The organism is Marisediminitalea aggregata (assembly GCF_900129565.1).
Taxonomy (GTDB): domain Bacteria; phylum Pseudomonadota; class Gammaproteobacteria; order Enterobacterales; family Alteromonadaceae; genus Alteromonas; species Alteromonas aggregata.
Genome location: NZ_FQWD01000005.1, coordinates 1 through 57,671 on the forward strand (window position 1 = coordinate 1; position 57,671 = coordinate 57,671).

Below are 57,671 nucleotides of genomic sequence, written 5' to 3' on the forward strand. Positions count from 1 at the left end.
GGTCCCTATCTGGTGTGGGCGTTGGATGATTGAGGGGAGCTGCTCCTAGTACGAGAGGACCGGAGTGGACGAACCGCTGGTGTTCGGGTTGTTTTGCCAAAGGCATTGCCCGGTAGCCAAGTTCGGAATCGATAACCGCTGAAAGCATCTAAGCGGGAAGCGAGCCCCAAGATGAGTCATCCCTGACCTTTAAGGTCTGGAAGGGTTGTTATAGACTATGACGTTGATAGGCAGGGTGTGGAAGCGTTGTGAGGCGTTAAGCTAACCTGTACTAATTGCCCGAGAGGCTTAACCATACAACGCCTAAGTAGCTTTTACTTAGAAGTTGTTGGTAAGACTGACTAATTAATAGAAGTTAGAGTAGTGAAGTTACTCTGATTGACACTGATATCAAAGCTTTCCCAAGTTGTTATAAAAAGTTAATGCCTGGCGGCAATAGCGACGTGGTCCCACCTGAATCCATTCCGAACTCAGAAGTGAAACACGTTAGCGTCGATGGTAGTGTGGGGCTTCCCCATGTGAGAGTAGAACACCGCCAGGCTCCCAATTAAGAAGAAGGCCCACTCGATTGAGTGGGCCTTTTTCGTATGCGCGCGTGATAAACATGTCAACTCTGGCATTCCCCGTACCGTCATCCCGAAAAGCGCGAAGCGCGCTACAGTCATCCCGCAAAGTGCAAACAACACCACCGTCATCCCGGAAAATGCGCAGCATTTATCCGGGACCTTAAAGCAAAGCTGATTAAGTTAAACAGACTGTTTATAAGATCCCGGCGCAAGGCCGGGACGACGGGTGGGGCACAAGGCCGGGACGACGGGTGGGGCACAAGGCCGGGACGACGGGTGGGGCACAAGGCCGGGACTACGACCTCTCTCATAGCACGAATACCACCACCGTCATCCCGGAATGCGCGAAGCGCTTATCCGGGAACTTAGAGCAAACCATATTAAGCTAAATAGACTGTTCATAAGATCCCGGCACAAGGCCGGGACGACGGATGGGGCACAAGGCCGGGACTACGAACTCTCTCATAGCACGAATACCACCACCGTCATCCCGGAATGCGCGAAGTGCTTATCCGGGAACTTAGAGCAAACCAGATTAAGCTAAACAGACTGTTCATAAGATCCCGGCACAAGGCCGGGACGACGGGTGGAGCACAAGGCCGCGATGACGGATGGGGCATATGGTCGGGACGGCGGATGGGGCATATGGTCGGGACGACGGATGGGGCGCAAGCACGGGGAGTTGTATTTTGGGAAAAGTATGGACTGACGTACTCTCTGAATTTACGAACACCACCACCGTCACCCCGGAAAGCGCGAAGCGCTTATCCGGGACCTTTTTGATTTCGCAATTTTTTCAGTCTTTCCGTTGGATCGTCTAATCCATATTGCGCTTTTAGCTTTGCAACAACATCAGGATGCTGTGCAATGAATTCACTGATATCGGCAACTAGCTCCGGGTTATTCAGCGTCGATAAACAAAACTCAACCGTTGTTACCGGTAGGTTGGGATCAAGGACAAAGTCGTCAACATCAGACAGCGTGCTCAGTAAATAATTGGCAACGTAATAATCCATATCAACAGCATCCGCCCGATCCAGCTGTGCAAGGTAAAGTGCTGCCTTGTTATCCGCAACGGAAATGAGTTTGGTCTTGCCGCTATCTATTCTGTCCTGCCAATATAGAGGAGAAAAACCAAGCACTATGGCGAGTTTTCTTATCCGGCTTATATCCTGACCATAACGAGGTGCTTTAACAAACGTACCAACCAGGCTGTCGGTTAACGGTGCACTGTAATGCTTTGTTTTGTTATCGTTCACTGGGTTTGTCCACGTTGGGTGGTCAGGATAAACCAGATCGACATTCCCCTTTTCTAACTCAACCTGAAGTCTCAGTACCGGCATAGCTACATATTCAAAACTCACGCCTGTGTGTTTTGAGTAGGCTTCTAAGAGTGCCCAGGCAAAACCTTTATCTACTTCCGAAGAAAACTCGTAGTGAGGGTAGTAAGGAATATTTTGAGATGCAACAACGTAGGTTTCCGCTCTGACAGACAAAGATAATAGAAGACATGTGATGGAAAACAGAAGATAGACTACACGCATAAATATATTGCCGCTGCTCAGATAGTATAAACCTAGCAACACTGAACTATATTACAAGTAGTTCTAACAATGTTTGCCATAAAGACTAAGAATAGGTGTTTTTTCGTATGTAGGTACTTACTACTAATTACGCTCAATGAAAATCTCTGGATTTAACGGTTAATGATGAAAACATGTCATTTCTGTTGATCAGTTTGCCTGCGATAACATGACACACTCCTTCCTTTGAACGTTCCAGAATGCCATGTACCTCGAGAATAGTGGCACTTAGGAAAGGTTGTTTTTGGGCCCTCGCGGTATTCTGCCAGACGATTACATTGATATTGCCCGTATGGTCTTCTAATGTAACAAAGGTTACGCCGCCTGCCGTTCCAGGTGCTTGTCTGCCAACGACATTACCTATAATTCTGACCGGCGTTTTGTGTGCTTTATGAGCCAACTGATTGGCAAAAGTAATGTGTTTAAGCTTGCCTGAAGCGTTTAAAAGCGCAATGGGGTGTTTATCTACCGACAAGGCCAGTGAAGCATAGTCTTCAATCATATCTTCAGCAGGCGAAGGGGCTGATACCTGGTATGTATCGCTGCTTTCCTCGCTGAATAAGGGTAACGACTGCTGGGTATCTGCTACTTTCCAGCGGGCATCAAAGCGGTGAGCTGAAATATCAGTGAGTGCATTCGCACTGGCAAGCGCTGCAATATCTCCCTGAGATAATCCACATTGCTGTATTGATGAGAGCTGCGTAAAGCCGGATGGAGGTCGATTTGTAACAAGTCCGCGTGCACCTTCCTCTGACAGCCCTTTCACCTGACGTAACCCCAGACGTAATTCCCCTGCAGCAGTTAAGCTGTGATCGTATTCACTATGATTAATACAGACAGGCAATACCCGAATCTGGTGAAGTTGTGCGTCTTTTACAAGCTGAGCAGGAGAGTAAAACCCCATTGGCCAGCTGTTCATTAATCCGGTGTAAAACTCGGCAGGAAAATAGTACTTAAGCCATGATGAAACATAGGCCAGGACAGCGAATGACGCCGAGTGAGACTCGGGAAATCCATATTCACCAAATCCACAAATTTGCTCAAATAACTGCTCAGCGAATTCACTTTTGTAGCCTCTTTCTGTCATCCCATCTATTAGCTTACTTCGGAATTGAAGCAACTTGCCGGTTTTCTTCCAGCTTGCCATTGCACGTCGTAACTGGTCTGCTTCGCCGCCAGTAAACCCTGCTGCCACCATAGCCAGCTGAATTACCTGTTCCTGAAAAATAGGCACGCCCATTGTTCTGCTTAACACCGACCTTACTTCCTCTGAAGGGTAGGTGACTGGCATGTCACCATGTCGCCGTAATAAATAGGGGTGGACCATGTCACCCTGAATAGGGCCTGGCCTGACAATGGCTATCTGCACAACGAGGTCGTAATAGCAGCGCGGTCTTAATCTGGGAAGCATCGACATTTGCGCACGTGACTCAATTTGAAATACGCCAACAGTGTCAGCGTTGCAAATTGCATCATAAACCTGCTTGTCATCAGCATGTTTACTGATAAACGGAATACTAACCGGTAAATCATAACGCTGCTCAATAAGCGCAAAGATCTTTCTGATGGCGGTTAACATACCCAGAGCGAGAACATCGACTTTCAGTAAGCCAAGTGACTCTAAATCGTCTTTGTCCCACTGGATCACCGTTCGTTCTGCCATAGCGGCATTTTCTACAGGCACTAATTCGTATAAGGGACCTGCTGAAATAACGAATCCCCCTACGTGTTGTGAAAGGTGTCGAGGAAAGCCCAGTAACGTTTCGGTAATACTGAACAGGTGAGCGAGATTTTTATTTGTATTGTCGAGACCTAGGCTGGCTAATTGCGCTTTCCAGCCAAGAGTTCTGTCTCTGAGATTAATTTGCTTTAACCAGTAACCCAACTGCGACTCGTCGAACCCTAGCACCTTGCCCACTTCTCTGAATGCACTTTTAAAGCGAAAGGTGATCACCGTTGCCGCAAGTGCCGTGCGTTCACGTCCGTACTTGATGTAGATATACTGAATGACTTCTTCACGGCGTTCATGTTCGAAATCGACGTCGATATCCGGCGGCTCGTTGCGTTCTTTAGAAATGAATCGTTCAAACAGCACATTGATTTGCCTCGGATCTACGGCCGTAATTTCAAGGCAGTAGCACACCACGGAATTAGCCGCGGAGCCTCTGCCCTGGTACAAAATACCCTGTGATTTAGCGAACTGAACAATGTCGTAAATAGTGAGGAAAAAGTATTCGTATCCCTCGGAATGAATTAGTGCGAGTTCCTTTTCAATGATTCCGCGAATGCTGTCTGTAACCCCTTCAGGAAAGCGCCGTTTAATACCTTGCTCAACGCAATGTCGCAGGTAAGTGGTAGCGTTAAAGCCGTCAGGTACCAGTTCGCAGGGGTACTGGTACTTGAGTTCACTGAGGCAAAATTCGCACTGGTGGGCCAGGGCAATGCTTTCATCTATCCAGGCTTTGGGGTACAAGCGGGTGAGGGTGGTCAGTGGCTTGAGGCTGCGCTCCTGGTTTTTCATTGCGTCAAACCCTAACTCACTAATTTTCTTTCCTTCACGTATTGCGTGCAACACATGTTGTAACGGTTGTCGGTCAGGGTGATGACAAAGCGTCTGATTGGTGGCAACTACCGGAAAATGATATGTCTGATGCAGCTTGCGGGTATGCGCGAAAGTCTCGTGATCGCTCCCATCCAGTAAGCGTGATGCGCCAATCCAGCACCGCTTAGGGTGGTGTTTTGCCAACCAGGCACCCCAGTGTTCATCATGCTCATTTCCTTTAGGTAGCCAAACAATAAAACAATCTCGAATCGATTTTAAATCCCATTCAGCCAACGAATACTGACCCTTTGCAGAGCGACGTCGGGCGTTCGTAATAATACGGCACAGCTCGGAGTAAGCCCTTTTGTTCGGGCAAATTAAGACAATACGAAGTGAATCTGAAAAGGTAAACAGGCTGCCTGTGATCAGTTTTACCGGTAAGCGATTGGACTGGATCTCCTGCCAGGCTCTAACTATGCCGGCAACAGAACATTCATCGGTTATGGCAATCGCCTCGTAACCGTAAAACGCGGCGGTACTGACAAGCTCTTCCGGGTGAGAGGCACCTTCGAGAAAAGAAAAATTACTCTGGCAAACTAACTCAGCAAACATATTAACTAAAGTACCCGTGAACAAACCAGTTAGACTGGTGATCGCGGAATATCCACAGCCGCTGCCCCGTTGAACTGAGCGCAATAAAATAATCGCGCTTTACCGCACTATCATCCCACCATCCGGTTTGAATGCGTTCCGGGCCATACACAATCTTGGTTTGTGTCGACAAAGGCTGGGGGTCGATTAGCAACCAGCACGGATGCTGACCAGAGGGAAGCTGTTCACAGGCCGCCCCGGAATGGGGTAAACCATGACGAATGTGCAAGTCCTGACGATGATCGTGACATACTCTTGGAGTGATAACTGCGTCTGAACCCAATTTAGCTAACAGTGTGCCCATCAGCATGTTTTCGGCATGCTGATTAAATCGCACGGCAAACAAATGTTCACTCGTGGCATGAAATACAACCGTGTGTTCACAGCGTAGTTGAAAACCGCGAATAGCAGATGTCAGTGCAAGCTGTTCCAGTTTTAACGTAATTAAGCTGAGCCAGTCTTTCGCGTTGTGCATAGGCGCACCTGCGCGTACTTCTACATGTTGCTTAGGCGAGTCCGCCATATGCAGGGTAAGCTGCAATGAATCAGTGGTCAGGTTTTGGCTTACCAGATACTCACAACACTGCTCAACAGGTTGAGTTAAAAACCTGAGCAGTTTCACGCTGTCTTCTAACTCATAGGGAAGTTCACACTGGTAGCGGAAATGTTGTTTTGGATGAAAGGTTGCCCTGGGAACGGCCTTATTGCCCTTTAAAGCCAGCAGGTAACTGATCAGGGCGTTATCAAATCGCTTCCCCACTTCCTCTAGCGGGATTTGAAAAACCGCCTGTAGTGTTCTGATCCCCATGCGGTCAAACTGACTGACTTGCTTTGAGGTAAACTGGGTGTATTTCAGCGATACGTTTTGCAGAGCTATCAATGCCTGAGCATTGGAAAGGTAAACCGTATCAGCGCCGGCTAACGCCAATACCTGAGCTGCCTCGACGCTAGGGCCACTCGCGAAGTGGTAGCGCAGCGCCGTGCTTTGCAGAACGTGGTGAAACAACGCCACAAAATTATCAACCGAGTGGTAGTAGTGGATAATGGGGTCCAGCTTTATGGCGATGCCCTGAGGTTCGAGTAAAACAATATCCGATGCAATGCGATAAAGTTGATTTGCCAGAAGGTGTAGCTGTTGGCATTCCACTTCAGCTGAATAGGGAATAAGTTGGATTCGGTTTAACAAAGCGCAAGCCTGGGCAAGTCCCATTCCCCGTTTAATGCCGGCAGTTGAGGCACATTGAGATACCTGCAAAATTTCATTGTGTTGAGGGCAAAACACCACAAGCGCAGCTTGTTTATCCTCGGCTTGTTCAAGCACAAAGTGATCAAGTTGCAACGAAGGAAAGTGCGCATAGAGCCACTGCATTGGGGAAACCCGCTAACTGCCGGTGAGCGTCGATACCGAAGCCGATTGTGTTTCGCGCATGGCAGTAATAATGGCATCGTTGCTTGCCGGTAACGGGTTACAAATAGGGATGTCAGATTTCGGCCAACTGCCAACTACCCTGTGAAGCGTGATATACCATTGCGTATCTTTGTAATACAGCTCGCAATCCACATTAACGGGCAATGACATAAACGTCTGCAGGTTGTAGTCAATATTCAGCAACAGGCATTGGTACTGTTTGCTTAGTACCTGCAGCCTACGCGCAGCTTTCGCATTTAGCGAAGCGTAACTGTACACAATTAAACTGCATGCCTGGCTTCTAATGCACTGCTCGCAGGCCCATAGCGCATCTTGTTCATTCGCAGGTGAGAGTAACCAGCTGTCCGTGAGTAACTTGTGTTTCGCCAACCAGACTGGGTTAATACTTTGATGGCGGTATAACCAAATCACCTTTTTGCCAGTATTGCGTTGTGCAGCAAACACCGGGTGCAATAACTGAAATTCACCACTGCCCTGATGGCAGCGAATACGGGATAACCCTGCGCTGGGTATCCCTCCTGCCAGCGCCGTATCCAGTGCTTTTACACCCAAAGGCAATCGCTCAATCGGAGATTGAGCGGCGTCGGCTGCATTACCCAAATAGATATCCGGGTGTTGGGTTAACGTGTGAATGGCGCTTTTCATAATCAAAAAATACTGTATTTATATACAGTATTGTAGCGCAAAAAAATGCCTCTGCAAGAGGCATTCAAATTATTGCGTTAACGCTGAGCCCGAAACAAACTGCGAAGCGTTAAATGGTGTACTCAAAAAGCGTTTACGAACTGGCTGATTCAGTTTTGGTTACCGGGAAGCTAATTCCTTTACAGGCAATAACAAAGCCTTCTAACGTGTTCTGGCTCCAGGCTACTCTAATTTCACTGGGTTGCAGTTTCACCTTTTCCCGGATGGACTCCATGGTGAGCTCTGATTCCTGCAGTACCGACTTCAGCGCTTCTTCTACGGTCATACCCTTATCCATGCATAACACCGCAATGGTACTGATATTGTGAAAAACAAACTGAAATACTTCAAACGCACCCGTGTCAATTAAACCACGCTTGTGGGACGACTCCAGGCGTTCCACCAAAAAGTGCTGGATTTGCTTTGCCAGCATGACCATGCCGCTGGTTGAATCACTGATGCGACGATTGCTGGCTTTGAGGTTTGACTGGGATAGCACCAGCTCTTTTTGCAAGCTTTGAACACGCATTACAAAGTACACCAACAACAGGACCAGCGCTGCAATTGAAGCAAATATCACCATGGGTTTTACAATCCTCTTCGTTACTGCTTTTACACGGTTAGTCTTTCTTCGGTGTGTAAATTGGACTTGGGAAAGCAGTTACTTTATCAGATAGTTGAGTGATTTTGGCAGTCCCTTGTTTTTTTACTGTGTCGATACGCAATACATTGTGCATGGGGATATACGTGCGAGTAACGTCGGCAAACTCATCTTTGAGCTTTTCGTGCGTCGGATCTACCACTAAATGCGTGTGGTTGTCCCACACAAAATCGCCAATTTCAACAAAGCCAAAAAGCCCACCCTGAGATAATTCTCTTACGTACAATTCATACCGCTCGCCATTACTGACAAACTGAATACGATACAGAACTTGCTTATCGGTCATAATATCTCGCTAAAAACACCAACGTTGCGCGTGAAAAAAATATAGGAATTGGGTATCGCCACACCAATCCGAATGGAAGGCTGCCCTCTCTGGCTTCATTTCGAATGCCATTCAGTTAAGAGGGGAGAGTATCAGCCCTCACGGATTATAATGATTTCGTGCCAGGGTGCCAGAGGGCGAGAACGTTGTTTATGCGGTAATAATCGGGTTCAGTAACGCTTGCGTTGCAATGTGCAGTTCTTCTTTGGTTTCTGCCAGAATACTGTTCACGGCAAAGCCTTGTACAAAGCAGGTGAGCTGCAGCGCAACGGCTTCTACGTTAATCTCGGCCTTTACCGTCCCCTGGCGCTGTGCTTGCTCCAGACAACCAATAAAACCAAGCTGTAAGCGGTCTAAATAATGCCGGCCAATTGACTGAATGGTCGTATCGTCATGGCCAAGTTCTGTGACCATATTGATCAATAGACACCCTCTGCCAAACATGGCAGAAATATACGCATCGAAGAAGGCTTCAATAGACGCAATACCATGGTGGTTTTCAAGGTGTTGAACAATAGGGGCCAGAGTGTGCTCATGATAATAAGACAGGGTGTCGTATAAAAACTGTTGTTTACTGCCAAATTCTAAATAAAAGCCTCGTCGGTTAAATTCAGTACGGGCAATGATTTCTTCCATTACGGCGCCGTGAAAACTGTGCTCCAGGAAAATATCAACCGCCTGCTCCATAATGGCATTGACGTCATACAGTGATTTTCGTGGCATAACTCACGCTCTGATTTTTAAAAGAATAAACGTTCTAAATGTAGTAGGCATTAAGGAAAATGCAAACAGCGATGCAGCCGCATCGCTGTTTGGGGGCTAGCAGAAGAAAGACTGCTTGAAACAAGCCCAGTGTTCGTTGAAGTGCTCGGTTGGCTTGCGTTGGAAGCCAGTGCGAATGAATTGATTAATACGTCCGTCAGTAAAACAAATCAGGGTATTGGCAATTAAGGCTTCGTCGGCAGTCAGTTGCTTACCTTCGCGCAGTCTGCGTTCACGCAAAATCTGTTTGAGTTGTGTTTCCAACCGCTCAAATAATTTGGCTATTCGCAAGCGTAAGCGCTCTTGTTCACCCAACAAGGCGTCGCCGTTTAAGATTCGGGTAATGCCAGGGTTCTTTTCGGCAAAACCTAAAATCAAATGTAGGATCAACTGGCAACGTGCCGCAGAATCTTTTTCTTCATTAATGATTTTATTAATGCGAGAAAACAACGTCTCTTCAATGAATTCAATCAGGCCTTCAAACATCCGCGCTTTGCTGGGAAAGTGGCGGTAAAGCGCAGCTTCAGAAACGCCAACTTTCTCCGCTAGCTTTGCGGTAGTAATGCGTTGACCCGGACTGGTTTCGAGCATTCCGGCCAGCGCCTGTAGAATCTGTGCTCTGCGATTGGTTTTTTTTGCGGCAGGCATAATGAGCGTGCTTCCTCCATTGTCGGCGTACCTACTGATCACCGAATAATGCGTTCAGTAAAAATTTAACTGTGTTGTAATTGGTATCGTTCGTTTATCAGGTTCAATAATGCCAGTGCTAATTCGGTTTTGGGTTGAGGCGGTAGCTCGACACTGCCGTCTTTCCAAAATACATGTAGCGCATTGGCGTCACTATTAAACCCTAATCCTGCCCGAGTAATGTCGTTGGCAGCAATCATATCCAGCTTTTTATCGGCCAGTTTCTTTTGAGCATAAGCTTCAACATTCTGGCTCTCTGCCGCAAACCCTACACAAAAGGGAGGATTAGGCAATCCGGCAACCGTTTTTAGGATATCAGGGTTTTTTACAAAAGTAAGTGTTAACGTATCCGCATTCTTCTTTATTTTGTTGTCGGCAATATCAGACGCGCGGTAGTCCGCCACAGCGGCGGTAGCAATAAAAATGTCGCTGTTTGCTACCTGACTCATAACGGCCTCGAGCATTTGGTCGGCGCTTTCAACATTGATTCGACTGGCACCAACAGGCGTGGGCAAATTCACCGGTCCCGCAACCAGGGTTACTTTGGCGCCTAAAGCCAGCGCCTGTTGGGCAATCGCAAAACCCATTTTTCCCGAGCTGTGATTAGAAATAAAGCGCACCGGGTCCAGGCTTTCACGCGTAGGGCCCGCAGTAATAACCAGGGATTTGCCCGCAAGCGGCTGCTCGCGGCTTATATAGGTCATCAGGCTTTCAACGATGGCTTCTGGTTCCAGCATGCGACCGGGACCAACATCACCACAGGCCTGTTCGCCGTCGGCCGGACCAACCAGGAAAGCACCATACTGCTGAACGCGGTTAATATTTGCCTGCGTAGGCATGGCTTTCCACATTTGCTGATTCATTGCTGGCGCAATGACTACCTGGGCCGTCGTTGCCAGGAATAATGTGGTAAGTAAGTCATCGGCAATCCCATTTGCCAGTTTGGCAAGGGTATTGGCGGTGGCAGGCGCGATCAGCAATATATCAGCCCATTTGGCCAGTTCAATGTGGCCCATGGCGGCTTCGGCTGTTGGATCCAATAAGTCGGTGCTTACCGGGTGACCCGATACAGCCTGTAATGACAGCTCACTAACAAAATGGGTAGCAGAATCGGTTAATACGACTCTGACAATGGCACCTTGTGCGGTGAGTTTTCTTACCAGATCCGGGGTTTTGTAAGCTGCAATGCCGCCAGTGATCCCCAGAACCACCTTTTTTCCTGCTAATGACATTTATATTCACCTGACTGAATAAACGCCGAAAGACTACCATGCAAGGGCTCAGCTGTGTAGCTATTGATCAAAAAGTGATGGCGTTGAAGGCGTTATTCACGCACCAAATTAGTGCATGAAAACACGGCAGAAGTGCAGTAGGCATGAACAACCCGGTTAATTAAGCTATTGCTGTATTTACTAAGCGAGAGATCCCATGACATTACTGAGGTTACCCGAACAGTCCCGCCCGCGTGAGAAGCTGTTAGCGCAGGGCGTTGCTCAGCTATCGGATACCGAGTTACTGGCGGTGCTGATCCGCAGTGGCAATCAGGGACTGTCCGCGCTGGATATTGCCCGTTGCTTATTGCAGACATTTGGTTCGCTGCGCGGCGTAATGACGGCGCCAAAAAGCCATTTGTGCAAAGTTACCGGCATTGGAGAAACCAAGTTTTGTGAGTTTCAGGCCGCCATGGAAATATGCCGGCGTCATTTGGCTGAACCGCTGCACGAACGCTCGATGTTTCACAGCGCAGAAGATGCCAAACTCTATCTACGCGCACAGTTGCGGGATCTGAACCAGGAAGTCTTTGCTCTCATGTTACTCAATAGCCAGCATCATTTACTGGCATTCAGGAAAATGTTTACCGGTACTATTAACGCTGCGGCTGTTTATCCCAGAGAGCTGGTAAAGCAGGCGCTAGCAGATAACGCCGCGGCTGTTATTCTGGTCCATAACCACCCTTCCGGTAACCCCAAGCCCAGCCCGGCCGACATTACGTTAACCCGGGACGTAAAAAAAGCGATGGAACTGGTAGATATTCAGGTGCTTGATCATTTTATTGTCGCCGACAATCAGGTATGCTCACTCGCTCAGCAAGGATTGCTGTAGAAATTTTAGCCAGGATATTTCTATTTTACTGATTTTTTGGCATAAAACATGGATGGTTTTTAGACACTGGGCGGAAATATTAATGTTTGATTAATTTTTCTTAGCCTATAGTCATCTGGTGCAAAATGCACTAATATGCCTTACTGGCGGATATCCAAAGAAAGGACTAATCATGAAGAAAACATTACTTGCTACGTTGATAGGTGCGTCGACCATCCTGTCAGCGGGTACTTATGCCCAAGAAGGTACTGGCGGCGCAGGTGCTGCTGGTGCTGCGAGTGGAAGCGTTGTATCTGCTGCTGTTGCGGCTGGTGCTATCGTAACCTCTCTGGCTGCATCAATTATTGCTAATAACCGAGGCAAATCTGTTGTTGGTGACGGCGATGGAGACGGTGATGGCGATGGTGACGGCGACGGCGATTGTAACGGCGACGACGAACTGGTTGACGGCGTATGCATCGGCACAACTGTAACCAACACAGTAACTGTATCTGGTACACAAACTATCACTGTACCGGTAACTGTGACTTACATCTACGCTCCTGGCGAACAGTAAGCGTTAACGATTTTTAAAAAAGCCGCCTTCAAGGCGGCTTTTTTATTGTGTAACATGGAATCAGTTCATCTTAAGGCCAAAATTGCTGCATGACCGTTAGATCTTTTCGTAACCTTGCCTGTTTGGCAGTGGTTACCGCTTTCCTTGTAAGTTGCTCTTCCACACATCGTTTATATATGGAGTCTTTGCGCCTTGCATTTCGCTCAGGTCCAGAGAAGAGCCTTGCTGACATCCAACAAAGTAAAATTGATTTGATGCAACTTGAGCTAGGCGACAGAAATCCGGCATTTCTCGCCCTGGCTTACCTTGAGAACGACCAGCATAAGTGGGTGTCTGCCGACCATGCCGTTTTCGTGTTCCATCACGACAAGTTGGTACAGACGTCGGGGTTTGCCAAAGACGTTCTGAGTACCAGTCATCTCGACACGAATCCGCTGGTGGATATCGCATCAGCCAACACAACGACCTGGCAATACACCATCGATATTGCCAATCATGAATACGGCTTACCTGTTGAATCAACATTTAAAAAAGATGGCACGGTAACCAAATCGTTCTACGGTCAAACTTTCACACTCGACAAATGGGTGGAAACTGTGCGTACAGAGCCTTCTACGCCATATTGGGACAGCGCTTACGACTGGGAAAACAGCTACCTGGTAGAGCCTGTCTCGGGCAACGTCTTTTACAGTGAGCAAACCGCCTCACCTTTTACTGAAGCCATGGTGATCACTTACGTTAGCCGCATTGCACGCCACATCAAAAACAGTGGGGGCTTATAGTATGAAGAGGCATTTAGGGTGCTTACTCGCGTTATGCCTGTTGAGCCAAGCTGTAACCGCAGCCCAATTGTCGTTTAATGCGCAAAATACCATTATTACCTTCGACAAACCCGTTAAGCTGGCCGAGGTGCTGGCAACACTGCCCGACCCGCATTCGGTTTACTGGGCCGGGGCCGAAGTGTATGAGCTGGACAGCCCGAAAGCAGAAGCGCAGCGTGCTGACGTCATGCAGCTACTGGCAAATCTGATCCGCCGACAATCCTCGGGTTCAGCTCGCCATACTCTGTTGAGCGATCTTTACCGTGACATCAGCGACTGGCATCTTATGCGTCGGCTCAACATTGATGTCGATTTCGATCAGGCCAGATTAAACCCCAAACGCAATCCCGGCTTTGTGTCGGGCCGCTATTACATAAAAGCGAAGCCCAGCATGCAGAGTGTGTCGCTGGTTGGGCCAATTGGTGCGCAACAGACACTGACATTTAACAATGCCTCGACCGTGCGCGACTACCTGGAACAAGCAACGCCAGCGGACTCCTCCGACAAGGATTATGTGTACGTTATAGAGCCTGATGGCAAGGTGTCCAAGCAGGGTATCGCCTATTGGAACAATACACACTACAAGCCAATGCCTGGCAGTGTGATTTACCTGCCGCTTCAAACTGATTTATTCAGCGACGACATTGAGCAGCTCAATGATCATATCGCCAGATTGCTACAACACAGGATGTAACCGTGACTGCTTTGAATTTAAGGCTTGCCGTGGCAACGGCATTAATGAGTGGTGTAGCGGTAGCAGATGAAGTGCCGGCTGCAGATAATCCTTACAGTGTATCGCCCTCGCAGATGGTGCAGGGAGGGGTAGGTCTGTGGCAAACCCCAACGGCTCGAATGATGCCCGAAGGGTCGTTATCTCTTAATTACACAGACAATCAGGAATACCGCTTTTGGTCGGTGAGCCTGCAGCTCTTCCCCTGGATGGAAGCTACCGCGCGTTATACCGATACCCGTACCCGGCTTTACAGTAACGTAGACAGCTTTAGTGGCGACCAAACACTCAAAGACAAAGGACTCGACGTAAAATTTCGCTTGTGGGAAGAAAGTTACTATCTGCCCGACATATCGTTAGGATTCCGCGACTTTGGGGGCACGGGCTTCTTCGACAGCGAATTTGTCAATATGAGTAAGTCTGTCGGCCCCTTTGATTTTCACGCCGGTGTAGGCTGGGGATACATGGGAACCCATGACGATGTAACCAGTCCTTTCTGTAAACTGCGCGACAGCTACTGTGAGCGACCTACCGGGTTCTCGGGCCGTGGCGGTAAGGTGGATTACCAAAACTTCTTCAAGGGGCCTATGGCGTTCTTTGGGGGGGTAGAATACCGCACTCCCATAGACGGGCTGACGTTAAAAGCGGAATACGAAGGGAATAACTACGTAGATGACCGCGCAGGTGCTTTGCAACAGGACACTCGCTGGAACGTAGGGGCGTTGTATCGCTGGAAGGGGTTTGACTTTACCCTCAACTATCAGCGCGGCAACACGGTTGGGTTTGGGGTGAGCTACCGGTTGAATATGCACACCGTCAAACAGCAAAAAGTTGTCCGTCCGCCAATGGATATTACCGACAAGGAGCCCGCTGCAGACGTTGAGTCCATTAACAAGCTACGGCTGGTCAGCAATCTCGTGACAAACGCCGGGTTCGTGCCGAACGACCTGGATATCGATGAAACCAGCGCGACCATTTACGGGGTGCAAACCTCGTATCGCGATGACGAAGAAGCCATAGAGCGTGTGGGGCGCATTCTGGCATCTGAAATGCCAGAGTCCGTGAAGGAATACCACATTGTCGAGCATACGGGTAACCACCTGATGGTCGACACGGTAGTGGATGCGGACGAATTCAAGCAGCACGCGAAGTACGAAGTGCCTGAAACCGATTTGCCATCGACCTATTACCGCACGTCGCCTGATGCTGAAACCCGGGAAAACTTTACCCCCAAAACCGAGTCGGGCATGTTGTATGGCGCTGAGTTCTTCTGGACGCAATCCATTGGTAACCCGGAAGCCTTTTACATGTATCAGGCTGGCCTGATGTTCACCGGCGGTTACCAGTTTAATCGTAACTTCGGTGTGTATGGTACGGTGAGCGCGACGCTGTTGGAGAACTTCGATAAATTCAACTTCAAAGTGGATAATGAAGAGTCTGCATTGCCGCGTGTGCGCACACAAACCCGCGAATACGTGACCAACGGCGTTATGTCGATGAACTCGCTGTACGGCAACTGGTTCGACACCTACGGCGATGACTGGTACTACGCCGGGTATGCTGGGTACCTTGAAACCATGTATGCCGGGGTGGGCGCTGAAGTGATGTACCGGCCGCTCGACAGTCGCTGGGCATTCGGTATCGACGCGAACTATGTTCAGCAGCGCGATTTCGAAAACGAATTCGGTTTACTGGATTACAAAGCTTTTACCGGTTTCGCCAGTGTGTACTGGCAACCTGAGATTTTGCCTGATGCGCGCATTCGCCTGAGCGCAGGTCAATTCCTGGCGCGCGACAAAGGGGTGAATATCGAATTCGCCAAGCGTTTCGACAGCGGCATTGTGGTAGGTGCGTTTGCGTCGTTTACCAATGTGTCAGCAGAAGAATACGGCGAAGGTAGTTTTACCAAGGGATTCTTTATCTCGGTACCGTTTGATTTATTTGTGTTGAAACCGGCTACGGGCCGTGGCACTTTCCCCTGGATCCCGATTGCGCGGGACGGTGGACAAATGCTGAATCGCCCGGTTAACCTGATCAGCACCACGGAAAAACGGTCGCCATTTTTTGACTAGAACCGGCCGCAAAGTCAGGCCGTGATCGGGTTTGCGCGACTTTTTTCGCTTTTTAAGTTGAATTTGTCGCGCATTTGCTGTATAAAATGCGCCCTCTTTATTAAGGTTATATCGTCAGTTGCATTGCCATTAAAAATGCGCAAAAACGACTGACACGACAAAATTCGTTGTTCTGGAGACAAATAATGTCAAGAGTATGTCAAGTAACAGGTAAGCGTCCTGCGGTAGGTAACAACCGCTCTCACGCTCGCAATGCGACTCGTCGTCGTTTTTTACCTAACCTTCAAACTCACCGTTTTTGGGTTGAAAGCGAAAACCGTTTTGTGAAATTACGCCTTACTCCAAAAGGTATGCGTATTATCGATAAGAAAGGCATCGATGCTGTATTAGCAGACATCCGTGCCCGTGGTGAAAAGATCTAAGGAAGCCAACTCATGCGTGATAAAATTAAATTAGTTTCTTCAGCTGGTACTGGTTTCTTCTACACCACTGACAAAAACAAGCGTAACATGCCGGGCAAAATGGAAATCAAAAAGTATGATCCAGTTGTTCGTAAGCACGTTATGTTCAAAGAAGCCAAAATCAAGTAACAAAACTTGCTTTTGTCTCCACGAAAACCCGGCTTGAGCCGGGTTTTTTGCGTGAACAGAATTCAATGCGGTAGGTAGCGAACATGGCCAGAATGTCGAAGCGAGCATTTAATAACGTGGTAATTTTTGCCATGTTGGGCATGATTTTTTTGTTTAATATTAACAGCTTTCTGCCGTCGGCGACTGCGCCGGCCTCAATTCCACTGCTGCCAAAAGACGGCTATGTTCTGAAAATTGAACAAGGCAGCCATAAACTTGAGCGGGTGGGCCAGCAATGGCGTTGGAGCGGGGTAAGACAAACCCTGGCCAGTACCCCCGAGCAACATATCGACGTGTGGCGACAGGCCACCATGGACATGGCAAAGCCGCCCAGAAGCGTTTTGCAAACCGAACCCCTTATTACGGTTGTATGGCTGGCTGGTGCAACACAGGGCCGGGTGTACGCTATTGTGCCCGCGGCCAACAAAGTGTGGATCCAGTTTGACAGCGATTGGTACATGCTCAATCAGGTTACTATCGATGAGTTGCTACCCTGGTTAGGTGATTCGGAGGAAATGTAGTGCCTGAGTTACCAGAAGTCGAAGTCTCCCGCCTGGGCATCGCACCGCACCTGGAAGGGCAAACCATTAGTCGGGTTATTGTACGTGACGCCCGATTGCGCTGGCCGGTGCCAGAGACTATTCAACAAGCCTCGGGCAGTGAAATCCTGGCGGTTAATCGCCGTGCAAAATACCTGCTCATTCAGTTGAGTAATCAGGCCGTCATCGTGCTTCATTTGGGCATGTCGGGCAAACTACGCGTACTACCAGCAACTACGCCGCCGGTGAAACACGATCACATCGATATTGTTCTGGCTAACGGTATTTGCTTGCGCCTCAACGATCCACGTCGCTTTGGCGCCTGTCTGTATCAGCAGCCCGGTGACGCACCAAGTAAACTACTGGCGAATCTGGGGCCAGAGCCCCTCACCGAAGACTTCGATGCCCAGCGCTTGATCACGCTGTCAAAAGGCAAGCAGGTGGCAGTGAAGAATTTCATTATGGACAACGCCGTGGTGGTGGGGGTAGGGAATATCTACGCCAACGAAGCGCTATTCATGTCTGGCATTGATCCGCGTCGCAAGGCCGGAAGAGTGAGCGCTAAGCGCTATGAAGTGCTTACGGAAGCCATTAAGCAGGTGCTGGCGAAGGCCATCCGCCAAGGCGGCACCACGCTCAAAGACTTCACTCAAAGCGATGGCAACCCCGGGTACTTTGCCCAGTCATTAAATGTATATGGTCGCACCGGTGAGCCTTGCTTAACTTGTGAGACACCCATTAAAAGTGTGGTGATTGGGCAACGAAATACCTTTTACTGCCCAACCTGCCAGTCCTGAGCGCTCGGATAGTGCTGATCTAACGTTTGTGGAGCTTTTGCTCTAACGCGTCTTTTACTACCGGATCGCAAAACTGCCCGACATCGCCATGGTGTAACGCCACTTCCTTCACCAGAGTTGAAGAAATAAACGAGTTTTCTTCCGACGGCGTTAAAAACACACTTTCCAAATCGGGGTTAAGTCTGCGGTTCATGTTGGCCAACTGAAACTCGTATTCAAAATCCGCAACTGCCCGCAACCCCCTGATCAAAATAGTCGCTTGCTGCTGGCGAGCGAATTCTGCCAGCAGGCCGGTAAAGCCTACCACGGTAACATTGTCCAGATCCTGGGTGACGGTGGTAATTAACCGTACGCGCTCGTCCAGCGTAAACAAGGGCTGTTTACTGGGGTTGGCCGCAATGGCCACAATCACTTCATCAAACATACGGGCAGCACGCTCAATTAAGTCGGCGTGGCCATTGGTGATCGGGTCAAAGGTTCCGGGATAAATAGCTCGTGTTTGCATAGTGATTACCAAATGAATATGTAGGGTAGAGAGCCGACACTAGCGGGAATTCGGCGAACTTGCAATTGGCTGCTGATAGCCGTTCAAAAGCGCCTGCCAGTTGTCGTCGTTAAAGTAATAGGTTGAGGCTGATTTTGCCTGTTCTTTTAGCAATGAGCGCTGCAGACGCTCCAGGTTGCCAGGCTTCCACTGATGACCACTTTTCTGACCGCACTTATCGAAGTCAATTAGCCAGAGGGCGTCTTCGTCATCAATGAGAATGTTATGGATATTCAAGTCATGGTGATACACCTGAATATCGTGCATGCGGCGGATGACCTCACCCATACCCTGCCACAGTGTATTGGGCATTGCATTGCGCTGAATGCGCTGGTGGACTTCCTGACAGCGCGGGATCTGTTGCATCAGGATGGCGGCTTCATATGCCAGTCCAAAACGACTGACTCTGCCAGCTAATCCCAATGGCACGGGTAATCCCGCCTTGTGCATGGTGTGCAGCAGTTGCAGTTCGCGGAACGGGCGGGTCGCGTCTAAGCCGTTATACATAAACCGGCGTTGAGAAAAATGCCTGACAAGCCCGCCTCGGCAATAGGTGCGAAGCACCATGGGAGCCGGTTCGTTAATAATGACCGCCTCGCCGCGTCCGCTGTCGGGCTTACCATGAGCACGTTGTGTCCAGAAGTCAGTATGCAGCCACTGCGCTTCAGGTGGCGATATACCCATTACCTCGCATGCCTGCAGGTTGTAAAGTACGACATCGCGGCCTTGTTGTGTGGGTGCCAGATCAATCAAACGGGTTTTTCTCAGACATTAGACTTGTTTCTTGCCCCTGATTGTAATCAAATTACGGTGGTTTATCAGTGTTATGTGGAAGTTTATTTGTCTACCCTCAGTAAAATTACCATCCCGACAAACGGGTCGTTATGCCTGCTACGGCTTTCTGCCATAGGTGATGTCTGTCATGCGGCCGCCATGGTGCATCGCATCAGAACGCATCGCCCGGATATTCGAATAACCTGGATCATTGGCAAAATCGAATACCAGTTACTCAAGGGCATGGACGGGGTGGACTTTGTGGTATACGACAAAAAAACCGGCCGCCAGGGCATGAAAGCCATCAAGGCACAGTTCAAAGACACGCGCTTTGATGTGCTTTGCATCATGCAAATTGCACTGAGAGCGAATTTATTGTCACGGGCAATTCGGGCTAAAGTTCGGTTGGGTTTCGACAAAGCACGCAGCAAGGAAGGACACAGTTTATTCATTAATAAACGCATAGCTGCGCAACATCAGCCCCATGTGCTGGAGGGCTTTATGGCCTTTGCCGACGCCATGGGTATTCCGCCGGCTGCTGAGCTACAGTGGTCATTGCCATTGTCATCCGATGACCTTCAAGTCGGTGTGGCATTGGCCGATAACCTTGGGGACTATGCGGTTATCTGTCCAGCGGCGTCTAAAGCAGAACGCAATTGGACTGCAGAAGGATACGCAAGTATAGCTAACTGGCTTGTAAACCAAGGCCTTAAGGTATTATTGTGCGGAGGACCTGCACCTTTAGACAGGCAAATCGGCGACGCGATACTGGCCGCAGGTGCGACAGTAGAGCAGGACCTGATTGGTAAAACCACACTGAAAGAGCTGGCGGGTGTGTTGGCCCGGGCAAAAGTGGTGGTTGCCCCTGACACCGGGCCTGCGCACATGGCAACGACGGTGGGCACGCCAGTAGTGGGTTTGTATGCCCACTCGAACCCTATTCGTACCGGGCCGTATTTGAATCGCGACGAGGTCGTGTCTGTTTACGCCGATTGCGTAGCGGAACAACACGGTAAACCGTGGCAGTCGCTGCCTTGGGGAACGCGTGCCAAAGGAGAATCACTGATGGCGCGAATTCAACCTGAACAAGTAGAAAACGTACTTGTAAAAGTACTTAATAAGTAGAATTTCGAAGGCGAACGCTTTAATTATTGCTGTTCTTTTCTACACTTAGGAAAGTCATTCATCTTCAGCATGATCCGAAAGCCGAACGGGGGATTTTCCAGGCTAACTCAGAGGTCTGTTTGTTAAGGAGCAACATTGCAAAGCGGAGTGAGTCGAACGCTATTAATCGTATTGTTTATCCTGGTGTTTTGCCCGCTAAGGGCCGCCGAGGCGGCAATACATATTCTGGCGAATGAAGCGGTAAAAACGCAGACTCTCTCGCCGGCACAGGTGCGTTTGATTTTTGCTGGCAGAACCCAGTTCTGGCCCAATGGCGAACGGGTAAAAGTGTTCGTGCTACACGCATCAAACCCGATTCACACCGAGTTTTGCCGCAACGTATTACAGATCTACCCTTATCAGTTAGAGCGCATCTGGCAGCGGATCACCTATTCCGGTCAGGGCGATGCGCCTACCATCGTCAATTCAATTGAAGACATGGTGGCAAAGGTTGCCGCCACCCCCGGGTCTATTGGTTATGTGAACACAGAGACCCCTCCAGAAGGAACCTATTTACTGAATATTGGGGAGCGGGAATAATGCAGAAGCACGCAGTAAAAGGCTTTTTCGCTTCACTGGTGGTAATGGCATCCGGTGTTTATGCAGACGACAATTTGTCCTGGCATGGATTCATTGCCCAAGGGCTAACGCGTTCTCAGGACAGTGCTTTTATTACCGACGACAATGCCTTTAGCCGTGAACTAACCGAAATCGGCATCAATGCCAAATACACGGTGAATTCATCGTTAAGTGTTGCCGGCCAACTGGTGTATCTGGACGGCGGAAATCGCTATCGTCAGGGCTCACGGGTGGACTACTTATTCCTGGACTGGCGGGTTGCCCAGTATTTTGACTGGCAAATGAATCTGCACATTGGACGCTATAAAAACCGTCACTGGCTGTATTCCGCCACCCAGGATGTGCCGCAAACCCGGCCTTCCATTATTTTGCCGCAGTCGGTGTATTACGATGGTAACCGCGATATGGCGCTCAGCAGCGACGGTATAGCACTGCAAAGTATTAAAGTCGGTGATACCGGTACCTGGGAAGTGCGCTGGAGCCTGGGGCGTTCACCGTTAGCCAAAGAAGAAACAAAGAAATTCCTGAGCCCGTTGGCGCAGGGACGGGTAAAGCAGGACTTCGTGCATCAGTTCAGCACCTACTGGCAACCCGATTTTTCGCAGTGGGAGCTGGGGTTTAGCCTGCTGCAATCCGACTTTTCTTACAAGCCAGCCGAGCAGGATATTCTGCTAAACGGTTCGTCTTCAGTAGACCGCCTGACTCTGGCGATCCGTTACGACAGCGAAAACTGGGAGTTTAGCTCCGAATTGCTTCGCGACCGCTTGCGCTACAAAGGCGACTTTACACAGGGCGTCACGTTGGACATCGACAAAACCGGCGAGGGCGGTTACGCCCAGTTTCGCTATTTCCTGTCAGATACTGTTACCGGTCTGGTTCGCATTGACACCTACGACGTAGATCGCGATGACCGCGAAGGTACGTTGCTGGATTTAAACCCCTTAGGGCCTATTCCCCGGTATTACGGCTTTATGGACACCGCCACCGTTGGTGTCAGCTGGGATTTTGCTAAACAAATGCGTCTTAGCGGCGAATTCTCCCGCACCCACGGTGCAGGGCGATTGTCTGCGGTACTATTTCCAAATTCATTGATTCAGGCTGCTCCGTACTGGAATACCTGGTCGGTGCAATTGATGTACTGGTTTTAAGTATGCGACACCTGTCCATAAGCTACAAAGTGCTGTTTGTCATGCTGATCATGGTCAGCGTGGTGTGTACTGTGGTGGTTGGGCTACTGTTAAAACAATCCGCTTCCCAGGAAACCGAGCTAAACCAGGCTTTATTCGCCCGGGACGTGACCCGCTATCACCAAATCACCTCGTTACTGGGGGACAGGCTCTCGGTATGGGTTGAGAGCCTGAAACATCAAAGTGAGGGCGCAACGTTAACCGAAGCGCAATTGCTTGAACGCCTTAAGCTCAGTGGTGATTTTCTGTTGCTGCAATGGGATGTTTCCAGCGTCTGGCTTATCGACCACCAGGGGGAAGTGACGTTCAGCGACGGGGTTGTGCTGCCTGACGCTCTGCAGCCTATGGTGGCGCAAACCCTGCAGCAGGGCCGTCCGCAACAAGGTGTGCACTGCCAGACCTATTGCGAAATGGTAGTCAGCACACCGGTTATGTTACCCGGCGGGAAGACCTATGCGGTGGTGATGACCACCTCGTTACAGGAAGTACTGGCCTTGCTAAGCGAAGCTTCACAGGCGGAACTGGTGTTGGTTCGTCAGCCCGATACGGAAGTGAAACACCAATCCAGCCGACTGTATTTGAATAGCTCGTTAAGCGAGAAGCAGGCTACAATGATGCGCAGTATTCTGGGCGACATTCCACAGCAAACCACCATAAAGCGCCTGATAACCCGCGGTGTGGAAGTTACCAGCAGCGACAACGCTTACTACGTCATGCTCCTGCCCTTATTTAACAACAGTGCCAACGGACACTACGTGATGTTCGTGCATGATATCGACGACCGCAAGCGCACCTTTCAGATTCAGAAATTAATTATTTTCCTGGGCGGCCTGGGGTTGGTACTGACGTTTGTGATGAGTATGTTTGTATTGCTCAGGCGCTACGCACAAAAGCTGAATGCATTGTCGAATATGCTCCCACTGCTGGCTCAACAGCGCTTTGATGAGTTTAAAGAGCAGAACAAACGCAGCTTCTTTCGAAACCAGTGGTTGTCAGACGAACTGGATGTACTGGGCAGTGCGGCAGAAGAATTAGCCGAAAAGCTGGAAACGTTAGATCGCCAGATGAGCGTGAACACGGCCAAATTAGAAAAAATGGCCATGTTCGATAACCTGACCGGCTTGCCGAATCGCAATATGATGACCTTCCAGCTAAACAAGCTACTGGCTTCGGTTAATCGCGAAAAAGGCGGCATTGCCTTAATGTTCATCGATTTGGACAACTTTAAAAAGGTGAACGACAGCCACGGTCACCACTTCGGCGATGAGGTTGTCAAAGTAGCCAGTGAACGCCTGTCTGGCGTACTACGGGAAACCGACCTGATCGCCCGCTTTGGGGGCGACGAATTTGTTATCCTGCTAAATCATGTCGAAACGACCGACCAGGTTGAAAACGTAGCGCAAAAGCTCACTGCAGAGTTCATTGAGCCTATGCGTATCACCGAGCAAACATTCTATATCACCATCAGTATTGGTATTGCCTTCACCGCTGACGCGAAGAGCAGCACCCTTGAGATGATGCGCCAGGCCGACACGGCCATGTACGAAGCCAAGCTGCAGCGGGGTTCCAGTTATCGGTTCTTTGACTCCACCATGAACCAAAAAGTCGTTCGTCAGGTGGAGTTAGAAAGTGAAGCACGCATTGCCATAAAAGAACAACAGTTCTTCCTTGCGTTACAACCACAGATATCCCTTGAAACCCTTAAGCTGGTGGGATTTGAAGCCTTGCTACGCTGGCGTCATCCAGAGCGGGGTCTGGTGTCTCCGGGTGAATTCCTGCCGCTGCTGGAGAATACCCCTATGATGGCCGAACTGGACTTTTGGGTAATGGAGCAGGCCATTATGCTGTTATCTGAAATGCGTAATCAGGGCTACCCCGGGGTGAAAATGGCGATCAATCTGTCGGCGGCGCAATTTGCCAACGAGTCGCTACAGCCTTACTTAACCGAACTCATCACCAAGTATTCCGTAGACGCGAGTCTGGTTGAACTGGAGTTGACCGAAACCGTACTGGTAGCGGATACCGAACGCGCGGTAGAAACGATCCATCAAATTCGATCGCTGGGCTGTCAGATTGCAGTGGATGATTTTGGTACGGGCTACTCTTCGTTAACCTACCTGCGTACGATCCCCAGCGATATTATTAAGATTGACCGTTCTTTTATAAACGGCATGATGGAAACCGACTCCGACCGAAACATTGTTGATTCAACCATATCCATGGTGCGCAACATGGGTCAGCAAGTGATTGCCGAAGGCATAGAAACCGGCGATCAGCTCAATCAACTTCGCAATATGCAATGTCAGTACGGCCAGGGATACTTCATCAGTAAACCCATCGAGCAGCATGTTCTCTGGCAGGTGCTAAAATCACAGGTAGTAAACGGGCGCTGGGTGCTGTTACAAACAAATGGCTCCCCCTAGGCTGAATACGCAATACCGTTCAGCAACTTTATAATGCGTGCTAAAAAGTTTACACCCTTACCGTTTACGTAAAGTACTCAAACCAGTCGCCTTAGGGCATAACCTCAGGCACTTAGGTACAATACGCCGCATATTTTAATCGTTGGGAGTCGCGCTATGTCTGCGTCATTTATTTCTCATATCGAAGCACAACTTACGGCCACAAAAGAAGAAGGGCTGTACAAGGTTGAGCGTGTCATTTCATCGCAACAGCAGGCCGATATTGAAACGCAGGACGGCTCGCACGTAATTAACTTCTGCGCCAATAACTACCTGGGTCTGGCGAATCATCCGGACCTCATCGAAGCGGCCAAAAGCGGTTTGGACAGTCACGGTTTCGGCATGGCGTCAGTTCGCTTTATCTGTGGTACGCAGGACATCCATAAATCTCTGGAAACCAAAATCAGTGATTTCCTGGGTACAGAAGACACCATTTTGTATCCGTCTTGTTTCGATGCCAACGGCGGCCTGTTTGAAACTATTTTGGGGCCGGAAGATGCGATTGTGTCTGACGCGTTGAATCACGCCAGCATTATCGACGGTGTGCGTCTGAGCAAAGCCAAACGCTACCGTTATGCCAACAACGATATGCAAGCACTGGAAGAGCAGCTTAAGCAAGCCAGAGCCGACGGCGCACGCTTCATTCTGATCGCTACCGACGGCGTATTCTCCATGGACGGCATTATTGCCAACCTGAAAGGCGTGTGTGATCTGGCCGACAAATATGACGCCATGGTCATGGTAGACGACTGCCACGCTACGGGCTTTCTGGGCGACAATGGCCGCGGAAGCCATGAATACTGCGACGTAATGGGTCGTGTAGACATCATTACCGGCACGCTGGGTAAAGCCTTAGGCGGGGCGTCTGGCGGTTACACTTCAGGTAAAAAGGCGGTGATCGACTGGCTGCGTCAGCGCTCACGTCCGTATTTGTTCTCAAACTCTGTTGCGCCACCGATTGTGGCAGCGTCTCTGAAAGTGTTCGACATGATGGCCAACGGCCACGAGCTGCGCGAGCAACTATGGCGTAACGCTGCGCACTTCCGTTCGCGTATGGAAGATGCGGGCTTTACCCTTGCTGGTAAAGACCACCCGATTATTCCGGTTATGCTGGGCGACGCCAAACTGGCCAACGACATGGCAAATAAACTGATGTCCAAAGGCGTATACGTTATTGGCTTCTCGTACCCGGTGGTACCTAAAGGCCAGGCGCGTATTCGTACCCAGATGTCAGCGGCGCATACCATTGAACACGTCGACAAAGCGGTTGATGCCTTTATTGAAGTGGGCCGTGAGTTAGGAGTGATTGCATGAAGTCGCTGGTAAAAAGCCACTCGCAGCAGGGCATTTGGCTGGAAGATACCGCCAAGCCGGAAGTGGGCCACAACGACCTGCTGATCAAAATTCGCAAAACCGCTATATGCGGTACCGACATGCACATTTACAACTGGGACGACTGGGCTCAGAAAACCATTCCTGTGCCTATGGTTGTTGGCCACGAGTACGTGGGCGAAGTGGTTGATATGGGCCAGGAAGTGCAGGGCTTTAACGTCGGCGACCGGGTATCGGGCGAAGGCCACATTACCTGTGGACACTGCCGTAACTGTCGTGCCGGACGCCGCCACTTGTGCCGTAATACCGAAGGTGTGGGGGTTAACCGCGCCGGTGCGTTTGCCGAGTACCTGGTTATTCCTGCGTTCAATGCTTTTAAAATTCCTGACAACATCAGCGACGACCTGGCGTCTATCTTTGACCCGTTTGGTAATGCGGTTCACACGGCGCTGTCGTTCGATTTAGTCGGTGAAGACGTACTGATCACCGGTGCTGGCCCTATTGGCATTATGGCCGCTGCCGTAGCACGCCACGTAGGCGCGCGTCATGTGGTGATCACCGACGTTAACCCATACCGCCTGGCGCTTGCCGAGAAAATGGGCGTAACCCGCGCAGTTAACGTTGCCGAAGAAAACCTGAAAGACGTGATGAACCAATTGGGCATGACCGAAGGGTTCGATATTGGCTTGGAAATGTCGGGCGTACCGGTAGCGTTCCGCGACATGCTAAACAACATGAACAACGGCGGCAAAATCGCCATGTTGGGTATTCCGCCTCAGGATGTCGCAATCGACTGGAACCAGGTTATTTTCAAAGGCCTGGTGATCAAAGGCATTTACGGCCGCGAAATGTTTGAAACCTGGTACAAAATGGCCAGCCTGATCCAAAGCGGTCTGGATATTTCGCCTATTATCACGCACCAGTTTTCAATAGATGAATTCCAACAGGGATTTGATACTATGGGCTCAGGACATTCCGGAAAAGTTATTCTTAACTGGCAGTAGCACATATTATGCAAGCGTTTGAACATATCTCTGTGGCACAAGTTGCCGAACAACTCGGCGACGTCGTGGTCGCTGATATCCGTGATGCCGGCTCATTTCAGGCTGGCCACATCGAAGGGGCAGTCAACCTGTCTAACGACAACCTGGCTGAGTTTATGGAAAACACCCCAAAAGCCAAGCCGGTGGTTGTGGTGTGTTATCACGGCGTAAGCAGCCAGCAAGCCGCACAGTTTTTAGTGGGCCAGGGCTATGAGCAGGTCTACAGCATGGACGGTGGATTTGAAGGCTGGCGGTTAGGTCAGCCGGTGGTTAATGACTAACAGTGGCCAAACCCCTGATAGCGATTCGCCAGTTGCGGTATGCCGACCTGCTGGCGAGCTATTTAACCTCTCAACATATCGATGTCAGTGTTGTTCACGATGCTGCGCAAGATCAGTACATTGTGCAGCTAAACAATGAAGCAGACTTCGATAAGGCATTACCCATTTGTCAGGCGTTTGTGCAGTCGCCGAATGATCCCAAGTACCAACAGGCCGCATGGCAGCATTCCGAACGCACCGACATTAAATCGCCTTCAAAGCCGAATCTGGACGTGAAGCGCTGGCTGATCTGGTTGCGTCGCGCGCCGTTTTGCGGCGCCATTTTGTTTACCTGTACGCTGGTTTTTCTGCTGTCGCTAGTCGGCTTATTTCAACCCATTGCCGAGCAACTGATGATCCAGCCGCTAGGCCAATTGCTCGACAATAACCAGTGGTGGCGTTTGCTAGGCCCGGCGCTCATTCATTTCAGCATGGTGCACTTTGTGTTTAACCTGCTGTGGTGGTGTATGTTAGGCGGGCGAATTGAGCATAAGCTGGGCACCAGCTTTCTCATTTTACTGTTTGTGATCACTGCGGTGGTCAGTAACCTGGCGCAACTGATTGCGGCCGGCCCGAACTTTGGCGGGCTTTCGGGCGTAGTGTACGGTGTACTGGGTTTTGTATGGTTTATTGGCTGGCTGCGCCCAAGCTGGGGAATAGACCTGCCTAAGCCGGTGATTGGTTTTATGTTGTTGTGGCTGATATTGGGCTACGCCGACATTCTCTGGGTGAACATGGCCAACGCCGCGCATACCGCTGGTTTGGTGAGTGGGTGTGCGATAGCCTGGTTCCTGCATCTGGGGGCAGGTTCAAAAGACCGTCACCGCGAGTAGACAATAAAAAAACGGCAATACCTGGTATTGCCGTTTTGCTATTTCGCATACTGCACATTGCCAACTGCGTTGTTAGCTTTGGTGCAGGTATTTGGTAAAGATAATTTCTTTGATGACCGGCGCGCCGGTTTCCTTCGACATTAAATCCTGAAAAGCGGCTAAAATAGCGCGGCGAATATCTTCACGTCCGGTCAGCGACTTCACTTTTTCTTCAGGCTGACGGCCAAAAATTTCAATCGCAGTAGAGCGCAGCAATGGCATATGGTGCTCAACTAATTCCAATTGATCGACATCGCTTACCATGACTTCAATCATTACCCGTACGTAACCGAGTTTAATCGCACTGGTGCCCAGGTAGTTGGTTACAATTTCAGGCTCAATACCAATGTAGGCATAAGACGGCTTGTCTTGGGCAAGCGTTGGGGCAGCGAAGAGTCCGGTACCCAATAACATGACCAGCAGAACGAATTGCTTCATCAAGAAGATTTCCAGAAAATTTAATTGCTTAAATTCTAGTTGAGAGAGCCAGCCCGCACAACCTACTTTAGATTAATGTCGTAGGGCAGAAAGGGTGTTACACTGCGTTTTTTTCGGATTTTGATTTGGTAACCGGCACGGGCCAGCCCCTTGACCGCTTACTGACAGAGTAATGCCTTTACCCAAAATGCAGTTGTCGCTACAAAACATTCCTCATTACAAGCGTCTGATGCGGCTGGATAAGCCCATTGGAATTTACCTGTTGTTCTGGCCCACGTTATGGGCGCTGATGCTGGCTGCGCAAGGTATGCCGCCGGTGCTCGAATTGATTGTCTTTACCCTCGGCGTTGTTGTGATGCGCTCGGCTGGCTGCGTAATAAACGACTACGCAGACAGGCATTTCGACGGCAGTGTAAAGCGCACCAACTCGCGTCCGTTGGTGGCTGGGGATGTGACCGAGAAAGAAGCGTTGCAGCTGTTTGCGTTGCTGGTTGGCGTGGCGTTTGTGCTGGTTCTGCAGCTTAGCTGGCAAACCATTCTGCTGTCAGTAGTGGCGCTAGGGTTGGCGGCCTGTTACCCCTTCATGAAGCGCTATACCTATTTGCCTCAAGCGGTACTGGGCGCAGCCTACGGCTGGTCTATTCCCATGGCCATCATGGCGGTATACGGCGATATCCCCGCCTGGGGCTGGCTGCTGTTCATCGCTAACCTGTTATGGACCATTGCTTACGATACGTTGTACGCCATGGTCGACCGAGACGACGACGTGATCATTGGTATTAAATCCAGCGCCATTTTGTTTGGCCGCTTCGACAAGCTTATTGTGGGTACGTTGGAAGTGATTGTGCTGGCAATGCTGGCAGTGGTGTTTGAGTTAACAGGGCGAGGAATGCTCGCTTATGTTGGGCTAGCAGCTGCTGCAGTACTGTTTATGCACCAGCACTACAACATTCGCTTCCGCGACCGGGACGCGTGTTTTAAAGCCTTCCTCGACAACCACTATGTAGGCATGGTGGTTGCCTTAGGCTTAGCGGCCGATTACGCCTTCGCGCTATAGCAGCTACGCTTACTTGTCGGCTTGCTGGGCTTCCAGAGCGGCTATACGGCTTTCCATGGCTTCCAGCTTTTCACGGGTGCGAATTAACACCTGGGTTTGAATGTCGAACTCTTCACGAGTCACCAGATCCAGCTTAGACAGCTGTGCCTGAAGGACTTGTTTGATTTTCCCTTCCGCTTCTTCCGCCATGTTTTTTACGCCTGGCGGCACTGAATCGGCAATTTGACGGGCAATCTCTTCCAGTTTCTTCGGATCTAACATGTGGGTGTCCTGATATCGCAGTTAGGTTTAACGCTATTCTAAATTGATTACCCCGCGATGCAATACAATCAACACTCGGATTATGTCGCGCGGTCGATTACAATAGCGCCCCTGCGTATTCACCTGCAACAATGGTGAGTGCGATGAACACGAATCCTGAATACACCAAGCCTTTAACGAGCCAATAGCGTACATGAAATTAAATCCTGCCCAAGAATCCGCTGTAACTTATGTGTCTGGCCCCTGTCTGGTGCTGGCCGGTGCGGGCAGTGGTAAAACCCGGGTGATCACCAACAAAATTGCTCACCTGGTGCGAAATTGCGATATGCCGGCGCGCTATATTGCCGCGGTAACCTTTACCAACAAAGCCGCGCGGGAAATGAAAGAGCGTGTGGCACAAACGCTGGGCAAGCCAGAAGCCAAAGGCCTGAAAGTGTCTACCTTTCACACCCTTGGCTTAAATATTATTAAGTCCGAAGTGAAGGCGCTGGGGCTGAAATCGGGATTCTCGTTGTTCGACGACAAAGACACCATGGCGCTGTTAAACGACTTAACCGAACAGACGTTAGACGGCGACAAAGACCAGCTAAAACTGCTGCAGTCGTGTATTTCTAACTGGAAGAACGACCTGCTAACGCCTGACATGCTGTTAAAAACCGCAACCAGCCAGGGCGAAAAGGAATTTGCCGGCTTCTACCAGCAATACCAGAATCACCTGAAAGCATACAATGCGCTGGACTTTGATGACCTGATCATGTTGCCCACCTTGTTGCTGAAAGCAAATGAGGCAGCGCGCACCAAGTGGCAGTCGCGCATTCGCTATTTACTGGTGGATGAGTATCAGGACACCAACACCAGTCAGTACGAGCTGGTAAAACTATTAGTAGGTGAGCGTGCACGCTTTACCGTGGTAGGCGACGACGATCAGTCCATTTACTCGTGGCGGGGCGCCCGACCGCAAAACCTGAACCTGTTGCAGGAAGACTTTCCTCGCCTGAAAGTCATTAAGCTGGAACAAAACTACCGCTCATCGGGGCGCATTCTGCATTGCGCCAACATCCTGATTCAGAATAACCCGCATATCTTCGACAAAACCCTGTTCTCGGCATTGGGGTACGGTGATCACCTGCGTGTGCTGGTGGCGAAAAACGAAGAACACGAAGCCGAACGGGTAGTGGCAGAGCTGCTGGCACACAAGTTTACCAATCGCACCCAATTTAAAGATTACGCTATTTTGTACCGGGGGAATCACCAAAGCCGCTTGTTTGAAAAGCTGCTTATGAGTAACCGTATTCCCTACAAAATCAGTGGCGGTATGTCGTTCTTCGGGCGTGCTGAAATCAAAGACATTATGTCTTACCTGCGCCTGCTGGTGAATCAGGACGACGACAACGCACTGCTGCGGATCATTAACACCCCAAGCCGGGGTATTGGCCGTGCCACCCTGGAAAAGCTGGGTAATTTTGCTAACCAGCTTGGCGTGTCGATGTTCGAGGCCGCTTGTCACGACAGCTTAAGCAGCGTATTAACCGGTAAAGGCTATTTGGCCGTGCACAACTTTGCGCGCTGGATTGTGACGCTGTCAGACGAAGCCGTGCGCGGCGACACGGCCGCCACGCTTAGAAGCATGATCCGCGCAATGGGTTACGAAGAATGGTTGTACGAACACAGCCCCAGCCCGAAAGCCGCTGAAATGGCCATGGCTAACGTCAGTACCTTGTTTGGCTGGGTAACCGACATGCTGGAAGGCAACGAGCTGGACGCCCCAATGACGCTGCAGGAAGTGGTAAACCGCTTAATACTGCGTGACATGATGGAGCGCGGCGAGGAAGATGGCGAAGCCGATCAGGTTCAGCTAATGACCCTGCACGCGTCTAAAGGACTGGAATTCCCCATTGTGTTTCTGGTGGGCATGGAAGAAGGCCTGTTGCCTCACCAAAGCAGCATAGACGAAGACAACGTAGAAGAAGAACGCAGGCTCGCTTACGTAGGTATTACCCGGGCGCAGCGCGAGCTGATTTTTACGCTGTCGAAAGAACGCCGCCAGTTTGGTGAAGTCATCCAGCCCGAGCCCAGCCGGTTCTTATACGAACTGCCACCCGATGACCTGCAATGGGAAGAAAAGAAGAAAAAGGCAACAGCCGAAGAGCGTCAGCAAAAAGGGCAGGCCAGTATTGCCAATTTACGCAGTATGTTAGGGCAGTCGAAGAGCTAACAAATAGCCGGTTCAGCGCAGGTAGGTTATTCGGCTTCTGCGCTGTCTGTTTCGGTGTTTATTTGCATGCTGGGCAATAACTGAGGTGGCTCCAGGAAGCGGCCTTGCCCATAGATACATTCAATCTCTTTCAGCGATTCCAGCTGTGAATTGGAATCAATCCCCTCGGCAATCACTTCAAATTTCAGGTGACCTGAAATTAACATCACCGACTGAATCAGCTTCAGGTTACGCAGCGAACGCGGCAGTGATTTAATGAAGCGGTGGTCAATTTTAATGAAGTCGAAAGGATACGAGAACAAGTAGCTGAGTGAAGCCAACCCGCTACCAAAGTTATCCAGCACCAGCGTCACTCCGGCGCGTTTCAACTTCTTAATGGCTGGCAATATGTACTGAGAGCGGCGATTCAGATCGTTCTCATCAAACTCGAATATGAGCTGTGAGGGCTTCACGCCAGACTCGTTAATGATGTCCAGAATCTTATTAACCAGCGACGCCTGCAACAAGTGATTTATAGACACGTTGACGCCAATGCGCGGTTCGTACTCAAGGTTGTCGACCTTGGGCCAGCTTGCCAACAACTGACAGGCAGAGCGCAACTGATACAAATCCAGGTCCAGGGTTAAGCCACTGTGTTCGGCCACCTGACGGAACTGTTCGCGCGCCACTTTACCCAGGGTTGGATGCACCCACCGAACATATATCTCATGGTACAGCGGTTGCTGTGTACGCAGGTCAAAAATGGGCTGCAGGTAGCACTCAAATTCTGACTCACGTAGCGACCGGCGAAACTCGTTTTCCAGCTCCAGCTCTTCCAGTAACCGTTCGCGCATGCTTTTATCAAACATAACAAACCGGCCGCGGCCCAGTGACTTGGCCTGATACATGGCGGCATCGGCATCGCGAATGACTTCGTCGGCAGTGCGGTAGTAAGTTTCAAGGTGAGCAATACCAATACTCGCACCCGAATACATTTCTTTGCCGTCTAAAATAAACGGCTCAGAAATAGACTCGATTATGCGTGCGGAGACCTCTTCTACATCGGCTGAATCGGCAAAGGCATCCAGCAATAACACAAACTCGTCGCCACCCAGACGTGCCAGCAGGTCGTGCCCACGAATACACTGCGCAATGCGCTTCGATACTTCGATCAGGAATTCGTCGCCGGCATGGTGGCCGAGGGTGTCGTTAATAATTTTAAAGCGGTCTAAGTCGATAAACAGCACCGCAAACATGTTTTCCGGGTGGCGCTGCTTGTTAGCGATGGCTAGCTCAAGGCGGCTGGTAAACATAGAACGGTTGGGTAAGTCGGTAAGGGCGTCGTGGTGCGCGTCGTGTATTAACTTGCGCTCTATCTCTTTACGCTCTTCAATTTGCTGGCGTAGCACCTCGTTGGCCTCGTTGAGCTCCTGAGTACGGGCCTCAACGCGTTCTTCCAACTGCTCGTTATAGGCCTGAATGGCATCGGCCCGAAACTTACGCTCCAGTGCTACCGCAATGTGGTGCGACACAAAACGAAGCAATTCCAGATCGCGCGGCGTGTACTTGGCAGATTTACCGTAGGTTTGCACCGCAATAACCCCGTACACCTCGCCGTCGATGATCAGCGGCGAACCCAGCCAGGAGTTAGCCTGCTGCAGGATTTCCTGCGCAACCGACACATCAATTTCGCCCGATTCAGTGAGCGACAATATCCGCGACGGGTCAATCAGCTCTGCCTGGCCGCGGCGAATAACAAATTCCGTTAAACCCAGGCCTAACGCACGTCTGTTTGGGGTGTCTGCATGGGTGTCGCTGAAGTAGGGAAAGTCCAAATACTCGCGGCTTTCATCAAGCGTGGCAATATAACAGTTCGGAGCGCTGATCAGGCGGGCCAGAATGTCGTGCAGCGCCGCGTAGAATGAGTCCATGTCTTTGCCGGCGGTGGCCGACAATTCAGAGATTTCAAACAGCGCCTGCTGTAATGACTCAACTTTCTGACGCTCCAGAATTTCTTCTTGCAGGTCGTCGTTGATCTGGCGTAACTGACGTGTGCGTTCGCGAATAGTGCGTTCGGTTAACTCGCGGTTTTTCACCCGGTCTACCGTGGTAACAATGTGCTGCGACACGAACAGCAACACTTCTAAATCTTCATGGGTATAGGCCACATTCGGGTCGTACGTTTGTACAACCATGGCACCAATCACCTGATTCCCGCGCTTCAGCGGTACGCCCAATAACTCGTGGGGCTGACTGCCAATGAGCTCAACCTTTACGTTTTTGTTGAATTCTTCTTTGTCTTCGGAGCGGTAGAAAATGTGATTGCCGGAATTGAGGATATAACCGGTGAGGCCTTGTTTGAGCTTTTCTGCAGGCAGTTGCTTAATAACCTGCTCGTCGAATTCGTCAACAAAATAAGCCATGTTCACGAATTCACTGTCGGCGTCACAAAACGCAACAAAGAAGTTCTCGGCTTCCATAAAGTCGCCGATAATCTCGTGAATAGCCGGATACAGGTGGGAGAGGTTGCTAACCGAGCTGGCTAATTCTGAAATATTAAACAGTGCCTTTTGAACGCGTTCGGCACGTTTATATTTATCTGTAAGTTGCTGAAGTTGCGGAATAAGCTCCCTTAATTCCTCTTCGGACAACTCGTATTTTGACGAATCGGTCGACATGAAATTTGCTGCCAGCGCTCCTGCACACGATAAACGATTAACCTACCTTATTCGCAGCAAAAATTCTAGCGCTTATTAAAGCACCAGAATTTTGGCAAAACGGTAAATTTTGAAGCGGAGAGAAGCGCTTACCTGAACAGCGTGGCTGCTCAGGCAGGCAGAATCAGCTTAAACGCCTTCGATCATGTATTCGATGGCGGCTTTAATATCGTCATCGCTACAGGCGCCGCATGTACCACGAGGAGGCATTGCGTTGAAGCCGTTAATAGCGTGAGACAATACGGTGTCGAAACCTTGTTCCAGACGCGGTTTCCAGTCTGCGGCGTTTTGTAAACGAGGCGCACCCAGTACACCCGCGCCGTGACACGCTACACAGGCTTTGTTGTATACGTCTTCACCAGACAGTGCGCCTGCAGGGGCAGCGGCAGCCGCGCCAGCAATGTGAACTGCGCCAACTGGCTTAATGCGATCTTTAATCGCGTCGTTTGACATTTGTTGTGCATTTACTGCGAAAACTGCAAAAAAAGCAGCGCCCATAGCTAACAAAGTTTTTAATTTCACTTTTTGTCTCCAGGCATTACGGTCTTAGGAATATTAATCCGCATGATTATAATGGTTAATTGTGCGGCGACAACTGTTTGAGACTAATTGATTAGCCAAACTACATCAAAATAAGTAGAAAACTGTTATTTTTTATTGCTCACACTGCAATTTAGATCACCGCGGCTGTAATCTCCACTCAGCGAATAACCCTCACTGTAAACACTAATGCGCAAGCAGTTGCGCCATACTGGTATTCAATGTGGCTTGCATGGCCTTGGCGGCTCTGCCCACAGCAGCGTCGTTGTTACCCGGTACCTCTGATTGCACAGCCAGGGTAAATTCACGACCACCCTGAACGTTCGGCAGGCAAACGTGCGCCAGCAATACGGTTTCACCCTGCTGGCGGGTTTCGCTGGGGCCTGCCCCAATTTTCTGGAATAAGCGCCACTTGCCCGATGTGAGCTCATCCAATACCACATTAGGTTCACGTTTATCATTTGGCGCAAGGGCTGTAGCAATTGAACGTGCCAGCATAAGCCCAATGCCCGACATCATACCGCCCACGTTGCCAGCCGTGCTGCTATGGCCCGGCGCATACAACAACATGGTGAGATCGCTGTTATCAAACCCTGGTAACTGCGTAAGCGGTTCGCGCTCGCCCGATACCAGGCGCTTTAAAAACTCCGCCTCTGCCAGCGTAGACATAGGTTTGTTACCAGTTAACCCACATTGCTCACAGCGATAGGTTTGATAACCCGGATCGTCTGGCCCTTCCGCATAGTGCGCAACGGCTTGGCTGTAGCCTAGCGAGGCAGAAGTCCATAGATTAGACTCCGGCATAAACGCAGTCGGCCCATACGCCCCGCGAAAACGCACGTTGGCATTGGCTGTGTGTATCCAGCCAGCGTGAAACAACTGCGTTATGTAATCGCGACTCGCGACATTGGCAAAGTAAGTCGCAATGGCGTTGGAATTGCCATCGGCCAGCCCGGCCTCGGCATAACTGTGCACACTAGTAACTAAATCGGCTAGGCGAGCATTGCCAACCAGGGTGTCTGCAGCCACATTTGGCTCGAACTTGCTAAGCGCTCCCACAATGGCCATCACCTTAGACGAACTCCACGGCTCATACACCACAGACTGCGTATTGGCATTGGCCAGGTAGCGATACCCCAGCCCCGAAGGCGTTTGCGCGTAGTCGATAACGGTAATTTTGCTTTGTGTGGCGGGCACATCAAAAAAGGTCCAGTCGTGGGCAATACGATTCTGCCAGCCAGTGCCCAACCCGGACTCGGCGACGGTTTTATAGGCATCTGAATCCAATGTTCGCGCACAAGACGGCAAATAATGCGAGGTATCAGCCGGTTCATAAGGCGCCGCGCTAAACACGTCTTCATAAAAGGCCAAATCACTTTGTTCATCGGCAAAACACACGCCAATACTCGCCACAGAACAGGCAAAAAGTAACCAGAGAGAACCGCAGAATTCACGCATAAAAAAGGCCCAACATTGAACGAGTTAACCAGCCTAGGGTATTCAAATGGAATAAGCAAAACCTGATTAAACCGACCAAAAACCAACCAACTCAAAAGGCAGTTTTAATTTTTACTGTAATTCTTGCAGCCGACCTCTTATAATGCGCCACTCATTACGCACCCGTAGCTCAGCTGGATAGAGCGTTGCCCTCCGGAGGCAAAGGTCATAGGTTCGAATCCTATCGGGTGCGCCATTCAAATCAATCAGTTACACCAATTCCCAATTTTCAAAAAGCGCTCTTCAGATGCTTCCGGAATATGTGGTCAGTATTTACTATCGTTATTCGAAGTTTTGGTTGTGTCGGTGAGTTTTGGCGATAGTTGCATGCATTACTATGTCTACACAGGCTTAGAAAAGGCTGGGCGTATAACAGTCAAATTATTTTCTTTTTTTTCTTCAATGAATAACTCAATATCAGGTAATTGACCTGTAGGACAATATGTTGCTTTATTCTGGAAAGAATCTTGTTCACATAACAGATATTCTTCTGGTCTAAGCGTTTTTAAAAAATCTTCAACAGTTTCTTTTGGACGACATGACGCAAAAATAGGGTTGTCTAAGATTAACCAGTGCACGCTAAACGGAAATAGGTAAATCCCGTCATGGGGCTTTGAAATGTGCTCATTCATTAAATCCGGTAAAGGCATTTTCAGTAAGAGCCTATTTGTTAATGCATTTGCATCTACAATGAGTAGGTCATGAGCAACAATAAAAATAGGTTTTTTGCCGCGACGTTTAATCCATAAGCGACGCTCAAGCTTTACAGGTTGCATCGTTTGGTAATCTAATGGTTTTTGGTGTTTTTCGACTAATCTGGAACTTTGTTTTCTATCTAATAGAGTGCATCAAGACATTTATAAACGGTATCCAGTAGTTATAAAATTTACACATGTTCACAATTTTACTCAAGTTCAGAAACTTACCTAAAAAGCATTCTTATTTAAGATGTGATATGTAGTGGTATTGTATCTTGTATCTGATTGTTATATAAAGACTATTGCGCATAATCGATGTTATATTTGTGGTTAGCACAGCGCGCCAATTCTAACGGGCATGGATTAGTTTATTTAATTGCTTCGATCCACAAATAGAAGAGCTTATTTACATATTTTAAATAGAAAATGTGTATGAAGTTAAGGAATCGATCAAGTTTTATGACGGACTATAGTAAGGCAAGAAGAGAATTAGTTAACTGGATTAAAACCTCTTTAACTGGAGGTTATTTAAACGATGATATCCTTTGGGAGTCCAATCCATTTAACTGTTATACAACAGGTATTTTATACCCATTTGGTGGTACTGACTATGAAATGAATGATGATGAAGAAGACGAAGCTAGCGATGAAGAACCATCCATAGTAAATAATGCTAGGAAAGTCCGTTACCAGCCCCCTTCATCAATGGGTTTTTCCTTTTATGTAGATCAATCCTTAGATTCTATCCGGGTTTTTTTCAGTGGTTTCTCCTACTCCAAGATGGAAAAAACAAACAATCGCATCAGTTGGAGTAGAGAACCTCTTGTCTCTGACGACGGAGAAGAAGTCGAAGTTTCTCTTGCGCAATCTTCCCAATTTATAGTGATGCATGGCAGAGCTCGAATAGATGTAAAGGTCAGGCAACATGGTAAAGGCAATATTGTAACCGTATCACTAAGTAACATTAGCTCTCAGAAAAAGCGTGAAAAAGAGTCTGAACGAGATGCCACAGCAAAAAATTCAATATTTCAAGCCGAGCTTAAGTGCTTTGTCCTAAAAGATACACTGCAAAACTACCCAAGAGTTAGTCATTCATTATTAAGCGAAGAAGAACAGGAACTAGAATTACGTTACAAAGACGAGCGTGTATATGCCATAGGCCATGGTGTGGCTGTCGATTGGGAAGTTAGTGATGAATACGTAGAGTTTTTCAGTGACTTCATGCCTGCAGTTGAAGTGCCTCAAGTAACTGCTAACACTGGTAAAGCAGATCAAGTGTTGAGTTTTAGATTTCTAAAATCAATTGAATCTGCTGAATGTGTTATTAATGAGTTAGAGCGTTTTGTAGATGGATATGAAGATTGGATAGACCAGCAGGCTGAGTATGCTGAATCTGAAACGGGTGATGAAATAACGGTAGCTAAGCGAATAGTCGGGCGCATGGAAGAGGCCAAACATCGCATGAGGAGCAGTATCTCTCGATTAAGGCACGACGAATTGGCAAAGAGAGCATTCGCCATAGCTAATCAGGCCATGTTGATGCAGATGGAATTGAATGGTCCGACTCCTGATTCAACCCCCTACTCATGGCGGCCCTTTCAGCTAGCGTTTTTACTTTTAGCGCTAGAATCTTCAATTGATGAAGATAACGACTTCCGAGATTGTGTCGACTTAATATGGTTCCCAACAGGCGGTGGTAAAACGGAAGCTTATCTAGGTGTGATGGCTTTAGTATTTGTCTATCGACGTCTGAAGTATAAAAGTAGTGGCGGTGGTACTGCCGCGATCATGCGCTATACATTGCGGTTGTTAACATCACAACAGTTTATTAGAGCGTGTAAAGTGGTCTCGGCTCTTGAAATTATACGTAGTGATTCAGATGATTTAGGTGATGAGCCATTTAGTGTTGGACTATGGCTTGGTAGTGACTCTTCTCCAAATACTTTTCGGCAATCTCTAGAAGCTATTAATAATCGAAATTTAAGTAAATTTGTGTTGCACGAGTGCCCATGGTGCTCAACACCTTTTACTATTCATAATTATTGTGCAAGTGAAAGTAGTTTTTCACTTGAATGTCACAATAATCAATGCAAATTAGGGAACCTAAATAGCGGGAACTTGCCGTTTAATGTTGTTGACGAGGCGCTTTACGCATGCCCCCCCACTTTACTTATTGCAACGGTAGATAAATTTGCTCGGTTACCTTGGGAAGACAGGGCTGTTTCGTTCTTTGGTGGGGCAATAAATCGACCTCCTGAATTAATAATACAGGATGAGCTACACCTTATATCCGGGGCATTAGGTTCAATTGTCGGCCTGTATGAAGTTGGATTTGAATCAATTCTGGTCTCTCGCGGCGTTTACCCCAAATTTATTGCATCTACTGCTACCATTAGGCAGGCGAAAGAGCAGGTCCAGGCGCTATTTGGGAGAGAGAAATCAGCAGTATTTCCGCCAGTTGGATTAAGGCAAAAAGACTCTTATTTTGCGAAAGAAGTACCTACAAGCGTAAAGCCTGGTCGCTTATATGTTGGTTATATGGCGTTTGGCCAAAAAAGAACAAACTGTTTAGAGCATTTGGCTGGTGCGTTGGCTTCAGCCCCGCAGGCTTGCTTTGAAGACAAAGCACTAAAAGATGCATGGTGGACTCAAATGGTTTACCACGGCAGTTTGAAAGGTGTAGGTAATAGTAGAACAAACTTTCAAAGTGGCGTGCCAAAAGTTCAGCGCAATTTAATGTTTGCTGAGTTTATGAAACGGCTCGAATCAATCGATTTTGGACTTGCGCAGCATATAAGAGAGGACAAAAGTACAGTTCAAGGAGGCTTTTTCAGCGGTATCATTCCCGATATTTTAAGAGGCAATACCGAGTATGAGCGACTCTATAAGCGCTTTTTTCCTGTTCGAAGATTAAAAATTAAGTCTTTAACAAGCAATCAGTCTGCAGAGGAAAATGCTGCTGTTTTCAAAGGGCTAAAGGCCCCCTTTACTAACGATGCTAATTCGATAGATTCTGTTTTGGCAACAAATATGGTGTCTGTTGGACTTGATGAGCCCAGACTCGCATTGATGGTCATAAACGGGCAGCCACTAACAACAGCAGAATACATCCAAGCTAGCAGTCGTGTTGGGCGAGGATCTACACCAGGTGTTGTCTTTACTAATTACTATAAAACACAAGCTAGAAGTCTGTCTCATTATGAAAATTTTAGAGCTTACCATCGGTCATTTTATCGCTTTGTCGAACCTTCGAGTATTACTCCTTTTACTACCCAGGTTCGAAAGCGAGCACTTCATGCAGCATTAGTATCAGCACTTCGCCATGGCGAAGGTGGCTTATTAAAAAATTCAGATGCAGAGAATTTTCGTTCTGAAGATATGTTGGTTGGTAAAATTATTAAATTATTAGAAAACAGGATTAGATGTGCTTTGATTGGAGACAAGTCTGAAAGAACTGTCTTATTTGAGGAGTGTAAAAAACACCTTGCCAAATTAGTCGAAGACTGGCAGCGCGAAGTGGAATCGTCGACTAACCTACGATTCCACTCTAAAGATAAGTCTGCAAGTAGTTTGCTGGTTTCTTTTGAGGAGAAAAAAGCTAAATCTGGTCTATGGACTACCTTAAATTCAATGCGTAACGTTGAAAAAACAGGACTTTTTGAAGTGGATGGAGGTACACGAATTGAAGAGTAAGCAATGGTTTACGCCGGTAAGATTTTCTCATCTAACTAAGCATGCAGGAGTCGGTGCTGTCGTACGTGATCAAAATGATCTATTGATCTTCGTAAAAGATACGTCAACGTGGCCATTAAAATACCTTACTAAGCTTCATGCAGTAGAGCGAGTCAAGCGCCACTTAGAAATTACCAGTGATCTGATGCTTCCTCCTCAAGCTTCAATTGATGGAGACTCCAATCTGAAAATAAAAGGTGGGACAATTCCTACTTTACGGTTTCCGAATTGGACCAGGTGCGACAACTGTAATGTTTTGTACTTTAAGCCTTGGGCCAATACTAATGCCGACATAAGTCAAAAAATAACATGCTCGTCCTGCTCTAAAGGAAGTCTCAGCCAAGTGACATGGTGCGCAGTAAGCAGTCACGGCGATCTTATGGATGTACCTTGGCACTACATCTGTCATCGAAAATCTAATACAGCTGCTCAGCAACAGTGTAGGCATAACACACATGAAGCTTATCTCAAGCTGGAATTAAATGAGCGAGGTCGTTGGGAAATTCATTGCAAGAAGTGCAAAGCTACTGAGCAGATAGATGGCACTGATTTCCACCACAATACCCATAAACAACCAGGCTTAACTGAACGCAAGCCGGTTGGCGTCGATCAAATAACATATACTGTAATGGAAGTTAATGATCCGCGTGTTTTTTCAGCAATGAGCGAGCGGGCATTAGTTATACCGCCCGAATCAAACGTTGATAAAGAATCTCTCGTGTATAAGTTGATGCAGCAATCTCAGTTGGTTGCAGCGATCAAAGGGGCAAAAAGAAATCTCCAGAAACAACGCGAAAAAAAGAAAGCAATGAGAGAACTAAAGTGCACAGAAGAAGAACTTTTTGCTGCACTTAACGAAATCGATCGAGACAAGTCTGCTAATAATATTAGTTTCGACGATATTACTTCCGCAGACATGATCTCAGATGAATTTGAAGCACTGACTACAGAACAGGAATTTAGCAGCAATGCGGATTTTATCACGACACACTTAACTGGCGAGTGGCAGAGCTACTTACAATCAATAGCTGAAAGTGATGGAATTAGAATCGAATCGAATCTTGTTGATAAGTTAGTTGCAGTAAATCGATTAAGGGTTATTGAAGTTTACAAAGGTTTTCAAAGAGCTGCTAGCGATGTAGATGAGTTTGACCCAATCCCTACAGTAAACCCTGATTTCACAGGTTCAATTGGTTGGCTGCCAGCAGTTGAGTTATTTGGAGAAGGGATATTCTTCACCCTAAATCACACATGTTTGGAAAAATGGGAGGAGCAAGCTCTCATAAGATTGCGTGCATCAGAAATCGAAACCAGGTATCAGGATTCAGAAATTGCTTTACCAGATGAAGCTACTCCTACCTCCCGGTTCATTCTTCTTCATACAATAGCTCACGCTTTCATTAGAGAGTTAGAAACATTAGCAGGATATCCTGCAGCCTCCCTTCAAGAGCGTATTTATAGTTCTTCAGAGGGAAAAATGGCCGGAATACTTATTTATACTGCAGTACCTGATATTGCAGGCTCTCTGGGAGGGATAGTCGGGCAGGCAAAGCCAAGTCGTTTTATGCGCCTTCTGGATGCCGTTTTTCGACAGATTGAGTGGTGCTCCATGGACCCGGTCTGTAATGACATCGAAGGACAAGGGCCTTCTTGGTTAAATCGAGCGGCTTGTCATGGATGCGTGCTCATACCTGATACGTCATGCAGTTATAACAATGTATTTTTGGATAGAGTGTTTATTAAGGGAAAACCAGAAGAAGGGATCCCACCACTAAGGGAATTTGTGAGTAAATAATGGCAAAACGTATTTTTGAGCTGCCTAAAGAGCATGAATTAACAAAAGATCAGCGAATGGCAATTCGCAAGCCCGTAGATGGACAGTACCTGGTTGTAGGAGCGCCAGGAACAGGAAAGTCTGTGGTCGCACTTTGGCGACTCAGAAAATATGCTTCCGACAACGATATAGTCTTTTTGTCATTTAACCATGTGTTAAACCATGCAAATAAGGAGCTTGCTGGTTCAAACGAAGCCTATATGAGTACCGCGATATCGTGGCTCTATGAATTTCAGTGGAAGGCTTCAGGTGGATCAGCAGCTAATTATCATGAAGCGAAAATGCCAGAAGAGGACAACCACAAGCCTGACTATCCTGCTCTAATAGAGCGCTTTGAAGCATTAAACGCAAATTGCTCTACAACAAGCTTTATCATTGATGAAGGGCAGGATTTACCTCAAGGTTGGTACGAAGCGGTAGAGTCTTTAAATGTAGAAAACTTTTTTATCGTAGCAGACCAAAATCAGCAAATCACCGAAGAAAATTCATCTCAAGATGAACTTGCGGATGTATTAGGTTTAGATAAAAACGAAATAATCCATTTAAAGGAGAATTGGCGAAATACGACGCCAATATCAGCGTTTGCGAATTACTTCTATACAGATAAGTCTAGCCCAAAGCCTGAATTACCAAATAAACCATCAGCCCATGTACCAATACTCTATGAATACGAGAAACTCGAAAGTGTAAAAGAACTGATATTAAGTTCATACGATAATGATCCTTCTAAATTAATAGGGTTATTTGTAGCCAATGAAACTAAGAGAGAGCACTGGGCTCGAGATCTCAAAAATGATAAGAAACAGAGGAGAGAAGCACCTCCTGTAGTCAGTACTTATTACTATCAACAAAAAGGTAACGTGAACATTGATTTTTCACAGGGCGGAATTGTTGTTCTGAACGACAAGTCCGTAAAAGGTATCGAGTTTGACGAGGTTTTCATCATTATTGATGGATTTAAGGCGGTTGGTGGCGATATTGAGTCCTTAAAGAAGCGAATGTATGTCATGGCTTCCCGGGCGCGTGAACGATTGTTTTTAGTGAAAAGCGAGGTTCAAAACAGTGTCATTGAAGACATCCTTCCGCCAGAAGGTGAGACGTTTCAAATTGAGCGCAATAACACAATTGAAGAGTACGAACTTCTGAAGAGAATTAAAATATGAGTGCAACCAAGTGGTTCCTGATAACCAATACAGAGAATCTTAAATATTACTTTGACTGTAATATGATTGTAGAAAGGCAAGCATTTACAGGAAACTCTTACCTTTGTGATATCCAATTTCAAAGACCCAAGGGCTATATCACAATCTGTTCTCAAAGCAATTTGTCTGAAGCATTAGAGCTGGCAGTGTCGGAGGATTCAAATCTTGATGCATGCATTGCAGAGATAGAATTGAAGTTACTTTCTTCGAACGCTGTTCATGTACGAAACAGTCATGGGTTATATGAATTACCTAGTCTCGACCAGATAGATGATTACGATATAGACGAAATTTTGCTGCCTGCGCCTTTGCCAATTGGCGCTATCAAGAATGTTATATTAAAGGATTCGAAAACTAGTGGCCGATTGAAAAGTGAATTTGAACGCCAATTTGGCGAATTTCCAACAAAGTTTTTCCTTAATAACTCAAAACTGTTTAACCAAAAAAAGCAGCCTATTACGTCAGCGGGGTTTGTATCTGACATGTATGTCAGCGGGAACAATCTCCAGGGCATTTCAGAAATAACGATTGACTATCAAAAGGCCTTCGCCTTCGGGGGAGCGTTATCGCTAGCTTACTACCAAACAAAGAATGGACGATTATCTTGTCATTTGTTTAAACAGTTAATTGATTATGACTATGGTGAATCCAATAACAAGCATCTTTCAGCTTTAAAGTGCTGGGCAACCGGTTCAGAGTGCCTGAATGATTTGGACATATTCTTCAATAGGATTCTCGATATTACAGCAAGTGAAGGGGATTTTGGGACTATCCAGCATGATTTACTGAATGCATTCGAACACAAAGAGGGTATACCAGAAGCATATTTAAAAGTGTCAGGACTAGCAAAAAGGCTACGGCAAATAGTTGAACGGACCTACGAAGATGACCTGGATACTTATTTTGCTAAACTTATTAGTCATTATGAAAATGAAGAAGCTGGTAGCTCAAAGCCATATCTATTAATTTCTATGGTGTTTATCAGAGACCATATAGAAACAGCGTTAAAGTTTTATCATGAAGATTTTTCTGAGGAAGACTATTTCTTGATCGCTACTTTTTATGGATTGTTCAGAGGCGTTAAAAGAACCCCCCAGGTAATTCGTTCCGTTTCAGGTCTTAGAGAATGGGTCTCCCATCAGATGGTATCGTTATTACATAGAAGAACAGGTGACAGACTTGAGTTAATAAAGGGGCCGGGTCAGCCTCCGTTGTTATTTGACAAATTCATCAAAGATTCAATTAATCCAAAAGCGCAAGATAACCTACAGCAATTTGTTTCTTATATCGGTTTAGATGAGGGAGACGTTCTATCATGGGTTCTGAACACAAAAGATGAATATATTGTTAAAGGAAACGCGATTAAGTTTTCATCTCGGCCAAAACTAACTGCACAGGTTGACTATGAAAACCTCGAACACATGATGCAAATTGCCACGATAAAAGATGCGAAAGAACTCTTCAATTTCAACAAAGTACTAAGCATATTCAAATAAGGCGTGATTGGTGAAGCTAATTCCAGGGAAGCCCCATAAAACGAAAAGTAATGCGGAGCTTAAAGTGTTTGATATGCTTGCCGCCTCTGAATTTGCCGATCATCACCCTAAGGCATTTCATTCCCTCCTGCTCACTAAACATGACAGCAAAAGGGTTGGTGAGGCTGATTTCGTTGTTGTTTCAATTTATGGTATTTACGTTTTAGAAGTAAAAGGCGGCACTATAAAGTACTCAGATGGAAAATGGACAACATCGGGTAGAAATGGAACTGATCAAATACAGGATCCCTTCCACCAAGCTAATACAGCAGTACATGCTATCGCTAATAAAATTAACGACTTTCTGAGCCCTAACAAGGTTAGATATCCAATAGGTTATGCAGTCGTTTGCCCAGACACCCAATGGCACTGTGATGGTGGAGAGTGGGATAGAGAAATGATCTGTGACAGCCGTGATTTTCGAAATTTTAATCAATGGCTAAAGGCGTTGTTCGAATACTGGACTTTAGAAAGGCCCAATAATGATCATCTGCTAAGCCAAGAGGATGTCGATGCGTTAGCGAGTTACTTACGTCCAGACTTTGAAACTATACAGCCACTATTTGATCAAGTACGCCAGGTAGACCAATCATCCGTTCGGCTAACTGAAGAGCAATACAAATTTGTCGATATCGCTGAATTAAATAAACGCGTGATTTGCCAGGGTGGTGCGGGCACGGGTAAAACGTTTCTGGCCGCAGAACTTGCGAGGAGGCTAGTAGCTAACGGCCTGAATACGCTTTTAGTTTGCAAGTCTTCTTGGTTAAGGCATTACCTGACCACGAGGATTCAAAACGAGCATTTAGCGATAGCAACAATATCTTCCGTTAACAACGTGTTACGACGCTCGGGCCTTGAAACATTCGATGCATTAATTGTCGATGAAGGGCAGGACTTACTGAATTTCCGGGATTTACAGTTTTTGGATTCGTTACTCGCTGGTGGATTCGATGATGGCCAATGGTACTTCTTTCATGATTCTAATAACCAATCCAACTTATTAGATGAACTGGATTTAACTGCCCTAGAGTGGTTGAAGAACAGAAATAACCCTACAGTACTTCCACTTAGTGTGAATTGCAGAAATACTTCGAAAATATTAGAAGCTGTTCAAAGGGAGCTTGTTTGCGATGTTGGTTCTCCTACTCTTGCCGATGGCCCTGACGTTGAAGAATATCGAGGAAGTAAAGAGCAATTAGTGAGCGAATTAAACAGGTTGGTAAGTGAATTAACCAGCTCGGAGTTACTGCCAGGTTCAATCACCATACTTTCGCCAGTAAATATCAGAAAATCCCTAGTAGCTGAGTTGCCTGAAGCGACACGTAAATTAATCTCTGAGCTAGATGACTACAAAGTTAGGAAATTACCCTTCGACGGTGTTACTTTTTCCCAAATTAAAGACTTCAAAGGCCTGGAGAATGATGTAGTTATTCTCATTGATCTAGCCCATCCATCTGTGATGAATCTCGAGGCAAATAAAGCTCTGTACTACGTAGGAATGACAAGGGCCAGAGCAAAGCTCTATTGCTTGTGGAAAGGTTAATAACATTTGGGTAATTTATCACGGCTGTCAGTAGCAGTGCTCAGGCTTACGGGCAAGCAGGGCTGACGCTAACGCTAGATTGGATTAATCTGATGCTGCTTCAACCTTAAGCTGTAATGTGTTGAGTAGGATGATAACCTAAATGATTATTTGAAGAGCGGAAACAAGCGTTGGCGTTTTTGGCTGGTAAAGTCGCACCTATTAATAGAGATTGAATGGAAACCGATAGTAATTGAAACTACTAAACACATACGAAGATCGTGAAGAAGCTGAAGCCGCAGCTCTAAAAATTACCGGTGAAAATCGTTTAGCAAGCGAGCGGGACAGTACAGTGGTTATTTATAACCTTTTTGGCCAACCGACCTGGGGCAATTTTTATGCGTTGGGTATGTTTAATCTAGCGGAGTTAAAACAAATTGTTGAAGCACGCAAAGCCGGGGTAAATTACAACCAGCGCCGACACCAAGAAATTCTTGCTACGTTACGCTATGTTGAGTCCAGCTTTGAAATTAAGATCCCAGCACATTGGCAATAAGTGCTGCGCTTCAAATTAGCTAACAAACACGACTGTGTCAGAGGCCTGATGGTGCAAATCTAACATTGTGGCATTGATAAGATTGCCTTCATTAAATACCACTTCAAACGGGAAAAATGCGGGCTCATTATTAATTTTATCTAAGCTTCTGCTCTTTTCATCATTCGCATGGATAACAGCTTCTGCGAGCCAAGCTATAAGCTCATCTGCATGCACAATTAAAGGTTTGCGAAGTTGATACATCCCGGTTTTAGGGTTAGATAAAACCTCTAAGTTCATTAATGTTCGAACAACGAATTGCATAGAACGCTTTATCGTGGATGTGTCGCCGTGGGCTTCAGTTACTCTCTGTTCCAGCTGACTGTAAACAAACACGCCGTCATGGCGAGCGATACGGCCAATCTGCCCTACAACAAAATAGAAGAATGGGTATTTAGCGATCATTAGGCCCCAGTGCAGTATCAAACTTTGCTCACTGTGACTTAGGAGTAATTGACAGGCCTTTGTTTGGAAACGTTCTGGCACACTCTTAGTTTGCGTATTCCAAATACCAAATAGCAAATTACGTGTTTTATCCATCGCTACTTGGCTTGTGAAAGCCGGTTCAAGCAATGAGCTTATGCGTGTTTTGAGCTCAGCTCCTTTTATCTCACTGGCAGCAAATGTGGCAGTTTGCGTGAGCCAAGCCATCTCCAAATGGCGATTAAAGCCTATTGCAGGTTTCATTGAACATCCTGTTTAAGAAATAAATATAAGTTATTGCCTTGCTGATGCAGCTCAAACCATTTGCTGTCTATATGATTTGCATTGAAACCAAACTGGAAGGGAAACCAGATAGGATCATGCAGTGCTTCATCTAATGCTCGACTGGTCTGTTCGTCAGCTTCTAATACACCTTTGAGTAACCAATTGATAGTATCTGCATCATTGATAAGTATCGATGGTGCAATTGTAATTACCCCTGCCTCGTCTTTTAGCAACGCACCTAGCTCTTGCATTGTTTTTAGTACGGCGCGTGTAGAGCGAGCAGTAGACTCTGTATCTCCATATAGTTCACACATGCGTTTTTTAACTTGCGCATATTGGAAGCTAGGATTGAGTCTACTGTATCGCCCAATGAATCGAGCTATATCGGCAAAAAATGGCTTACGAGCAACTAGCTTGCCCCATTGTAAAACCAATTCTGATTGCTCTGTCTTACGGTAAAGCGACAATGCTGTTTCATCAAAGTCACGCGAGCCCGGATTTTTGTCCGGGCCCCAAATCGAAACCAGCAAGTTCCTCGCTTTACGTCGATTTTCTGGTGTTTTGACCGTGTTAGTTAGCATGTTTTCGATTGATTGGTTTAGTGTTGAATTATCAACTCCCTTCGCTACCCAATAAAGGGTTTGATCAAGCCAATCTTTATCTAAGTGACGGCTAAAACTAGTAAATTTACTCATATCTAATTGGCTTTGAAGTTATGACTGCTAGTGGAACGACTACTTCATGTAAGCTAATACCGCCGTGTCCTACTACGCTGTCACCTTTCGGTTTAAATGCATAAGCACTTTTAGCCAAAACGGGAAAGCAATTCTGCGGTAACCCAAAACTAGGGCCCGGCCATGCTACCACAGATTCATCCATCGATTCTGCTGTACTAAGTTGCGTGTGAGTTGTGTTGTAAATTCTGACTCGTTCACCTTTAGTTTCAGCTTTTACGCCGTCACTGATACTGCCAATGCCTTTAGTTTCTTGGCTACCATGATCAGCTGTTAATACAATCTCAAAGCCCTGATTGATTAATGCTGCTATCTTATCAATAAAGCCCCATTGTTTGAGCCAAAGCTCGACCACAGAATTCAAGCCAGCCATGCCAGCCTTCATACCATGCATTTGCTCGTCAACGAAGTTAATAACAATGCCGGCGGCTTTTATGTCAGATGGATAGATAAGGTTTTGCCACGCTTCCTGATTTAGGTTTTCCGCTTTTTTCGTGAATAGCACCTGATTCGGGGTTAACCCGTGATCTGTCCAGAAATCACGCCACAAACTTCCTTCTTTGCTCGTTGTTAAAAGAGAATCTGCAAACGCAAAGGGGCGTTTACCAGAAAAAAGCGCTTGGCGAGAGATAGAGGTGATCGTTGGCACCCATGCAAAACAGCTATGTTCCTCTACTTGTAAAGATGCCTTCTCCTGCAGCAGTTTCCTCAGTAATGGCCATTGCCTTGCGCCTAATCCATCCATCACTAGCAGACACACTTTTTTATCGCATGCGACTTTGCTTGCTAGCCAGTTTGGTATTTTGTGGAGCATCAAAGGCACATTAACAGTGGGTAACGTTTGTAATGCGGCGAAGTGCTTAATCAACCAGCTTTCAAATAACGTGTCTGCTTTTGAGTTCAGCGCTGCTATTTTATCTTTGAGCAACTTCAGTTTAATCGGGTCAATATCATCTTCGGTTAGTTTGTAACTCAGTGCATTGAGTATACCTAAACCATGCGATTGCTCTCTCCAGAACTCATGGCACATGGCGCTATCATCTAACGCATCAAAATCACGAGTAGATTGCTCATATAGACGTTTGCAGCGTTCATATTCAACGTTAATGTAAGGCGTTTGAATTCCAACTGCCGCCCAGTGGCCTTCTGGCAGGTCGTTATGGTCTAAAGTGACGGGTAATAACACGCCATCAGCAAATAAGTTGTCGATGAGTATGCGTATATCCGCATCGTCAAATGGCACGACTAGATCTTTTCGGGAGTAGAGTGGGTTTTCAGTCGCTTGGTTTGGTCGTAAAGAAGCAATGTATCTAGACCACTGCTGTTGCAAGAACTCAAAAAACTGTGATTTGCTAGGAATTAACGCTACAAAATTCCAGTCTTTAAGTTTTGGATTAAGTTCTAAGAGCGTCACTAAACGTTGTTCAAAGAACGCAGGCATTGCAATACCAATGTAATGCTTTCTGATAAGTAAGCGTACGACATCGGCATTACTCTGAATCACTTCCGGCGCGATTTTATAAACATGCCTCAAGATAAAATCTGTGCTGGCTTGAGGGGCTAATTTCCCAGGACGATAAGCCTTTAAAGCATCTATTACTAATTGAAATGCCGACGGTGGTATATGTCGTAATGCTTGAGTGTCAAGCTCCGGACAAATGTCTCCCAAGTGAAAACTTATCCGTTTGGCGTGCACTGAAATGTCATAGGGAATATCCAGCACTTGGTCATCAGAAATTCGAATTAGCAATGGTGTTGTGGCTTTTTTATCTCGCCACTGTTCAAAGCTCAACCGTATCGCCAGAGGATCCTGCTCATCAATTAATAGCGCATGCTTGTTTTCAAAGGCGTTTGATATTAGTGGCTCAAAACAAAGCCCATCTGCATCATCTACGATATAGACAAACGCACCGTCTAAGTTCAGCTTATTTAGTAAACTATCAGACCAACTACTCATCCTACTATCTCAACCGCTAACATTAACTGTAGTTGAGGAAATACCTGGCGTTGATTTGAGATATTATCGTTCCAGGCTATTTGCTCAAGTTCGAGTTGCCTTAATCGGTATTGTTTAACCTCAGATAAACCGATTCGCTCTATCGCTCTCCGTCTTGCTTCAAAAGAGAACTCGGCTTTGGATACTTCACGTTCTAACTCAATCAGATATTCATTGTGTAGTGTGTTAAACAGGGCTTCTCCCTCTCGTTGGGCGATACTTTCTAACATCGGAATGACAGAAGGGCCCGTAATATCGTCTGAAATTGCACCTTGGAGTACATCAAACTCTAGCTGGCAAATCGCCTCCCAAATCCTAGATGATGCAGCGGCGAAGTAGCGCCCATCAGAGTTGCAATATAATGGTAAATAGCGTGATGCATTATTTTGGTTAGAAGTAAGCGAAATACGCCAAAGTGACCAGAATCCGCTAGTGCCTGAAGGAAGTTGCGTTAGCCGAATTTGTGGAATGGGCATTGATGGTACCCATGGAGCTAGTTTCTGCAATAGCTCGCTTACTTTCGGTTCTTCCAGGGTTAGAAGATTCACATTAGTTGTTTGCTGAGCCTGCTTGCCACTAAAGGTAACATTGTTAGAAGTGCTACCGTCAGGCCAGGTTATATCCAAGAAGCCTTTTGCATTGCGATTTATAGAGGCTGGCTTTCCTAATGCTTTCTGCCAATGCAAAAAAGACGAAACCATTTGTTCTACCCAATAGGGCATAGGATGGTTTAAGGCATTTTTATATTCATCAAGTTGTAGCGGAATGTCACCACCGAATAATGCATCCTGTTGACGTTTTTCTTGTGCATTATCGCGCAGTATTTCAAGTGCCTTAGCTAGCTCATGGTCGAGCTTCGCAGGATCCAGCACCTGAGTCATAAATAATTCATCAAACACATGATTACTGGCTGAGGAATCCAACACATCACTCGTTTTATCTACCCCAAACTCATCAAGAATAATTTGTAGCTTATCTTCAAGCACATCGCGCACACGATGTTCAGCGGTATTTTCAAGCACAAAGTTTAATGCTTTTACTACGAAGGGCTGGCCTATACGGTCTACGCGTCCAATGCGCTGCTCAACCCGCATAGGGTTCCATGGCATATCGTAGTTCACCACAACATGGCAAAACTGCAAGTTCAAGCCTTCACCACCGGCATCAGTTGAAATAAGCACGCGAGTTTGCCCTGCAAAGTCTTGTTGAACCTGCTTGCGTTCTTGTAAATCCATCGAGCCATTTAAGCAAACTACGCTTATACCGCGCTCAGAGAGGTATTGCGCTAACATCTGCTGGGTAGGCACAAACTCTGTAAAAACTAATACTTTAAGGTTTGGATCTTGCTCAGATTGTTGAAGACGATAAATCCAACTCAATAAGGCTTCGGCTTTTGCATCGACTTCTTGGGCAATGCATTGTTCAGCTAATGACAGCAAAAAGGAGACTTCTTGTTTTTCATTCGCTAAGCCGGAACTACTGTTTTGAACGAGGTCGTCTATTTGGCTTTGCCCATCTAAATCATCCCAGTCATCAGAGAACTCTATTTCTGCCTGCAATTGATTAGCTTCTAGCGCTTCTAGGCGTTTTGATAAGGTCTTAGCAATAGCACGGCTACTGGAACTCACTAAGCGTTGCATTAATATCATTAAAAAGCCGATGGCATTTTGGCGTTTCGCCTTGGCTTGGTTGTATCCGTCGCGGATATAGTCGGTAACTGCCTCATACAGTTGGCGTTGGAGCTTATGATGCTCACCCCAAGAGACAGGGATTAATTCTGTTTGTCTCTGGTTGAAAAGCCGTGCACCTTCAGCGTTTATTGCATGGCTTTTTTCAGTACGAACCACATAAGGTTGAACGCGTTCTTTGGTTACACTGCTAACATCGGGAAATGCCTTTTCATCCAATAAACTCAGAAGGCGGTGAAAGGCATCTGTTTTACCCTGATGCGGCGTAGCCGACAATAGCAATAAATAGGGTGCAGCATCAGCAAGCCCTTGTCCCAGTTTAAATCTGGCTACTTGGTCTGTGCTGCCGCCTAAGCGATGAGCTTCATCGATGATTATCAGGTCCCAGCCGGCCGCTAGCACATCATCAAAACGAGTTTTGTTGTAGGCGTGTAATTGTTTCGTAGTCCAGCCTTTGCGATATTCAATGGGTTTAATGCTGTCGATTGAGCACACTACTTGGTCGTAGCGAGTCCATATATTTTCATGGGAATCGATAGATTTGTAGTCGCCTGGCTGCACGAGATGAAAGGTCTCATTAAAATGCTGCAGCATTTCACTTAACCACTGGCTGACTAAGCCTTTTGGTGCGCACACTAATATGCGCTTAGCCATTCTTCGAAGTTTTAACTCTCGAATAACCAGGCCAGCCTCTATGGTTTTACCTAACCCCACCTCATCAGCAAATAAATAACGAATTTGCGAGTGGCTAAAGGCTTTTCGTAACGCCTTTAGCTGGTGGGGTAAGGGAATAACGTTAGCTTCTAAAGGGGAGAGCAAGTCGCCTTCCGACTGCGCATTGGCAATGCGAGCGGCAGTCGCGATGTAGCTTAGCCCAAACGGTGTCTTGTGCCAGTTTGGGCCAGTTTCAGCTAAATCATGCTTTGGCAAACAGAAGGTATCCGGCTCGTTTGAGCCGAGAACCGTACAGTATGGTATTTGCCATAAGTCGTGCTCTTCAACTAACTGAACATAACATTCTTGGCTTTTACTCCACAGCCAGCATCCTGCTTGCCATGCCATGGTTTACCAGTCCTCGCCTGAGTTGGCTTGAGAGAGCATCATTGCTTGGTCGTAGTACATCAGTAACACAGGATCACCTGCAATGACGTCGTTAGGCAACTTACTCGAAATATCGAGAATGCTGGTAAACTCTTGCGCTTCCCATAGCTTTTTAAAACCAACGCGCACTGCCTCAATACGGAATACTTTCAGCTTCTTCTTGGCCGATTTGTATTCTTCAAACTCTTTTAACAGTGAGCGTTCACGGAGTTTTTCCAAGTCACCTGCTTTATTCGGATCAGGTACATACCAACGGTCTTTTGCTTTTGCTTGCAACAGTGCACTGTCTTTCGGCAGGTTTCTGTATTCTTTCCAGTTGGTCGACAGGTAGCTGTGAATCTGTTCGGGAACATCATCTTCGCCGTCATAACAAAGGAAGTTCTGGGTCAGCAAATCTCGCAAATCAAGCTGTACTTCGTTCTTACTCCAGCCACTGAGTTGTTGCATAAATTGTGGATTAATATCAGAGAAAACTTGCGGCTTAAGTTTTAGTAATTGGCGAAGCCATTGAATTGCACTCGCCTCGTCGCTAACAAATAACGAAGTTTGAACCAGTTCACCCGCTAAAGCTTTCTTCTTATCATACTCAGCGGCTTGTTCATCCAAGAAGTACATGCCATCGCGTTCTTTGAAACGTTGAGCTAAACCTAGTTGGAACTCTTGGCTAGAGACTGGCAACGGATAGCCTTTTCGAACGTAAAATGCCACTAATTGGTCAAATAATATTCTGGGATCTCGCTCAGGTATCTGTAGAAGTGAATTGCCTTGCGCCTTAACTACCGGAAGATATTGTAAATGCGTACGAATAAAGTCCCAAACTCCGGCTTCAGTGGTAGCTTCATCTTTAAATCGGTCTTCGAACCCACCATTAGGTTTGTATGCAGAAATGACCAAATCTTGTTTTACCGCGGTCGTAGTCGTTACAGCCTTAAAACTACCTTGTTTTTTATCTAAAGCTGACACATTAGCAACGATGAAACCCGCATCACTTAAAGCTGACTGTATGCTGTTCCATACAGATGCTTTTGTATTTGAAAACTCAACTGTCATCCAATGTCCCGGCTTCAAAACTCGATAGGCCTCAGTAAACAGTGATTGCATTAAAATTTGATATTCGTTTAGCTTTTTGGCTTTCTTTCTACGCCTATGGATAACAGCTTCTTCTTTTTCATTGGTTTTAACTGAAAGCCAAGCTTCGGATATCATATTGAGCTCGGAATATATAAAATTACTTCCAAATGGCGGATCAACAAATATATAGTCGATTGTTTTGTCTGGAATATTTAGTAAATCTGTAGCAGACTGAGTTGAAATTACCGACTTACCTTTACCTTTGTGTTTTTGATCGGAGAAAATTCCAACAACGCTCTTAACTCGATTACTTAATGCAAAAAGGACATTTTTTTCAACACTTAGCGACGGAATAAAGAAAGTACCTTTAACCCCACCAGAGAAAGGACCTCCTCCCCCATGAAAGTACTTCTTTATATCTAAACCAGTCATTAGAGAGCAATCTCTCATAACTGCAGTTAGTAACCACATTAAGAGGTGGTTATATGGGTACTCTAATGTCTTCGAGTACTTTTTAAGCTCAGAAAGAGCTAAAAGCGCTCTCTTAGTAAAAAATTTGTCGATAGTGAAGATACTATACTTACTATAATCTCTGTCCCACCATATGTCATAGTCTAAATCTATTCGTTCATCTGGATATTCTTTGGCATCAACATCCGAAAACTTTAGATATAGCTCTCTTTCATCCTTTGGAATTATATATCTTTCATTTCTCGAACCGTTCTGAAATACAACTAAAACAGGCTCTCTTACTGCGCACTCTTCATTTTTTTGATTCTTTTGGTTAAAAACAGTCTTCTTAACGACTGCAGAATCACGTTTACTAATTACGCTTTTACATGATGGACAGCTATAAGTATCTTGGATATTACCAATTTCAGTATCTAGAGCTGCATCCCAATATGTGTATGAAGAATTGCAATTAGAACAAACAAAGACGTCTGACCAAACGGTGTATAAGACTGTCTTATCTACACCATCAACGTTTACTTTATATAAATCACTAAATTTTTCATTAAAAACATTCAAAATGCCGTTGAGATCATGGATTTCATTTTTTTTTAATAAAATATTAGTTCCATATGATATCCATGAAGCAACAGGGGACAGATCACATAAAATTACATTTCGGTCTTTTTTTGAATTTGATGCAACACCAACCATACCTGTTCCGCATGTAAAATCTAAAATTACATCCCCTGGGTTGGTATAATGATCGATATAGTTAAGAATTGCGTTCGGTGGCACTTTTGTATGATACGGATGAGCGTTATAAATAGGGTCGTTTTTACCTTCGCTAACATCCGCAGCAAAAGGCTCTCGATGGTAATGGTAGCCCTCTGGCTGAGCAGGCTTTTCGTCTTCCCACTGTGCAATGAAATCGGCGACCCAAGGGTTTGGACAAGCAGTGTAATACGGTGGATCGCTCAGGTTTAGAATATCCTCATCATTGCCTATTGGAAATCCCTCAATCTTACGAAATTCTGGGTCTTTTAATTTTTCGGCCAGTAATTTGGTAAAATACGCTCTGCGCTCTGCATCACAGCTAAAGGCTTTACCTAAACAAATAACTTGCTGGTTCTTTTGGTTTTCAGTGAGTGCACTGCTGCCATCAAGTAGTTCTTGTTGTTTCATTCATTAATTCCGAAATTGGATTGTTGGATTTTACCAATCCTCGTCTGAGTTGGCTTGAGAGAGCATCATTGCTTGGTCGTAATACATCAGTAATACGGGATCACCTGCTATGACGTCATTAGGCAACTTGCTGGAAATATCGAGGATGCTAGTAAACTCTTGCGCTTCCCATAGTTTTTTAAAGCCAACGCGTACTGCCTCAATCCGGAATACTTTCAGCTTCTTCTTGGCCGATTTATATTCTTCAAACTCTTTTAACAGTGAGCGTTCACGGAGTTTTTCCAAGTCACCCGCTTTATTAGGATCAGGGACATACCAACGATCTTTCGCCTTTGCTTGCAACAGTGCACTGTCTTTCGTCAGATTTCTGTATTCTTTCCAGTTGGTCGACAGATAACTGTGGATTTGCTCTGGCACATCATCTTCTCCGTCATAACAAAGGAAGTTCTGGGTTAGCAAATCGCGCAAATCAAGCTGAACTTCGTTTTTACTCCAACCACTG

General features: G+C 47.0%; 48 protein-coding genes, 1 tRNA gene and 2 rRNA genes (1 of these 51 running past the window's edge). 28 read left to right on the forward strand and 23 right to left on the reverse strand.

The genetic code is table 11. From position 1 onward, the window contains the following. Together BUB81_RS14265 and rrf are read left to right on the forward strand one after the other, a co-directional pair. A 23S ribosomal RNA gene (locus tag BUB81_RS14265) occupies positions 1-296 on the forward strand; the annotation flags it as partial. Positions 297-425: 129 nt separating this feature from the next. Continuing rightward, a 5S ribosomal RNA gene (gene rrf, locus BUB81_RS14270) occupies positions 426-541 on the forward strand. Positions 542-1,330: 789 nt separating this feature from the next. Here the strand turns inward: rrf and BUB81_RS14275 are convergent. The 9 genes from BUB81_RS14275 to coaBC form a co-directional block, all read right to left on the reverse strand. Further along, on the reverse strand, positions 1,331-2,110 hold the full coding sequence (locus BUB81_RS14275; RefSeq protein ID WP_073323957.1) for a type 2 periplasmic-binding domain-containing protein: 780 nt from the start codon (positions 2,108-2,110) through the stop codon (positions 1,331-1,333). A 133-nt stretch (positions 2,111-2,243) separates the two neighbouring features. After that, entirely contained in the window at positions 2,244-5,303 is a 3,060-nt protein-coding gene (locus BUB81_RS14280; protein ID WP_073323959.1) for an error-prone DNA polymerase, read from the reverse strand. Between the two features lies 1 nt (position 5,304). Next, entirely contained in the window at positions 5,305-6,711 is a 1,407-nt protein-coding gene (locus BUB81_RS14285) for a Y-family DNA polymerase (RefSeq protein ID WP_073323961.1), read from the reverse strand. A 12-nt stretch (positions 6,712-6,723) separates the two neighbouring features. Continuing rightward, positions 6,724-7,416, reverse strand: coding sequence for a hypothetical protein (locus BUB81_RS14290; protein WP_073323963.1), 693 nt, complete (start codon positions 7,414-7,416; stop codon positions 6,724-6,726). A gap of 133 nt (positions 7,417-7,549) precedes the next feature. Then, positions 7,550-8,038 (reverse strand): hypothetical protein, encoded by a 489-nt coding sequence (locus BUB81_RS14295; RefSeq protein WP_073323965.1) that lies wholly within the window; start codon positions 8,036-8,038, stop codon positions 7,550-7,552. A 37-nt stretch (positions 8,039-8,075) separates the two neighbouring features. Further along, positions 8,076-8,402 (reverse strand): DUF1820 family protein, encoded by a 327-nt coding sequence (locus BUB81_RS14300; RefSeq protein ID WP_073323967.1) that lies wholly within the window; start codon positions 8,400-8,402, stop codon positions 8,076-8,078. 189 nt (positions 8,403-8,591) lie between these two features. Next, positions 8,592-9,164 (reverse strand): TetR/AcrR family transcriptional regulator, encoded by a 573-nt coding sequence (locus BUB81_RS14305; protein WP_073323969.1) that lies wholly within the window; start codon positions 9,162-9,164, stop codon positions 8,592-8,594. 96 nt (positions 9,165-9,260) lie between these two features. After that, positions 9,261-9,851 carry a nucleoid occlusion factor SlmA gene (gene slmA, locus BUB81_RS14310; protein WP_073323972.1) on the reverse strand — a complete coding sequence of 197 codons (591 nt, stop codon included), beginning with the start codon at positions 9,849-9,851 and terminating at the stop codon, positions 9,261-9,263. Between the two features lie 65 nt (positions 9,852-9,916). Beyond that, positions 9,917-11,122 carry a bifunctional phosphopantothenoylcysteine decarboxylase/phosphopantothenate--cysteine ligase CoaBC gene (gene coaBC, locus BUB81_RS14315; RefSeq protein ID WP_073323974.1) on the reverse strand — a complete coding sequence of 402 codons (1,206 nt, stop codon included), beginning with the start codon at positions 11,120-11,122 and terminating at the stop codon, positions 9,917-9,919. Positions 11,123-11,318: 196 nt separating this feature from the next. Here coaBC and radC point away from each other — a divergent pair, with 196 nt between their 5' ends. From radC to mutM, 9 genes are all read left to right on the forward strand, one after another. Further along, complete coding sequence (gene radC, locus BUB81_RS14320) at positions 11,319-11,993, forward strand: RadC family protein (RefSeq protein WP_073323976.1); 675 nt, start codon at positions 11,319-11,321, stop codon at positions 11,991-11,993. Positions 11,994-12,165: 172 nt separating this feature from the next. Next, positions 12,166-12,549, forward strand: a complete 384-nt coding sequence (locus tag BUB81_RS21975) for a hypothetical protein (RefSeq protein WP_073323978.1) — start codon at positions 12,166-12,168, stop codon at positions 12,547-12,549. Positions 12,550-12,638: 89 nt separating this feature from the next. After that, positions 12,639-13,331 carry a YjbF family lipoprotein gene (locus BUB81_RS14330; RefSeq protein ID WP_073323980.1) on the forward strand — a complete coding sequence of 231 codons (693 nt, stop codon included), beginning with the start codon at positions 12,639-12,641 and terminating at the stop codon, positions 13,329-13,331. 1 nt (position 13,332) lies between these two features. Further along, positions 13,333-14,064: a capsule biosynthesis GfcC family protein gene (locus tag BUB81_RS14335; RefSeq protein WP_084526585.1), complete on the forward strand. Its 732-nt coding sequence runs from the start codon at positions 13,333-13,335 to the stop codon at positions 14,062-14,064. A gap of 2 nt (positions 14,065-14,066) precedes the next feature. Continuing rightward, complete coding sequence (locus BUB81_RS14340) at positions 14,067-16,172, forward strand: YjbH domain-containing protein (RefSeq protein WP_281250817.1); 2,106 nt, start codon at positions 14,067-14,069, stop codon at positions 16,170-16,172. Positions 16,173-16,357: 185 nt separating this feature from the next. Then, the gene (rpmB, locus tag BUB81_RS14345; RefSeq protein ID WP_073323984.1) at positions 16,358-16,594 is read left to right on the forward strand and encodes a 50S ribosomal protein L28; all 237 of its coding nucleotides are present in this window, start codon (positions 16,358-16,360) and stop codon (positions 16,592-16,594) included. Between the two features lie 12 nt (positions 16,595-16,606). Continuing rightward, entirely contained in the window at positions 16,607-16,762 is a 156-nt protein-coding gene (rpmG, locus tag BUB81_RS14350) for a 50S ribosomal protein L33 (RefSeq protein WP_012516577.1), read from the forward strand. Between the two features lie 83 nt (positions 16,763-16,845). Beyond that, positions 16,846-17,322 (forward strand): hypothetical protein, encoded by a 477-nt coding sequence (locus tag BUB81_RS14355; RefSeq protein ID WP_073323986.1) that lies wholly within the window; start codon positions 16,846-16,848, stop codon positions 17,320-17,322. Further along, a complete protein-coding gene (mutM, locus tag BUB81_RS14360) occupies positions 17,322-18,137 on the forward strand; it encodes a bifunctional DNA-formamidopyrimidine glycosylase/DNA-(apurinic or apyrimidinic site) lyase (RefSeq protein ID WP_073323988.1) in 816 nt (271 codons plus the stop codon). Before BUB81_RS14355 ends, mutM begins: the two co-directional genes overlap by 1 nt. 19 nt (positions 18,138-18,156) lie before the next feature. On the opposite strand, the gene coaD is transcribed toward mutM, so the two are convergent. After that, the gene (gene coaD / locus BUB81_RS14365) at positions 18,157-18,642 is read right to left on the reverse strand and encodes a pantetheine-phosphate adenylyltransferase (RefSeq protein WP_073323990.1); all 486 of its coding nucleotides are present in this window, start codon (positions 18,640-18,642) and stop codon (positions 18,157-18,159) included. A 39-nt stretch (positions 18,643-18,681) separates the two neighbouring features. Then, positions 18,682-19,434, reverse strand: coding sequence for a 3-deoxy-D-manno-octulosonic acid kinase (locus BUB81_RS14370; RefSeq protein ID WP_084526587.1), 753 nt, complete (start codon positions 19,432-19,434; stop codon positions 18,682-18,684). Positions 19,435-19,521: 87 nt separating this feature from the next. Between BUB81_RS14370 and BUB81_RS14375 the strand changes: the two genes are divergently transcribed. The 8 genes from BUB81_RS14375 to glpG all read left to right on the forward strand — a co-directional run bounded on the left by BUB81_RS14375 (position 19,522) and on the right by glpG (position 28,375). Then, entirely contained in the window at positions 19,522-20,580 is a 1,059-nt protein-coding gene (locus tag BUB81_RS14375; protein WP_245819225.1) for a glycosyltransferase family 9 protein, read from the forward strand. A 147-nt stretch (positions 20,581-20,727) separates the two neighbouring features. Further along, positions 20,728-21,159: a hypothetical protein gene (locus tag BUB81_RS14380; protein WP_175555816.1), complete on the forward strand. Its 432-nt coding sequence runs from the start codon at positions 20,728-20,730 to the stop codon at positions 21,157-21,159. Next, positions 21,159-22,346, forward strand: coding sequence for a hypothetical protein (locus BUB81_RS14385; RefSeq protein WP_084526593.1), 1,188 nt, complete (start codon positions 21,159-21,161; stop codon positions 22,344-22,346). The genes BUB81_RS14380 and BUB81_RS14385 overlap by 1 nt, the downstream gene beginning before the upstream one ends. A gap of 2 nt (positions 22,347-22,348) precedes the next feature. Beyond that, the gene (locus BUB81_RS14390) at positions 22,349-24,808 is read left to right on the forward strand and encodes a bifunctional diguanylate cyclase/phosphodiesterase (protein ID WP_073323995.1); all 2,460 of its coding nucleotides are present in this window, start codon (positions 22,349-22,351) and stop codon (positions 24,806-24,808) included. 156 nt (positions 24,809-24,964) lie between these two features. Beyond that, a complete protein-coding gene (locus BUB81_RS14395; RefSeq protein WP_073323997.1) occupies positions 24,965-26,161 on the forward strand; it encodes a glycine C-acetyltransferase in 1,197 nt (398 codons plus the stop codon). Next, positions 26,158-27,183 (forward strand): L-threonine 3-dehydrogenase, encoded by a 1,026-nt coding sequence (tdh, locus tag BUB81_RS14400; protein WP_073323999.1) that lies wholly within the window; start codon positions 26,158-26,160, stop codon positions 27,181-27,183. The genes BUB81_RS14395 and tdh overlap by 4 nt, the downstream gene beginning before the upstream one ends. 8 nt (positions 27,184-27,191) lie before the next feature. Beyond that, positions 27,192-27,503 carry a thiosulfate sulfurtransferase GlpE gene (gene glpE / locus BUB81_RS14405; protein ID WP_073324001.1) on the forward strand — a complete coding sequence of 104 codons (312 nt, stop codon included), beginning with the start codon at positions 27,192-27,194 and terminating at the stop codon, positions 27,501-27,503. Positions 27,504-27,505: 2 nt separating this feature from the next. Further along, on the forward strand, positions 27,506-28,375 hold the full coding sequence (glpG, locus tag BUB81_RS14410; protein ID WP_073324003.1) for a rhomboid family intramembrane serine protease GlpG: 870 nt from the start codon (positions 27,506-27,508) through the stop codon (positions 28,373-28,375). 72 nt (positions 28,376-28,447) lie between these two features. Here the strand turns inward: glpG and BUB81_RS14415 are convergent, their stop codons facing one another. Further along, positions 28,448-28,855, reverse strand: coding sequence for a flagellar basal body-associated protein FliL (locus BUB81_RS14415; RefSeq protein WP_425435074.1), 408 nt, complete (start codon positions 28,853-28,855; stop codon positions 28,448-28,450). 169 nt (positions 28,856-29,024) lie between these two features. Between BUB81_RS14415 and ubiA the strand changes: the two genes are divergently transcribed. Continuing rightward, positions 29,025-29,909: a 4-hydroxybenzoate octaprenyltransferase gene (gene ubiA, locus BUB81_RS14420; protein WP_245819227.1), complete on the forward strand. Its 885-nt coding sequence runs from the start codon at positions 29,025-29,027 to the stop codon at positions 29,907-29,909. Between the two features lie 9 nt (positions 29,910-29,918). On the opposite strand, the gene ubiK is transcribed toward ubiA, so the two are convergent. After that, positions 29,919-30,170 carry a ubiquinone biosynthesis accessory factor UbiK gene (gene ubiK / locus BUB81_RS14425; RefSeq protein WP_073324007.1) on the reverse strand — a complete coding sequence of 84 codons (252 nt, stop codon included), beginning with the start codon at positions 30,168-30,170 and terminating at the stop codon, positions 29,919-29,921. A gap of 193 nt (positions 30,171-30,363) precedes the next feature. On the opposite strand from ubiK, the gene rep reads away from it, so the two are divergent. Beyond that, on the forward strand, positions 30,364-32,385 hold the full coding sequence (gene rep / locus BUB81_RS14430) for a DNA helicase Rep (RefSeq protein ID WP_073324009.1): 2,022 nt from the start codon (positions 30,364-30,366) through the stop codon (positions 32,383-32,385). 26 nt (positions 32,386-32,411) lie between these two features. Here the strand turns inward: rep and BUB81_RS14435 are convergent, their stop codons facing one another. The 3 genes from BUB81_RS14435 to BUB81_RS14445 form a co-directional block, all read right to left on the reverse strand. Beyond that, on the reverse strand, positions 32,412-35,042 hold the full coding sequence (locus tag BUB81_RS14435) for a sensor domain-containing diguanylate cyclase (protein WP_073324011.1): 2,631 nt from the start codon (positions 35,040-35,042) through the stop codon (positions 32,412-32,414). Between the two features lie 168 nt (positions 35,043-35,210). Continuing rightward, positions 35,211-35,603 carry a c-type cytochrome gene (locus BUB81_RS14440; RefSeq protein ID WP_073324013.1) on the reverse strand — a complete coding sequence of 131 codons (393 nt, stop codon included), beginning with the start codon at positions 35,601-35,603 and terminating at the stop codon, positions 35,211-35,213. Positions 35,604-35,807: 204 nt separating this feature from the next. Beyond that, the gene (locus tag BUB81_RS14445; RefSeq protein WP_073324015.1) at positions 35,808-37,079 is read right to left on the reverse strand and encodes a hypothetical protein; all 1,272 of its coding nucleotides are present in this window, start codon (positions 37,077-37,079) and stop codon (positions 35,808-35,810) included. Between the two features lie 158 nt (positions 37,080-37,237). On the opposite strand from BUB81_RS14445, the gene BUB81_RS14450 reads away from it, so the two are divergent. Next, positions 37,238-37,314: transfer RNA gene (locus BUB81_RS14450), tRNA-Arg, on the forward strand. A gap of 145 nt (positions 37,315-37,459) precedes the next feature. On the opposite strand, the gene BUB81_RS14455 is transcribed toward BUB81_RS14450, so the two are convergent. Continuing rightward, the gene (locus tag BUB81_RS14455; protein WP_073324017.1) at positions 37,460-37,894 is read right to left on the reverse strand and encodes a hypothetical protein; all 435 of its coding nucleotides are present in this window, start codon (positions 37,892-37,894) and stop codon (positions 37,460-37,462) included. Positions 37,895-38,275: 381 nt separating this feature from the next. Between BUB81_RS14455 and BUB81_RS14460 the strand changes: the two genes are divergently transcribed. The 6 genes from BUB81_RS14460 to BUB81_RS14485 all read left to right on the forward strand — a co-directional run bounded on the left by BUB81_RS14460 (position 38,276) and on the right by BUB81_RS14485 (position 48,197). Continuing rightward, positions 38,276-41,509, forward strand: coding sequence for a helicase-related protein (locus tag BUB81_RS14460; RefSeq protein WP_217653469.1), 3,234 nt, complete (start codon positions 38,276-38,278; stop codon positions 41,507-41,509). Further along, positions 41,499-43,343, forward strand: a complete 1,845-nt coding sequence (drmB, locus tag BUB81_RS14465) for a DUF1998 domain-containing protein (RefSeq protein WP_175555817.1) — start codon at positions 41,499-41,501, stop codon at positions 43,341-43,343. Before BUB81_RS14460 ends, drmB begins: the two co-directional genes overlap by 11 nt. After that, positions 43,343-44,545 (forward strand): DNA/RNA helicase domain-containing protein, encoded by a 1,203-nt coding sequence (locus BUB81_RS14470; RefSeq protein ID WP_073324019.1) that lies wholly within the window; start codon positions 43,343-43,345, stop codon positions 44,543-44,545. The genes drmB and BUB81_RS14470 overlap by 1 nt, the downstream gene beginning before the upstream one ends. Continuing rightward, the gene (locus tag BUB81_RS14475) at positions 44,542-46,080 is read left to right on the forward strand and encodes a hypothetical protein (RefSeq protein ID WP_073324020.1); all 1,539 of its coding nucleotides are present in this window, start codon (positions 44,542-44,544) and stop codon (positions 46,078-46,080) included. The genes BUB81_RS14470 and BUB81_RS14475 overlap by 4 nt, the downstream gene beginning before the upstream one ends. A gap of 10 nt (positions 46,081-46,090) precedes the next feature. Beyond that, on the forward strand, positions 46,091-47,662 hold the full coding sequence (locus tag BUB81_RS14480) for a nuclease-related domain-containing DEAD/DEAH box helicase (RefSeq protein WP_073324021.1): 1,572 nt from the start codon (positions 46,091-46,093) through the stop codon (positions 47,660-47,662). A gap of 232 nt (positions 47,663-47,894) precedes the next feature. Further along, positions 47,895-48,197, forward strand: a complete 303-nt coding sequence (locus BUB81_RS14485) for a hypothetical protein (RefSeq protein WP_073324022.1) — start codon at positions 47,895-47,897, stop codon at positions 48,195-48,197. Between the two features lie 15 nt (positions 48,198-48,212). Here BUB81_RS14485 and BUB81_RS14490 read toward each other — a convergent pair whose 3' ends face one another. The 6 genes in view from BUB81_RS14490 to BUB81_RS14515 are tightly spaced (at most 30 nt apart) and all read right to left on the reverse strand, a layout consistent with a single transcriptional unit that may run on beyond the window. After that, entirely contained in the window at positions 48,213-48,923 is a 711-nt protein-coding gene (locus tag BUB81_RS14490; protein WP_073324023.1) for a hypothetical protein, read from the reverse strand. Continuing rightward, positions 48,920-49,639, reverse strand: a complete 720-nt coding sequence (locus tag BUB81_RS14495; RefSeq protein ID WP_073324025.1) for a hypothetical protein — start codon at positions 49,637-49,639, stop codon at positions 48,920-48,922. Before BUB81_RS14495 ends, BUB81_RS14490 begins: the two co-directional genes overlap by 4 nt. After that, positions 49,632-51,635 (reverse strand): BREX-3 system phosphatase PglZ, encoded by a 2,004-nt coding sequence (gene pglZ, locus BUB81_RS14500; RefSeq protein ID WP_073324027.1) that lies wholly within the window; start codon positions 51,633-51,635, stop codon positions 49,632-49,634. The genes BUB81_RS14495 and pglZ overlap by 8 nt, the downstream gene beginning before the upstream one ends. Then, positions 51,632-54,424, reverse strand: a complete 2,793-nt coding sequence (locus BUB81_RS14505) for a DEAD/DEAH box helicase (RefSeq protein ID WP_073324029.1) — start codon at positions 54,422-54,424, stop codon at positions 51,632-51,634. The genes pglZ and BUB81_RS14505 overlap by 4 nt, the downstream gene beginning before the upstream one ends. A gap of 3 nt (positions 54,425-54,427) precedes the next feature. Next, positions 54,428-57,169: a DNA methyltransferase gene (locus BUB81_RS14510; RefSeq protein ID WP_073324031.1), complete on the reverse strand. Its 2,742-nt coding sequence runs from the start codon at positions 57,167-57,169 to the stop codon at positions 54,428-54,430. A gap of 30 nt (positions 57,170-57,199) precedes the next feature. Beyond that, positions 57,200-57,671, reverse strand: the 3' portion of a protein-coding gene (locus tag BUB81_RS14515; protein ID WP_073324033.1) for a DNA methyltransferase. The gene runs 2,354 nt beyond the window's last position; 472 of the gene's 2,826 nt are visible here — the last part of the coding sequence; its start codon lies off the right edge, out of view; the stop codon is at positions 57,200-57,202.

What these genes read in the sequence shown, in the direction of transcription:
- BUB81_RS14275 (WP_073323957.1), bottom strand. Translation starts at nt 2,110, where the DNA reads ATGCGTGTAGTCTATCTTCTGTTTTCCATCACATGTCTTCTATTATCT.
- BUB81_RS14280 (WP_073323959.1), bottom strand. Translation starts at nt 5,303, where the DNA reads ATGTTTGCTGAGTTAGTTTGCCAGAGTAATTTTTCTTTTCTCGAAGGT.
- BUB81_RS14285 (WP_073323961.1), bottom strand. Translation starts at nt 6,711, where the DNA reads ATGCAGTGGCTCTATGCGCACTTTCCTTCGTTGCAACTTGATCACTTT.
- BUB81_RS14290 (WP_073323963.1), bottom strand. Translation starts at nt 7,416, where the DNA reads ATGAAAAGCGCCATTCACACGTTAACCCAACACCCGGATATCTATTTG.
- BUB81_RS14295 (WP_073323965.1), bottom strand. Translation starts at nt 8,038, where the DNA reads ATGGTGATATTTGCTTCAATTGCAGCGCTGGTCCTGTTGTTGGTGTAC.
- BUB81_RS14300 (WP_073323967.1), bottom strand. Translation starts at nt 8,402, where the DNA reads ATGACCGATAAGCAAGTTCTGTATCGTATTCAGTTTGTCAGTAATGGC.
- BUB81_RS14305 (WP_073323969.1), bottom strand. Translation starts at nt 9,164, where the DNA reads ATGCCACGAAAATCACTGTATGACGTCAATGCCATTATGGAGCAGGCG.
- slmA (WP_073323972.1), bottom strand. Translation starts at nt 9,851, where the DNA reads ATGCCTGCCGCAAAAAAAACCAATCGCAGAGCACAGATTCTACAGGCG.
- coaBC (WP_073323974.1), bottom strand. Translation starts at nt 11,122, where the DNA reads ATGTCATTAGCAGGAAAAAAGGTGGTTCTGGGGATCACTGGCGGCATT.
- radC (WP_073323976.1), top strand. Translation starts at nt 11,319, where the DNA reads ATGACATTACTGAGGTTACCCGAACAGTCCCGCCCGCGTGAGAAGCTG.
- BUB81_RS21975 (WP_073323978.1), top strand. Translation starts at nt 12,166, where the DNA reads ATGAAGAAAACATTACTTGCTACGTTGATAGGTGCGTCGACCATCCTG.
- BUB81_RS14330 (WP_073323980.1), top strand. Translation starts at nt 12,639, where the DNA reads ATGACCGTTAGATCTTTTCGTAACCTTGCCTGTTTGGCAGTGGTTACC.
- BUB81_RS14335 (WP_084526585.1), top strand. Translation starts at nt 13,333, where the DNA reads ATGAAGAGGCATTTAGGGTGCTTACTCGCGTTATGCCTGTTGAGCCAA.
- rpmB (WP_073323984.1), top strand. Translation starts at nt 16,358, where the DNA reads ATGTCAAGAGTATGTCAAGTAACAGGTAAGCGTCCTGCGGTAGGTAAC.
- rpmG (WP_012516577.1), top strand. Translation starts at nt 16,607, where the DNA reads ATGCGTGATAAAATTAAATTAGTTTCTTCAGCTGGTACTGGTTTCTTC.
- BUB81_RS14355 (WP_073323986.1), top strand. Translation starts at nt 16,846, where the DNA reads ATGGCCAGAATGTCGAAGCGAGCATTTAATAACGTGGTAATTTTTGCC.
- coaD (WP_073323990.1), bottom strand. Translation starts at nt 18,642, where the DNA reads ATGCAAACACGAGCTATTTATCCCGGAACCTTTGACCCGATCACCAAT.
- BUB81_RS14385 (WP_084526593.1), top strand. Translation starts at nt 21,159, where the DNA reads ATGCAGAAGCACGCAGTAAAAGGCTTTTTCGCTTCACTGGTGGTAATG.
- BUB81_RS14390 (WP_073323995.1), top strand. Translation starts at nt 22,349, where the DNA reads ATGCGACACCTGTCCATAAGCTACAAAGTGCTGTTTGTCATGCTGATC.
- BUB81_RS14395 (WP_073323997.1), top strand. Translation starts at nt 24,965, where the DNA reads ATGTCTGCGTCATTTATTTCTCATATCGAAGCACAACTTACGGCCACA.
- tdh (WP_073323999.1), top strand. Translation starts at nt 26,158, where the DNA reads ATGAAGTCGCTGGTAAAAAGCCACTCGCAGCAGGGCATTTGGCTGGAA.
- glpE (WP_073324001.1), top strand. Translation starts at nt 27,192, where the DNA reads ATGCAAGCGTTTGAACATATCTCTGTGGCACAAGTTGCCGAACAACTC.
- ubiA (WP_245819227.1), top strand. Translation starts at nt 29,025, where the DNA reads ATGCCTTTACCCAAAATGCAGTTGTCGCTACAAAACATTCCTCATTAC.
- ubiK (WP_073324007.1), bottom strand. Translation starts at nt 30,170, where the DNA reads ATGTTAGATCCGAAGAAACTGGAAGAGATTGCCCGTCAAATTGCCGAT.
- rep (WP_073324009.1), top strand. Translation starts at nt 30,364, where the DNA reads ATGAAATTAAATCCTGCCCAAGAATCCGCTGTAACTTATGTGTCTGGC.
- BUB81_RS14435 (WP_073324011.1), bottom strand. Translation starts at nt 35,042, where the DNA reads ATGTCGACCGATTCGTCAAAATACGAGTTGTCCGAAGAGGAATTAAGG.
- BUB81_RS14445 (WP_073324015.1), bottom strand. Translation starts at nt 37,079, where the DNA reads ATGCGTGAATTCTGCGGTTCTCTCTGGTTACTTTTTGCCTGTTCTGTG.
- BUB81_RS14455 (WP_073324017.1), bottom strand. Translation starts at nt 37,894, where the DNA reads ATGCAACCTGTAAAGCTTGAGCGTCGCTTATGGATTAAACGTCGCGGC.
- BUB81_RS14460 (WP_217653469.1), top strand. Translation starts at nt 38,276, where the DNA reads ATGACGGACTATAGTAAGGCAAGAAGAGAATTAGTTAACTGGATTAAA.
- BUB81_RS14470 (WP_073324019.1), top strand. Translation starts at nt 43,343, where the DNA reads ATGGCAAAACGTATTTTTGAGCTGCCTAAAGAGCATGAATTAACAAAA.
- BUB81_RS14475 (WP_073324020.1), top strand. Translation starts at nt 44,542, where the DNA reads ATGAGTGCAACCAAGTGGTTCCTGATAACCAATACAGAGAATCTTAAA.
- BUB81_RS14490 (WP_073324023.1), bottom strand. Translation starts at nt 48,923, where the DNA reads ATGAAACCTGCAATAGGCTTTAATCGCCATTTGGAGATGGCTTGGCTC.
- BUB81_RS14495 (WP_073324025.1), bottom strand. Translation starts at nt 49,639, where the DNA reads ATGAGTAAATTTACTAGTTTTAGCCGTCACTTAGATAAAGATTGGCTT.
- pglZ (WP_073324027.1), bottom strand. Translation starts at nt 51,635, where the DNA reads ATGAGTAGTTGGTCTGATAGTTTACTAAATAAGCTGAACTTAGACGGT.
- BUB81_RS14505 (WP_073324029.1), bottom strand. Translation starts at nt 54,424, where the DNA reads ATGGCATGGCAAGCAGGATGCTGGCTGTGGAGTAAAAGCCAAGAATGT.
- BUB81_RS14510 (WP_073324031.1), bottom strand. Translation starts at nt 57,169, where the DNA reads ATGAAACAACAAGAACTACTTGATGGCAGCAGTGCACTCACTGAAAAC.